This window comes from Paractinoplanes tereljensis (assembly GCF_016862435.1).
GTDB lineage: Bacteria > Actinomycetota > Actinomycetes > Mycobacteriales > Micromonosporaceae > Actinoplanes > Actinoplanes tereljensis.
This window is the reverse complement of record NZ_BOMY01000048.1, coordinates 1-55,419: the sequence shown is the minus strand read 5'-3', so window position 1 is coordinate 55,419 and position 55,419 is coordinate 1. Positions and strand designations below refer to the sequence as shown.

Genomic DNA, 55,419 nt, shown 5'->3' with positions numbered 1-55,419 from the left:
GCTGCGCCTGCCGGCCCTGACTACGGCCCAGCCTCGGCTCCGCCCGCGATGGGGGCAGTTCCGCCGTTGCCGGCCGGCTATGCCGATCCCTCCGCGCCGCAGGGCTGGCCCGGCCAGCCCGCGCCAGGCCTTCCGCCCTATCCCGGCCAGCCCGCGCCCTTCGCCGGCCAGCCCGGCGGCTCGCCTTACCCAGGTCAGCCTGGCGGCCAGCCCTTCCCAGGTCAGCCTGGCGGCCAGCCCTTCCCAGGGCAGCCCGGCGGCCCGCCTTACCCGGGTCAGCCTGGTGGTCAGCCCTACCCCGGTCAGCCCTATCCCGGTCAGCCGGGGCCGGGCATGTCGCCCTACGCCGGACAGCCGGGGCCGGGCCTTCCGCCCTATCCCGGCCAGCCCGGGCCGTGGGCTTCGCCGTATCCGGGCCAGCCGGTGCCCGGCTTCCCGCCCTACCCGGGCCAGCCGGCCGCCTATGGCCCGGCTTATCCGGCAGGGCCTGGCTACCCGGCGGTAACGCCGCCTGATCCCAACCAGGCGGCACTGTGGGGGCCGCCGGCGGCCCCTCAGGCGCCCGCGGCGCCCCAAGGTCCATCCCAGGATGGCTCGGGGGTAGACGCGGCGTCTCAGGGCCTGGTGGCGGCTCAAGGCCATGCGGCTCAAAGCACGACGGACCCAGGCCCTGCGGGCGCAGCCCAAAGCCCGGCTGCCCAAAGCCCAGCTGCCCAAAGCCCGGCTGCCCAAGGCGCGGTGGCTCAGGGCGCGGCAGCCCAAGGCTCGGCGGCCCAAGACGCCGCGGCTCAGAGCGCGGCGGCCCAAGGGTCTGCGGCGTCTGACTCGCGAGAGGGTAGTTCCTCGGCTTCGAGCGATTCAGGTACCTCTTTCGAGGTGTCGTCGGGCTCGGCGTCGGCCGGTGATGTTGCTGCCGCGACGGGGGCCGGCTCACCTGCGGAGGGGGCGGACGGCGCTCCGGAGTCGACGGTGGCGGAGTCCGGCGGGCGTGAAAAGTCCTCGGGAGCTACGAAGAGCGACGACGACTACTGGGCCCGCCCGGTGGAGTAACAGGTCACGGGGTGTCTCGTATCGACCGCCGTGCGTCACCCGAACGGGTAGCTTTGTCCTTCGGAGTTGTCCCTCTATCGGCTGTCCGGATGGTTGTTCGCCAGCCGGTCGGAGGGTGTTTTTCGCTGGATGGGTAAACGTCCGTTCGCGCGATTCACAGGACCTTCCCAGCGCCACGACCGGGTGATCTGTTGGCCCCTGGTCATGTGACGGTGGACATAGGCGCTTTGAGCTGCGTCGATGCGTCTGGGATGGGGCGAAAGGGACCAGGGTAACTGTTAAGTTTATTTTCAGATCGGCCCAATGCTGTGCGTCAATAGTTCCCTTCCGCCCCGCCGGGGCGAAAGGTACGAGTTTCGTTCCAGCCAGTACGCTCGATGCATGGAAGCACGCCACGACCTGCGTAAATTCATCACTGAATTGTCCGTCGCGGAGCGTGGTGCCGTGCTTTCATCGGGTCGTGTAGTTCTCGCGCCGAGCCGCCTCGGCCGAGAGATCGCGCAGCGTGGCGAGATGGCAACAACGAGGTGGGTATCCGCCTCAACAAGTACGGATCAGCGACCCGAAACAGATCGACGAATTGACAATGTGGGGCTCCTCACCCTGGGGGCGGGGATCGAGAGCCCGACACGCACGGGCAGCGACCAGACGGCGGCTGAGGCGTTGCAGGAGGCAGAGACCGAAGTCGGTGCGCCAGAAAGGGTCGATCGCAAGGGCGGGATGTCAGACGTCCGGCGATCAACCGAGAAGGTGATCGATATCGGCCTTACGGCCTGAAAGTTAGCCGGTTCGTTCCTGCGCACATGCAGGAGAATCGATGCAGTTGGTGGAAGGATGGAGATCGTGGGAACTGCGTTGGCGGAAATGACAATGCCTCAGATCTCGCCGCTTGCCGGCGAGCCAATTGAACGTGCCGACGCCGAGCGGCTCGCGGGAGTGCTGAAGGCACTCGCCGACCCGGCCCGGCTGCGGCTGCTGAGCCTCATCCAGTCCGCAACGGACGGCGAGGCGTGCGTCTGCGACCTGACGGCCCCCCTGGGCCTTTCGCAGCCGACCGTGAGCCACCATCTGCGGATCCTTACGGAGGCCGGCCTCCTCGAGCGCGAGAAGCGGGGCGTGTGGGCGTACTACCGGCTGGTGCCGAGCGCCATCGCGACCATCGCTGACCTTCTGACGCCGCCGCGTAAGCGGGCGACCAAGAAGGCCCGCTAAGCAGCAAGGCGGAAACGCCTGGCGTCACCGTCATGGGGGCGTGGCGCCAGGCTGAAGTCCCCTCCCTCCAGTCCACCCCCCGGACCCGAGGAGTAATGGGTGAACTACGTTCCGGGTGACCTGCGCGACCAACTCGCGCATGTGGGCTACGACGTGGTCCAAGCCGGCCTTGTCGTCGGCTCGGGCGGCAACGTGTCCGCACGGATTCCCGACGAGGACGCCATCTGGGTGACCGCCAGCGGTGTCTGGCTCGACCGGCTGAGTCGCAGCAGTTTTGCGGCAGTGCGGGTCGAGGACGGCGCACGCGCGACGATCGGCGACCTGCCGACGCCGCGCATCGAGCCGACCAGCGAGTTGGCGCTGCACCTGGCGCTTTATCGGGCACGCCCGGACGTCAATGCCGTCGTGCATCTGCACCCGCAGACCGCGCTGCTGCTTGACGCGCTGGGTGAGCACATCCGCATCGTCACCACCGATCACGCCTACTACCTGAGGCGGGTCTCGACGGTGCCGTTCCGACTGCCGGGTGGTCCCGAGATCGCGGCGCTGACCGCGGCGATGGCCGCCGACGGCACTGACTGCCTGGTGCTCAGCCACCACGGCTGCGTGGTGATGGGCGACTCTGTCGAGCTGGCCCACAAGCGGGCCCGCAATCTTGAAGAGGCTGCCCAGCTGACCTACCGCGCTCTCGCGGCCGGCCGGCTGGAAAACCTGCGCGACTGCCCCGAGGAGTTCCTGGACCGCCTGTCCGGCTCCGCCGCGGTTTCCGTCTAGCAAGTCCGTGCAGCACGTCCCAGAAATCGAAAAGGCCGGCCCACTCGGGCCGGCCTTTCGGTTGTTCCGATCAGTGCTTGCGGTGTGACCGCGGGGTGCGCGGCTCCTCGTCCTCGTCGTCGCGGACCGCGTCGACCAGGCCGGCGATGCTGGCCGCCGCCACCACGCCGATCGCCTGCGACGGTTCCGGCGAGGTCGAGCCGGGGCCGCCACCCTGCTTCTTGTGCTTCCGCTCGCGGATCATCTCGATCAGGATCGGCAGGATCGAGATCAGGATGATGACCGCGACCACCGGCAGGATGTAGTGGTCGATCTTGTCGCCGATGGCGTCGTAGATCTGCTGAGCCAGCGCGTGCCCGAGGATCAGGATGCCGTCGGTCCAGAGGACCGCGCCGACCACGTTCCACACGAAGAACTTTCGGGCCGGCATGCCGAGGGTGCCGGCCACCGGGTTGAGGAACGTGCGCACGATCGGGATGAAACGGGCCAGCACGACTGCCTTGGCCGGGCCGAACTTCTCGAAGTAGTACTCGGCCTTCTCGACGTACTCCCGCTTGAAGAGCTTGGAGTCGGGTTTCTCGAACATCCGCCGGCCGTAGCGCGCGCCGAGCCAGTGGCCCAGCTGGGCGCCGATGATCGCGGCGATGGGCGCGCCGATCAGCAGACCCACGAACGAGATCTGGGTGTTCTCGCCGAAGATCGAGTCGGCCACCGGTGAGGACGCCACGCCGGCCAGGAACAGCAGCGAGTCGCCGGGGAAGAAGAAACCGACCAGCAGTCCGGTTTCCGCAAACATGATCGCAATGACACCGATGAGTCCGAAGGTATGAATCAGATCTTTCGGACTCAACGGGTTGAGCGCGAGCTGCTCGCTGAGCGCATGGATGTCCACGAGGAGCCAGGGTACCGGCAGGCGGGTAGCCGGTACCTGTACAGCTCCTGTGGAAAACCTTTCAGAGGCGCGGGTCGACCGGCTCCGACTCGGCGGCCAGGATCGCGAAGACCAACTCGTGGACCCGCCACACCGGTGCGCCCTCGGCCAGCCGGTCCAGCGCGGCCAGCCCCAGGCCGTGCTCGCGCAGCGCGAGGTTGCGCTTGCGGCCCAGGTTTCGCCGGCGGAGCCGGTCGAGCTGTTCCGGCCGGGTGTACTCGGGACCGTAGATGATCCGCAGGTACTCCCGGCCACGGCACTTCACCCCGGGCTGGGCGAGCCGGCCCTTCGTGTCGGTGACCGCCGGTCCGCCGTACGGCTTGATGACCATGCCCTCGCCGCCCGCCGCGGTGAGAGAGAGCCACCAGTCGGTGGCGTCGGCCTCGGCCGACGCATCACCGAGATCGACGATCTTCCGCCGGGTGGGTGTGAAGATCTCCGGATCGGCCGCAACCAGGCGGTCCGCCTGCGCCAGGTGCCACCCATGGTCCTTGCGGGCGTACGAGACACCGGCCCCGGCCAGTACGGCGAAGGGGGCGAGCGTGACGCCGGTGAGACCGTCGGTGGGCCGCACGTAGGCCCGGTAGGCCGCCGAGTAGCCGTCGATCTCGGCCGAGCGCAGCTCGATCCGGTCACGCAGCCCGGCCACGTCCAGCCCGCGGGCCGCGACCTGGTCGAGCACGGCCAGCGCGGCCGGCAGGGCATGCCGCCCGGCCGCGCCCACTCCGGCGTAGTGCTCCCGGATCAGCCCGCCCGCCTTCGCCGACCAGGGGAGAAGCTCGCAGTCGAGCAGCAGCCAGTCGGTGTCGAGGTCGGCGAAGAGGCCGGCGGCCGCGGCCCGAACCCGGTCGAGCAGCGGCCCGTCGAGGGCCGGACCGAAGAACGGCCGGCCGGTTCGGGTCCAGATCGCGTCGCCGTCCCCGGTGCGCGACACCCGGACCACCGCTCGGGAGCCCATGTGTTTCTCCTCGCACACGACCTTGCCGACCCCGGCCGCGCGCAGGTCGGCGAAGGCCGTCGACGGGTGCTCCAGGTAGCCGTCGAGGGTCGAGGTCGAGCAGGGTGCCATGGTCGGCGGCAGCCAGACGAGGGTGGCCGGGTCGAGCGCGAACCGGCTCATCACCTCCAGGGCGGCGGCCGCGTTCTCGGCGTCGACGGTCACCCGGCCGTACCCGTAGTCGATGTGCCGGCGGCCGGTGACGTCCGCGAGATCCAGGCCCTCGGCCGGCTTTTCTTCCAAGGCGGCGAGCGGTCGCACCGGGGCGTAGTACTCCCGGGCGGCCGGCACCGACACCAGCTCCCGGGTCGGCCAGCGCAGGGCGGTCAGCGAACCGCCGAAGACGCAGCCGGTGTCCAGGCAGATGGTGTTGTTGATCCACTCCGGGCGGGTGGTGGGCACGTGGCCGTAGACGACCGCGGCCGAACCCCGGTAGTCGCGGGCCCACGGGTAGCGGACCGGCAGGCCGTACTCGTCGGTCTCGCCGGTGGTCTCGCCGTAGAGCGCGAAGCTGCGCACCCGGCCGGAGGCCCGCCCCTGGTAGGCCTCCTTGAGGCCGGCGTGCGCGACCACCAGCTTGCCGCCGTCCAGCACGTAGTGGCTGACCAGCCCTTCGATGAAGGTCTTGACCTCGGCGACGAACTCCGGCGGTTCCGCCGCGAGCTGCTCGAGCGTCTCCGGCAGGCCGTGGGTGAGCTGCACCTGGCGGCCGCCCAGCTTGCGGGCCAGCTTCTGTTCGTGGTTGCCGGGCACGCAGATCGCGGTGCCGGCCGCGACCATGGCCATCACCAGGCGCAGCACGCCCGGCGAGTCGGGCCCGCGGTCGACCAGGTCACCCACGAAGACCGCGGTGCGGCCCTCCGGGTGCGCGACGTCCGGCCGGGTCACGTCGTAGCCCAGCTTGCCGAGCAGGGCCACCAGCTCGGCATGGCAGCCGTGCACGTCCCCGATGATGTCGAACGGGCCGGTCAGGTCGCGCTTGTCGTTGAACAGCTTCTCGTAGCGGATCTCGGCGCCGGCGATCTCGTCGGTGCCGCGCAGCACGTGCACCTTGCGGAAGCCCTCCCGGGCCAGCGACCCGAGCGAGCGCCGCAGGTCACGGTGCATCCGGGTTAGGACCTGGCGACCGAACGTGCGGTCGGCGCGGCCCTGCGTGCGCTCCCAGGCCAGCGACTCGGGCACGTCGAGGACGATCGCGACCGGGAGCACGTCGTGCTCCCGGGCGACCTTGACCAGCCCGGCCCGGGCGTGTGACTGGAGGTTGGTGGCGTCGACCACGGTGAGCCGGCCGGCCGCGAGGCGCTTGCCGGCCACGTAGTGCAGCACGTCGAACGCGTCGGCCGAAGCGGACTGGTCGTTCTCGTCGTCGGCGACCAGCCCCCGGAAGTAGTCGGAGGAGAGCACCTGGGTGGGCTTGAAGTGGGTGCGGGCGAACGTCGACTTGCCGGATCCGGAGATGCCGACCAGCGCGACGAGCGCGAGCTCCGGGACGTCGATCATGAGGTCACCTCCGTGGTCGTGAAGATCGCGAGCTGGGTCGGTGCGCCGGTGGTCTCGTGGTCGTCGCCGACCGGCCGGAACGAGACCTGGTAGCCGTGGTTTTCGGCGGTTCGGGCACACCAGGCCTGGAACTCGGCTCGGGTCCACTCGAAGCGGTGGTCCGAGTGACGCATCCCGGTCAGGCCCTCGTAGTGGACGTTGTATTCGGCGTTCGGCGTGGTCACGATGACCGTGCGCGGATGGGCATGGCCGAACACGCTCGCCTCCAGGGCCGGCAGCCGGGGCAGGTCGACATGCTCGATCACCTCCATCAGCACGGCCGCGTCGTACCCACGCAGCCGGTCGTCGCGGTAGGTCAGCGCGGACTGCCAGACCTTGATCCGGTCGCGCTGAAGTGAAGGGAGCCGGTCCAGGTGCAGCCGGCGGGCGGCCTGGTCGAGCGCCCGGGAGGAGACGTCGGTGCCGACGATCTCGGTGAACCGGCGGTCCTTGACCAGAGCGGCGAGCAGCGCGCCGCCGCCGCAGCCGAGGTCGAGCACCCGGGCCGCGTCGGCCTCGGCGAGGGCGGCCAGCACCGCGTCGCGGCGCTGTTCGGCCAGCGAGACCTTGCGGGCGACCGGCAGTTCGGCCTCCTCTTCCACCAAAGGGGAGTCGGCCTCCAGCCGGGACAGGGCCGACTCGGCCAGCTGCCGGCGGTGGGCCAGGTAGCGACGGGCGATCAGCACCTTCTCCGGGTGCCCGCCCAGCCAGCCCTCGCCCGAGCGCAGCAGCTTCTCGATCTCGTCGGGCGCCACCCAGTAGTGCTTGGCGTCGTCGAGCACCGGCAGCAGGACGTAGAGGTGGTTGAGCGCGTCGGCCAGCCGGACGGTGCCGGCCAGGCGCAGGTCGACGTAGTGGCTGTCGCCGCCGATCTCCGGCTCGAACGGGATCGGCGCGGCGGTCACCTGCCAGCCGAGCGGCCCGAACAGGCGGCCGGCCAGCTCGGCGGTGCCGCGCAGCACCGGCACCCGGATCTCCAGCGGAAGGGCCTCGGCGGCCAGCTCCGGGCGGTCCTTGGAGGCGCCGCGCAGGGCACTGCGGAACACCTTGGCCAGGGCTCCGGCGAGCAGGCTGGAGGCGGCGTACGGGCGGTCGTTGACGTACGCGCCGAGTTCGAACGACTCCCGCTGAGCGCGCAACCGGGCCGGGTCCACGTCCAGCAACAGCGCCGCCGTGCACCGATCCTCGGTCGCCTCGGGGTACAGCACGTACGCCGTGCCGGTGGGCACGTCGAAGGTGTGGACCTTGCCGGGGTGCTTGACCAGCAGATAACCGAGATCGGTGGCGGGCGGGCGAGTGGTCGTCACGGTGAGCAGCACGCCTAATGATCGAACGGCGTCACCGAGCGCGCGACCGATTTGTCAGCGTGAGTAGCACCCCCATGGCGAGGAGCACACCGCCGGCCGAGATCGGGCCGACCGGCCCCGGATCGGGGAGGGGGACGATCTCGGGCGCGGACTGGCTCAGGGTGATGCCGGCCATCCGGCCGTCGACGAGAACCTCCCCGGCCCGGCCCTGGCTCAGCTCGACCCGCAGCCGGAACTCGAAGATGGCGCGCTCGCCCGCGGCGAGCGTATGCCGGACGGCACAGCGGTACTCGAACCCGTTTCGGCTCCAGTCCGAACTGCAGTCGACCGGCGCGGACCGGACCGAGACGTTGGTGGGTAGCCGGACGACCGCGTGGTGGCCGGGCCGCAGCACCCCCGGTCCGCGGTTGAGCATGCCGACCCGGATCGCCACCTCGGCGCCGACCAGAACGGTGCGATGCTCGCCGATCGCAGCCAGGTCCGGCGCCGGCGTTGCGGCGGCCGGAGCCGCCAAAAAGACGAGGATCAGGAGGGGTACGCCGGTGAGCACTCGCATGATCGACGACACCTCCGGAGCGTAAAGGTCGGTTACGCACCATGTGCCGGGTTCAGGGAGCAAGTTTCGGGGCGGTTTCCCCTCGGTTCTCGGGCTGCGGAATACTGCCTAGCTGGAGGACAGCGCGGTCCTGCCCTCTGTCTCCATTCGTGTGAAAAGAGCAAGGAGCGCACCGATGCCCATCGCTTCTCCTGAGGTCTACGCCGAGATGCTCGACCGCGCCAAGGCCGGCGCGTTCGCCTACCCGGCGATCAACGTGACGTCCTCGCAGACCCTCAACGCCGCCCTGCAGGGCTTCGCCGAGGCGGGCAGCGACGGCATCGTCCAGATCTCGACCGGCGGCGCGGAATACGCGTCCGGTCCCACCATCAAGAACATGATCACCGGTGCGGTGGCCCTGGCCGAGTACGCGACCGAGGTCGCCAAGAACTACTCGATCAACATCGCGCTGCACACCGATCACTGCCCGAAGAACAAGCTGGACGCGTACGTTCGTCCGCTGCTCGCCATCTCCAAGGAGCGGGTCGCCAACGGTCGCGCGCCGCTGTTCCAGTCGCACATGTGGGACGGCTCGGCCGTACCGGTCGACGAGAACCTGCAGATCGCCGAGGAGCTGCTGGCCGCCGCGGCGGCCGCGCACATCATCCTCGAGATCGAGGTCGGCGTCGTGGGCGGCGAGGAGGACGGCGTCTCGGCCGCGATCGACGACAAGCTGTACTCGACCGTCGAGGACGGCCTGGCCACCGCGGCCGCGCTCGGCCTGGGCGAGAAGGGCCGGTACCTCACGGCCCTGACCTTCGGCAACGTGCACGGCGTCTACAAGCCGGGCAACGTCAAGCTGCGCCCCGAGGTACTCAAGGAGATCCAGGACGCGGTCGGCGCCAAGTACGGCAAGGACAAGCCGTTCGACCTGGTCTTCCACGGCGGCTCCGGCTCGCTGCTCTCGGAGATCCACGGCGCTCTGGACTACGGCGTGGTCAAGATGAACATCGACACCGACACGCAGTACGCGTTCACCCGCCCGGTCGTCGACCACATCTTCAAGAACTACGACGGCGTGCTGAAGATCGACGGCGAGGTCGGCAACAAGAAGGCGTACGACCCGCGGGCCTGGGGCAAGCTGGCCGAGAACGGTCTGGCCCAGCGCGTCGTCGAGGCGTGCGAGAACCTCCGCTCGACGGGCACCGCCATCTCGAAGTAAGTCGTTCGATGACGGCCGGTCCCCTGTTCGCGGGGATCGGCCGTCTTCACGTTGCAGGGTTACTCAGCGGTATGGGTACGATCGTCCCCCGACCCCCGGAGGATCATGATCGTGCTCGGTATCGAGGGCTATGAACCCGCGTGGCATCACGACGCGGAAGCCCTCGCGGCCGTCCACCGCACCAGGTTTGTGCGGCTCATCGGGCGAAAATTGCGATCAAGCTGGCTGATGTGGGATGTCGCCGAGCGCGGTTGGTTCGCGGACGGCCCGGTGATACTCGACTTTGGACTGACGCACGTTGAGATCACTCATCGTAAGTTTGATGAGTGCGCGATCACCTGGGATCAGATCGATCTGAACCGGCCGATCGACTGGTACGAGCACTTCGACTGGCGGCCCGATCCGGTGGCGGCGCTCCGCGAGGCGCGGGGCCGGATCCTCCGCGCGGTGAACGTGATCGAGCTGGTCACGGTGGCCGAGTGGCGGCCGCGGGTGCTGCACGCGATCGAGTTCCTGTTCGAGGGCGCCCGGCTCGCGGTCTACAACGCGATGGACGAGAACGGCATCACCGACGTCCCCGAGGCGGAACTGCCGGCGGCGACGAACTGGCGCCGCGTGCACGTCGCCTAACGCGACAGCGCGGCCATCGCCACGTCCAGCGAGTCGGTCACCACGACCAGGTTGGACTGGTCGCCGTGCGGCGAGCGGGCCAGCAGCGGGCGCAGCAGGGCCTCGACCGGCAGCTCACGCCAGTGGTCGACGCCCAGGAAGACGAACGCCCCGGACGGGCCGTCGGTCTGGTAGAAAGTCTTCGTCGCGGCCTGGAAGATCTCCTGAACGGTGCCGGCCCAGCCGGGGGCGAAGACGATGCCACCCCGGGCCAGCCGCAGGATCGAGTCCTCCCGGACGGCGTTCGAGAAGTACTTGCCGATCTGGCCGGCGAACAGGTTGGCCGGCTCATGCCCGTACAGCCAGGTGGGTAGGGCCAGACCGCCGTGCCGCAGCTTGCCCACCACATCGGACACCGCCGTCGGCGGGGCCGGATAGGCCGCTCGCACCGCGAGCGCCGCCGCCGTGTACGGATCGTGATCGGCGAAGTGCGGCGCGGCCGAGAGCATCTCGATGGCGGCCTTCAGCTGGGTGGCCGGCCGGGTCGCGAAGTAGGCACCGAGGTTCGCCGCCTCCATCACGCCGGGGCCGCCGCCGGTGACCACGAGCCGGCCCACCGAGGCGAGCCGCCAGGCGAGGGTGGCCGCCATCCGGTAGGGCGCCGAACCGCGCGGCGCGGCATGCCCGCCCATGATCCCGACGGCCGCCTTCGCCTCGTGGTTGGCCACCCAGGCGGCCAGCGCCTTGCCCAGCGCGTTGTCGATGCCGGCGTCGTGCAGCCGCTGCGCGATCGCCTCGCGGATGTCCGGCCCGGGCCCGCCGTGCTCGAGAAAGTGCTGGTAGATGACCGTGTCGTACATCCCGGCGAAGCCGTCCTGAGCGAAGCCGAAGGACAGGTCTTCCGGGGTGTAGAGAGTGGCCGGATGGGTCGGGTAGGGCCGGGCGTCGAACGGCGGCACCAGGTGCGCGCCCCGCCGGATCAGATCGATCTCCACGTCGTCGGCCAGCCGGCAGCCGACGAACAGCGCCCCGCGCACGTCGACGCCGGTGAAGTCGGGCGGATCGAGGTCCAGCCGCAGACCGAGGATCACCAGGCCGGCCAGTGTGTGCTTGGCCAGGTGCGAGTCGAACTCGGCCCGGGATTCCACCTCGAGCGCGGTGGCGTCGAACGGGATGTCCCCGCCGAGTACGGGGTGCAACGGGTCGCCTGGCATGACCGTAGGGTAGCTACCGTGCGAAATGCGGCGGGATCGCTCTATGGACTGGCCTACGGGGATGCCTTCGGAAAACCCACCGAATTCATGGCGTACGACGCGATCGTCGCCGCCTACGGTTCGGGTGGCCCGGTCGAGCTGACCGGCACCCCTGCCCTGGTCACCGACGACACTCAGATGGCTCTCGCGGTCGGCGAGTCGCTGCTGGCCGCGCCGGAGATCACGCCGGCCGTGCTGGAGCCGCTGCTGCGGCAGGCCTTCCTCGATTGGGCGGCCAGCCCGGACAACAACCGCGCACCCGGGATGACCTGCCTGCGGGCGTGCGCGGCGCTGTCCGACGGGCGGCCGTGGCAGCAGGCCACCCAGGCCGGCTCGAAGGGGTGTGGCGCCAACATGCGGGTCACCCCGGTCGGGCTGATGCCGGGGCTGACCGACGATCAACGGGCCGGGGCGGCGCAGTTGCAGGCCGCACTCACGCACGGCCACCCGACCGGATTGGCGGCGAGCGAGCTCACGGCGTACGCCTGCCATTGGCTTTTGACCGGTCTTCCGCCGCAGGAATTGCTGGCGGCCTTGCGGGATCGCTGCCGCCGGCAGCGGACCGTCTACCGGGGCGAATGGCTCGGCGAACTGTGGCGAACGTCGCTGTCCGCCTCGCCGGAGGAGTTCATCGCGGTCGGCTGGGACGAATGCCTGGCGGCGCTGGCCGACGTCGGCACCGGCAGCGGCACCGGCGATCCGTGCCTGGTCACCGGCGAGGGCTGGATCGCCGAGGAAGCGCTGGCCACCGCGTTGCACTGCTATCTGATCTCGCCGGACGAGCCGGTGGCCGTGCTCGGGCGCGGGGCCGCCTCCTCCGGCGACTCCGACTCGATCGCCTGCCTCGCGGGCGCGTTCGCCGGCGCGGCGCTGGGCCTGGACGCCTGGCCGGCGGCCTGGCAGCAGCAGATCGAGTACACCGATCGGCTAGCCATGATCGCAAACGCCTGGGATTAGCGGGCCGCTGGGAATTCATCCTGGTCGGGCCGGTTGAATGGGGTTATGCAGAATCTGCTTCCCGAGCCGCCGGCCACCCTGCTCCCCGCCGACGTCGAGGCCGACAAGGCCCTCGCCACCGCGGCCGAGACCGGAACCGCCGGCGCCTACAAGACCGTCGCCGCCGACCACCCGGCCTACAGCGGCGGCTGGGCCGCGCTGGCCGCCGACGCGCTGGAGGCCGGCGAGCCGGTCACCGCGTACGCCTACGCCCGCACCGGTTACCACCGCGGTTTGGACGCCCTGCGCCGCAACGGCTGGAAGGGGCACGGGTCGGTGCCCTGGGCGCACGAGCCCAACCAGGGCTTCCTGCGCTGCCTGCACAGCCTGTCCAAGGCCGCCGCCGAGATCGGCGAGGCCGACGAGGCGGCCCGCTGTGCCCAGTTCCTGCGCGACAGCGACCCGGCCGCGGCCGACGCCCTTTCCTAGTCTCCTACAGGCCTTCGGCGACCGCTGCGGCGATCTTCAGCCAGGCGTCCTTGGTGTTCGTGGACAACTGGCCGTAGCGCAGCGGTTCGCCGGAGTCGATCAATCGTTCGTACGGCGCCATCAGCACCGCCCGGGTGCGCGCCGAGAAGTGCCGCTGGATCGCCGGCAGGTCGATGTCTTTCCTGGTCGGCGGCATCGACACGACACTGATCGCCTGCCGGACGAGCCGCTGGCGGCCGCTCTGCTCCAAGTGGTCGAGCATCCGGGCGGCGGTCTCGGCCGAGTCGTTACGGGCCGACATGGTGATCACCAGCTGGTCGGTGGCGTCGATCGCCGCCTGCCAGTTCTGGGCCCGCACGTTGTTGCCGGTGTCCACGAAGATCAGCTTGTAGAAGCGGCTGACGATCTCCCGGATCTCGGCGAACGCCCCGGCCGTGAGCATCTCGCCGGCCGTCGCGGACTCATCCGAAGCCAGCACGTCGAACATGCCCTCGCCCTGAGCCCGGACGTACTGCGACAGGTCGCCGACCCGGCCGTGCGCGCCGCGGAACAGGTGCAGGTCGCGCATCATGTCGCGCACCGTACGGGCGTGGAAGTCTTGCTGGGCGCGCATGCCCAGCGTGCCCTGGGTCTCGTTGTTGTCCCAGGCCAGCACGTAACCGCCGCGCTTCTGGCCGAACGTCATGGCGAGCAGCAGCACCGCGACGGTCTTGCCGGCACCGCCCTTCGGGTTGACGATCGTCACCTGGCGCAGGCCGCCGAAGTTGCGGCGGACCATCTCGACGTCCTGTTTGAACTCCAGCTCGCGCTTGCCCGGAGCCAGCTTGACCAGGCCGGCCGTGGTCTTCCGGAGCACCGCCCGGGGGCCCATGGTGGCGATCGGCTCGGCCGGCTTGGCCAGCCGGCGGCGGGCGAACTCCTCGGCCGTCGGGGTGCCGTCGGAGACCCACGGGAGGTCCTGGAACGGGTCGACCGGCTGCTGCGGGCCTGGTTGCGGCGGAGGGCCCGGCTGCGGATGGGGGCCGGGGTGTGGCGGGTCCATGGTTGGCGGATAGGGACCGGCGATCGGCCGCTGCGGGCCCGGCTGTTGCTGCGGCGGGAACTGCTGCGGCGGCGGAGTAGGTGCCGGCGGCCGGTAGATCTGACCGTTTGACGGGTCCGGGGTCGGCACCGGCGGGGGCGGCACGTCGGGGCGAGCCACGTTGGGCACCGGGACCGAGGCTGTCGCGCGCGGCGGCGGAGTCGGCAGCTCGGGCTGCGCGGGTCGCTGCTGCGGAGGCTGTGACCAGGGCGAATCCGGGCTGGTGTGCACTCCGGAACCGGAGGTCGGCTCGGCCGCTGCGGTCGGCGGAGGCACTGGCACCGGCACGGCGGGCGGCGGCACCGGGACCGGCCGATCCGGACGGTAGACACCGGTGGCCGGGCCGGGCACCGGCACGGCGGGTGGCGTCTCATGCGGTACGGGCCGGCCACCGTGCACGGGAGCGTCCGGCTCCTCATCTACCCAGAACGGTTCCACGTCCCGATCGGGCGGCGTGGGATTCGTCCCTGGGACGTAGACGCGGTCGGCGTGCTCTTCCTCCACGGAAGCGTCCTCCCCGAGTTACCAAGTGGTACTTCAGTTACTACTTCAGACTCGCACAGTCGGTCAGCTCGCGTACACCGCCCACGCCCCGGCCTCGGTCCACCAGGAGCGCTTGCGGTTCATCGATCCACCGACGCCGTCGTCGAGGAACTGCAACTCACCGTCGCGTGGCAACACCGACACCGCGCGGCCGCGAGCCCGGCGCACCTCGATCTGGACCCGGGAGCCCTTCCGGAACCGCTGCTTGACGACCTTGGGAACCGCCACGGCCACCTCGACCCGGCCGTCGGTCGGGTCACCATCGGTGAGCAGCCGGAGGCCGTCGAACTCGGCGTAGCCGCCGCCGTTGCCGATCGCACAGGCCAGGATCGGGTCGTTGCCGTCGGAGAGCACCTTGTCGTCGACCTCGACCCGGCCGCGCCAGGCCACCGCGCGGCCGTCGTCGTCCGCGCCGCCGACCAGGGCACCGTCCACGGTGACCGAACCGCCGTCGTTGCGCAGCAGGTCGAGCCGGCGAACCGGGCCGGTCAGCACCGCCGCGGCCACCCCGGCCGGGGTGCGGGGCAGGCCCAGCTGCGCGGCCAGGTCGGTGGTGCCGGCCGCGTCGAGCGGGAGCAGCGCCACCGGCGGGAGGTCCGGAACCGTCCGGTTGGTGTCCAGGTCACCGGGGCGTTTGCTGGGCGGTGGGGCGTACCGCCGGACCAGCCGGCGCAGGACGGCCCGCAGCTGGCCGTCGACCGCGCACGCCACCACCAGCCTGGTCTTGCCGTCGCTGTCGGGCCAGGTCAGGCCGTCGGCCCTGGGTGGGCCGTCGAAGCGTTCCAGTACCGCATCGATCTCCGCGTCGGAACCCGCGGTGATCATCTCGACCCGGGCTCCGGCGCTGGTCAGCGCCTCGGCGCACTGCAGCACCGGCACCCGGGGGGCGGCGCACGACTCCTTCTCGGCCTCGGCCGAACCACAGCCGCCACAGCCGCCGGCGCCGCATGCGTCCACCGACGGCCCCGCACCCTCGGCCAGGCTGAGGATCACGACGTCGTACACCGGGTCAGCCGCCCAGCACCGAGTGGCGCTCGATGACCGCCTCGCGGCCCGGGCCGACGCCGACGATCGAGATGCGCGAGCCGAGACGCTGCTCGACGAACTCGACGAAGCGCTGCGCGTCCTTCGGCAGGTCCTCGAAGCTGCGGCAACCGGAGATGTCCTGTTTCCAGCCCGGCAGCGTCTCGTAGATCGGGATCGCGTGGTGGAAGTCGGTCTGGTTGACCGGCATCTCGTCGTGGCGCACGCCGTTGACCTCGTAGGCCACGCACACCGGGATCTCGTCGAGGCCGTCGTAATTGTCCAATTTGGTCAGCGCGAAGTCGGTGACCCCGTTGATGCGCTGGGCGTAGCGGCCGATCACCAGGTCGAGCCAGCCGATCCGGCGCGGGCGGCCGGTGGTCGTGCCGTATTCGTGGCCAACCTCACGCAGGTAGTCGCCGAACTTGTCGTGCAGCTCGGTCGGGAACGGGCCCTCGCCCACCCGGCTGGTGAACGCCTTGAGCACCGCCACCACCCGGTCGATCCGGGTCGGCGGGATGCCGGCGCCGGTGCAGGCGCCGCCGGCCGTCGCGTTCGAGCTGGTCACGAATGGGTAGGTGCCGTGGTCCACATCGAGCAGGGTGGCCTGGCCGGCCTCGCAGAGCACGACCTTGCCCTCGTCGAGCGCCTGGGACAGCTCCAGCGCGGTGTCGCCGACGTAGGGGCGGAGACGGTCGACGTATGACAACAGTTCGGCCACCACCTCGTCGACCTTCACCGCCTGGCGGTTGTAGATCTTCGACAGCACCTGGTTCTTGAACGAGAGGGCCGCCTCGACCTTCTGCCGCAGGATCGACTCGTCGAAGAGGTCCTGGATGCGCACGCCCAGCCGGTTCATCTTGTCGGCGTAGGTCGGGCCGATGCCGCGGCCGGTGGTGCCGATCCGCCGGGCGCCCAGGTAACGCTCGCTGACCTTGTCGAGCGTGCGGTTGTAGGACGCGATGACGTGCGCGTTCGCGCTGATCCGCAGGCGGGACGTGTCGATGCCGCGGGCCTCGAGACCGTCGATCTCCTGGAACAGCACGGCCAGGTCGACCACCACGCCGTTGCCGATCACCGGGGTCACGCCCGGCGTCAGGATGCCGCTCGGCAGCAGGTGCAGCGCGTACTTCTCGCCCTTGATCACCACGGTGTGACCGGCGTTGTTGCCACCGTTGAACTTGACGACGTAGTCGAGCCGGTCGCCCAGCAGGTCAGTGGCTTTGCCTTTGCCCTCGTCGCCCCATTGGGCGCCGACCAACACGATCACCGGCACGTCTGTGACGCCTTTCCGCGTGCTTGCGTACTCGGCGAAGCCCGGGTACTGCCGAAGTTTACGCGACCGACCTGCGGTGCGACGTGCGGAAGGAGGCCGCCGGTAGGATCGGCGGTCGTGCGCGTACTTCTGATCGGATCCGGCGGGCGGGAACACGCCCTCGCCGTCGAGCTCGCCGCTGACCCCGCCGTGGAATTCCTGGCCGCCGCCCCCGGCAACCCCGGGATCGCGCAGGCCGCCAAGCTCTACCCGGTGACCGCCACCGATCCGGCCGAGGTGGCCGCGCTCGCCGTGGAGCTGGCGGCCGACCTGGTCGTCATCGGTCCCGAGGCGCCGCTGGTGGCCGGGGTGGCCGACGCGGTTCGGGCCAAGGGCATCGCCTGCTTCGGGCCGAGCGCCGCGGCTGCCCAGCTGGAGGGGTCGAAGGCGTTCGCCAAGGACGTCATGGCCGCGGCCGGGGTGCCGACCTCGCGGTCCTATGAGTGCACCTCGCCGGAGGCCGTGGACCGCGCGCTGGCCGACCTCGGTGCGCCCTATGTGGTGAAGAACGACGGCCTGGCCGCCGGCAAGGGGGTCGTGGTCACCGACTCGATCGAGGAGGCTCGTCGCCATGCCGCCGAGTGCGGCCGGGTGGTGATCGAGGAATACCTGCCCGGGCCCGAGGTCTCCCTGTTCGTGGTCACCGACGGCACCGCGGCGGTGCCGCTGATGCCGGCCCAGGACTTCAAACGGCTGGCCGACGGCGACGCCGGCCCGAACACCGGCGGCATGGGCGCGTACGCCCCGCTGGACTGGGCGCCGGACGATCTGGTGCCCCGGGTGATGCGGGAGACGGTCGAGCCGACGCTGGCCGAGATGCGCAAGCGGGGGACCCCGTTCGCCGGCCTGCTCTATGTCGGACTGGCGCTCACCCCGGACGGTCCCAAGGTCATCGAGTTCAACGCCCGCTTTGGCGACCCGGAGACCCAGGTGGTGCTGGCGCTGCTGGACACGCCGCTGTCCGGCCTGCTGTACGCGGCCGCGACCGGGAAGCTGGCCGGGAATCAGCCGCTGCTCTGGCACGACGGCGCTGCTATCACCGTGGTGGTGGCGAGCGCGAACTACCCCGGCACCCCGCGCACCGGCGACGTCATCGAGGGCGCCGAGGTGCCTGGCGTGATCCATGCCGGCACGGCTCGCCGCGAGGACGGCGCGCTAGTCTCGGCGGGCGGCCGGGTGCTGAGCGTCACGGCCGTCGGCACCGACCTCGCCGCGGCTCGCACGGCGGCGTACGCCCTGGTGGATGGCATTCGGCTGGACGGCGCGCAGTACCGCACCGACATCGCCCTGAACGCCGTCGAGGGCCGGATCACGCTCTGACCCGGCCCCCTCAACGGTCCGTCAGGCCTTGGGGATGTCGAACAGCTTGGCCACGTTGGCGGCCAGGCCCAGGTCACCCTTTGCCTTGATCTTGCCGGTCATGAACATCATCATCGGGTTGCCATCACCGGACACGACCTTGAGGAAGGTCACCGGGTCCATGGTCATGGCGAGCTTGGGGTCGCGCTCCGGCTTGTTGGTGACCGTGCAGGCGCCGTTCTCGATCACCGTCTCGTAGGTGTCGCTGCCGCCGTCGGCACCACCGGTGATGACCCAGTGGATGACGGCCGAGGTGTTGCCGGCCTTCTCCGCGCGGAAGAGCTGGGGCATGCGGTTGAAGACCTCGTCGAGGATCTTCGTGCGTGCGTCGCCGGACATGACCTCGGCGATCTGCGAGTCAGGCGTCGACTTGACGAGCTGCGCGAACTCCTTCGGGCCGATCGAGGAGAGCGACTCGGGGTTGAAATCAGTCATCGGTGGACCTTTCGGTATCTGCGCTGTACCTACTCGCGAGTAACCCTAGCGAGAATGCCGCTTCTCCGTGCAGTGTGCCACTCCCAAACAAGTGTTGGACAGTCGGCGCGCTGAATGCTTAGACTCCCCAACATGTCTTTGGGAGAGCCTTCGTCGGCACGAGCCTCGCTGCGGGCGATGGCCCATCCGATCCGACTGCGCATCATGTCGCTGCTCACAGCGGCCCCGATGACCGCGGCCGAGGTGGCCCGCGAGCTCGGCCTCACCCACGCCAACGCCAGTTACCACCTGCGCAACCTGCTCACCGGTGGCCTGATCTTCGTGGAGAGCGAGGAGAAGATTCGCGGTGGCGTGGCCAAGCGTTACCGCTACGACGCCAGCTACGAGCGCGAGCAACGTCTGGGCCGCGGGCCGCTCAGCGACGAGCAGCTGCGGGGCGACTTCACCGCGGTCGCGCACGAGCTCATCCGCCGTACGAGGGACGCCGGCTTCCCCGACAGCGGCAAGGTCCTGGCCGACGCCGAGCTCTGGGTCGACCGGGCCACGTGGGACGACCTCCGCACCCGCATCTCCGAGGCCCTCGTCGAGCTCCACAAAGTGGCCAAGCCGCCACGCACCCCCGGCACCATCCGCACCAGCACCACCGCTGCCATGTTCGAGATGGAGTCCGAATGAAAGCGCCCCTCCGTCATCGTCCCTTCCAACTCCTGATGGCCGGCCGCACGATCAACGCGCTCGGCAACGCGTTCGCCCCGATCGCGCTGGCCTTCGCGGTCCTCGACCTCACCGGCTCGGCCACCGACCTCGGCTTCGTGGTCGGCGCCCGCACCGTGGTCAACGTGGTGTTCCTGCTCTTCGGCGGGGTGCTCGCCGACCGGCTGCCGAAAAACCTGCTGATGGTCGGCTCCAGCCTGGCCGCGGCGCTCACCCAGGGCGTCGTGGCGGCCCTGGTGCTCACCCACAACGCGACGATTCCGCTGCTTATCGTGCTGGCCGCGCTCAACGGCATGGCCGGTGCACTGGCCCTGCCGGCGAGCGCGTCGATCCTGCCGCAGACGGTTCCGGCCGAGGTCCGGCAGCAGGCGAACGCGATCAGCCGGGTCTTCCTCAACAGTGCGGCCATCCTGGGTGCTCCGGTGGCCGGCATCGTGGTCGCCGCGGTCGGGCCGGGCTGGGGCATCGTGGTCGACGCGGTCACCTTCGTACTCTCGGCAGTCTGTTTCGCGGTCCTCGGCCTGTTCCTCGCTTCCGGTGCGGACCAGCCCGTACCGGGAAAAGCGAAGCGCCCCAATGTTTTTGTTGATCTTCGGACCGGATGGTCCGAGTTCCGGTCCCGGACCTGGCTGTGGGTGGTGGTGGCCGGATTCTGCGTGGCCAACATGGCCTGGGGTGGCTCGCTCTTCGTGCTCGGGCCGGTCATCGCGGACGACACCTTCGGGCGCCGGGCCTGGGGTTTCGTGCTTGCCGCGCAGACCGCCGGCATGATCATCGGAGGCCTGATCGCGATGCGGCTGCGGCTACGGCGGCTGCTCTACTTCGGGGTCGCCTGCTGCACGCTGATGGCCGTGCCGGTCTTCGTGCTCGGCCTCTACCCCAACGTCTGGCTGCTGGTCGGCGGGGCGCTGATCGCCGGTCTCGGGCTCGAGCAGTTCGGGGTGGCCTGGGAGACGACGATGCAGGAGCACATTCCGGCCGACAAGCTGGCCCGGGTCTACTCCTATGACATGGTCGGCTCGTTCGTGGCGATCCCGATCGGCGAGATGGCGATCGGGCCGATCTCGCACGTGGTCGGCACCGAGGCGACCCTGATCGGCGCCGGGGTGCTCATCACGGTGGCCTTCCTCGGCCAGCTGAGCAGCCGGGACGTGCGCACGCTGGCGCACAAGCTGCCCGAGCCGGAAAACCCGCTCGTGAAAGAATCGGTCGCGTGACGATCCCGAACGTGCTGGCCGCCCGCTACGCCTCCGCCGAGCTCACCGACCTGTGGTCCCCGGAGGAGAAGATCCGGATGGAGCGCCGGCTCTGGCTCGCCGTGCTGCGCGCCCAGCGTGATCTCGGGGTGGCGGTGCCCGAGGGGGCCGTGGAGGCCTACGACGCGGTGCTCGACCAGGTCGACCTCCCCTCGATCGCGGCCCGGGAGCGGATCACCCGGCACGACGTGAAGGCGCGCATCGAGGAGTTCAGCGCGCTCGCCGGCTTCGAGCAGATCCACAAGGGGATGACCTCCCGCGACCTCACCGAAAATGTCGAGCAGCTGCAGATCCGGGCCTCGCTCGAGCTGATCCGCGAGCGGGTGGTCACCACCCTGGCCCGGCTCACCGAGCGCGCGGTCGAATACTCCGACCTGGTGCTGACCGGCCGGTCGCACAACGTGGCGGCGCAGGCCACCACGCTGGGCAAGCGGTTCGCCTCAGCGGCCCAGGAGCTCCTCATCGCGTACGAACGTCTCGACGACCTGATCGGCCGCTACCCGCTGCGCGGCATCAAGGGTCCGGTCGGCACCTCGGCCGACCAGCTCGACCTGCTCGACGGCGACTTCGACGCCCTCGCCCAGCTGGAGCAGCGGGTCGCCGGCCACCTCGGCTTCAACCGGGTGCTCAGCAGCGTCGGCCAGGTCTACCCGCGCTCGATCGACTTCGACGTGGTGTCGGCGCTGGTCCAGGTCACCGCCGGCCCGTCGTCGCTGGCCACCACGATCCGGCTGATGGTCGGCCAGGAACTGGTCACCGAGGGCTTCAAGCCCGGCCAGGTCGGCTCGTCGGCGATGCCGCACAAGATGAACACGCGCTCGTCGGAGCGGGTCAACGGCCTCGCGGTGATCGTCCGCGGTTACCTGTCGATGGTCGGCGAGCTGGCCGGCGACCAGTGGAACGAGGGTGACGTCTCCTGCTCGGTGGTCCGCCGGGTGGCGCTGCCGGACGCGTTCTTCGCCACCGACGGCCTGTTCCAGACCTTCCTGACGGTGCTCGACGAGTTCGGCGCTTACCCCGCGGTGATCGCCCGCGAGCTCGATCGCTTCCTGCCGTTCCTGGCCACCACCAAGATCCTGGTGGCGGCGGTGCGCAAGGGCGTCGGCCGGGAAGCCGCGCACGAGGTGATCAAGGAGCACGCGGTCGCGGTGGCGCTGGGCATGCGGGAGAAGGGTGCCGCGGTCAACGACCTCTTCGATCGGCTGGCCGGCGACGAGCGGCTGCGGCTGTCCCGCGCCGAGATCGACACCCTGGTGGCCGACCGGGCGGCCTTCGTCGGTGCCGCGTCGTCGCAGGTGGCCCGGGTGGCTGACCGGGTCGCCTCGATCGTGGCGGCGCACCCGGCCGCGGCGCACTACGCGCCGGCACCGATCTTGTGATCTAAATCGTGCCGCCGAGGCGCGACGGAGCTCGACCCTCACGTCGCACCTCGGCGGAGAATGCTCGAAAACTCCTGCCGGACGACAGCGGGGGCGCCGCCGTCCGGCCCTACGGAGATCGATGTACCGAAGAGTAGGTGGATCTCGCGGTGCCGCCTACCACTCAGATCGCACATATCACCGATGTGATGGCTCGGATTGATCTTGGGCGTGCGCTAGATCACCGCCGAAGTGCCCTGGTCAGCGCCGCTTGCGTCGCGCTGCCGACACCGGCCGATGGGCCGATGCCAGGGTTCGCAAGGTAGGCTTTCCGGTGCTCACATCTACTCAGTCAGGAGTGCCCGTGGCTCGCGTCGTGGTCGACGTCATGCTCAAGCCGGAGATCCTTGATCCGCAGGGCCAGGCGGTCGCCAACGCGCTGCCCAGGCTCGGGGTCACCGATGTCTCGTCCGTCCGCATCGGTCGGCGGATCGAGATCGAATTCGCGGGCGAGGCCGACCTCGATCGCGCTCGGGAGATCGCCGACAAGCTGTTGGCCAATCCGGTGATCGAAGACTTTGACATTCGTGTGGCAGAGGACGCCTGATCATGCGGATCGGTGTGGTCACCTTCCCCGGATCACTCGACGACGGGGACGCGGCCCGCGCCGCGCGCATCGCCGGCGCTGAGGCGGTCCGTCTCTGGCACGGCGACCCGGAGCTGCACGGCGTCGACGCCGTGGTGCTGCCCGGCGGTTTCTCCTACGGCGACTACCTTCGCTGCGGCGCGATCGCCCGGTTCGCCCCGGTCATGGAAACGATCATCGACGCGGCCCGGGGCGGCCTGCCGGTGCTCGGCATCTGCAACGGCTTCCAGGTCCTGTGCGAGGCGCACCTGCTTCCCGGTGCGCTGACCCGCAACCAGCACCTGCACTTCCGCAACCGCGACCAGTGGCTGCGCGTCGTGTCGCCGGACACCGCGTGGACCAACAACTTCACCGAGGGCCAGGAAATCCTGATCCCGGTGAAGAACGGCGAAGGCTGTTACGTCGCCGACGCCCACACGCTCGACGCGCTCGAGGCCGAGGGCCGGGTCGTCGCCCGTTACATCAACGGCAACCCGAACGGCTCGCAGCGCGACATCGCCGCGATCACCAATGAGGCCGGCAACGTCGTCGGCATCATGCCGCACCCGGAACACGCGGTGGAGGCGCTGACCGGCCCCTCGCTGGACGGCCTGGGCTTCTTCACCTCCGTCCTGCGCGCCCTGGCCGGGGCGACCGCGGGCGGGCAGCAATCAGGGGGACACCAGTAATGACCTCGCAGCCGGACACGGCCACCAGCGGCGCGGCGGCGTCGCCGAGTGAGAAGAAGCCGACCGGCTTCGCCGCGACCGACGTTCTGATCAACGAGTTCGCCGGTGCACCGGACACCGTGGAGCGCGCGTACCAGACTTCGACGGAGCTTCAGCCGCACACCGAGCTAGGCCTCAAGGACGACGAGTACGAACGGATCCGGCAGATCCTCGGGCGCCGCCCGACGGCCTCGGAACTGGCGATGTACTCGATCATGTGGAGCGAGCACTGCTCCTACAAGTCGAGCAAGGTGCACCTGCGCCAGTTCGGTGAGAAGACCCCGCAGAACACCCGCATGCTGGCCGGCATCGGCGAAAATGCGGGTGTCGTGCAGATCTCCGACGAGCTCGCCGTCACCTTCAAGGTCGAGTCGCACAACCACCCGAGCTTCGTCGAGCCCTACCAGGGCGCCGCGACCGGCGTCGGCGGCATCGTCCGGGACATCCTCGCCATGGGGGCCCGGCCGATCGCGGTGATGGACCCGCTGCGCTTCGGCGCGGCCGACCACCCCGACACCGCCCGGGTGCTGCCCGGCGTGGTGGCCGGCATCGGTGGCTACGGCAACTGCCTGGGCCTGCCCAACATCGGCGGCGAGATCGTCTTCGACCCGACCTACCAGGGCAACCCGCTGGTCAACGCGCTGAGCATCGGCGTGCTGCCGGTCGAGCGGCTGCAGCACAAGGAAGCGGCCGGCGTCGGCAACATCGTCGTGCTGCTCGGTGCGCGCACCGGCCGTGACGGCATCGGTGGCGTCTCGGTGCTCGCCTCCGCCACCTTCGACGACGAGGCCGAACAGCGCCGTCCGTCGGTGCAGGTCGGCGACCCGTTCATGGAGAAGCTGCTCATCGAGAGCTGCTTGGAGCTTTACGACGCCGGTCTCGTGGCCGGCATCCAGGACCTCGGCGGTGCGGGTCTGACCTGCGCACTCACCGAGACCGCGGCTGCGGCCGGCACCGGCATGCGGGTGTGGCTGGAGCGGGTTCCGCTGCGTGAGGCGTCCATGTCGCCGACCGAGATCCTGGCCAGCGAGTCGCAGGAGCGGATGCTCCTGATCGTCACGCCGGAAAACCTGGCCCCGGTGCTGGCCGTCGCCGAGAAGTGGGGCGTCTGGGCCACCGCCATCGGCGAGGTCACCCAGTCCGAGCCGGACGGCTCGCCGGGCCGGCTGGTGATCAGCTGGAACGATCACATCGTGGTCGACGTGCCGCCCGGTTCGCTGGCCGACGACGGCCCGGTCTACGCCCGGCCGATCCGCGAGCCGGCCGACTTGATACTGCTTCAGGCCGACAAGGCCGAGACGCTGCCGCGGCCGGCCACCGGCGACGAGCTGCGCGAGACCGTGCTGCGGATGGCCGCGTCGCCGAACCTGTGCGACAAGACCTGGGTGACCGAGCAGTACGACCGATACGTGCTCGGCAACACCATCCTGGCCCAGCCGGAAGACTCCGGTGTGCTGCGCATCGACGAGCGCACCGGCCTCGGGGTGGCGCTGTCGGTGGACGGCAACGGCCGGTTCGCCCGCCTCGACCCCTACGAGGGCGCCAAGCTCGCGCTGGCCGAGGCGTACCGCAACGTCGCGGTCACCGGCGCCGAGCCGGTCGCGGTCACCGACTGCCTCAACTTCGGCTCGCCGGAGGACCCGGCCGTGATGTGGCAGTTCGCCGAGGCCGTGCGCGGTCTGGCCGACGGCTGCCAGCTGCTCGGCACTCCGGTGACCGGCGGCAACGTCAGCTTCTACAACCAGACCGGCGCCGCCGCGATCCACCCGACCCCGGTGGTCGGTGTGCTCGGCGTCTTCGACGACGTGGCCCGTCGCATCCCGATGGGCTTCACGTCGCCGACCGGCGACGGTGACCTGCTGTTCCTGCTCGGCGAGACCGAGTGCGAGCTGTCCGGTTCGGAGTGGGCGTGGGTCACCCACGCGCACCTCGGCGGTCGCCCGCCGAAGATCGACCTGACCAAGGAGCAGCGGCTCGGTGCGCTGATGGCGCGGGCTTCACAGTCCGGCCACGTCAACGCCGCGCACGACCTCTCCGACGGTGGTCTGGCCCAGTCGCTGGTGGAGAGCTGCCTGCGGCGCGAGGTCGGAGCCCGGATCACGCTGCCGGAGGACGGCCAGTCCGCGTTCGTGCACCTGTTCAGCGAGTCGGCCAGCCGGGCCGTGGTGGCGGTGCCGCGCGGGCACGACAAGGCGTTCCTGGCGCTCGCCGCCGACTACGGCGTGCCGTGCACGCCGATCGGGGTGACCACGCGGGACGCGGTGCTCGAGGTTCGCGACCAGTTCGAGATCCCGTTGGCGGAGGTGCGCGAGGCGTGGACCTCGACGTTGCCCAGGCTGTTCGGCGACCTGGCCGCGGCGGTCGAACCCGCAGCCGTCGCTCCGGCTGCCGACGTTCCGGCTGCTGACGCTCCGGTGGAGGAGCCGGTTCGGTCGGTGACGCTGGAGATCGCGGAGCCGGTCACGAGTGACGACGACCTTCCGGGTGGGCCGATCGAGCCGGCCGACAAGAGCACCGACTGATCCACAACCAACGATAAAGCCGGTCAGCGTCCACGCTGACCGGCTTTTGTCGTTCCGGGGTGGTCCCGGGTACCAAGAGATCGGCCCGCGCTCCTGAGGAGACGCGGGCCGATCTTTCGTTAGCTGTTTCTAGTTGTCCATCCAGTCGAGCGAGCGACGCTGGCCCGGCTGCGAGGGCTCGTGCGGGCGGGGTGGCTGTCCGCCGTGGCGGTTCTGCTCGTTGTAGTCGCCGCGCTGGTCGCCGTAGCCACCCTGGTCGTAACCGCCGCCACCACCGCCGTATTGGCCGGCCGGAGCCGCGGGGGCGCCGTACTGGCCGCCTTGACCACCGCTGTACTGGTCGTAGCCGCCGCCCTGGGGAGCGCCGTACTGGCCGCCCTGGGGTGCGGCGCCGTATTGGCCGCCTTGCTGCGGGCCGTAGCCGGCCTGGTCGTCGTAGCCACCGCCGCCGTATTGGCCGGCCGGAGCCGCGGGAGCACCGTACTGACCGCCCTGGGGCGCGCCGTACTGCTGGCCGCCGCCGTACTGACCGCCCTGCGCGGCGCCGCCGTACTGCTGGGCGCCGGGCTGGTCGTACTCGTCGTAGTCGTTGCCGGCCGCCTCCGGGCGGTACATGCCGGTCGGCTCGTCGTACCGCTGCTGCGGAGCACCGGCCGGTGCCGCCGCCGCGCCGTACTGACCACCCTGGGGTGCGCCGTACTGGCCGCCGCCCTGAGGTGCGCCGTACTGACCGCCGCCCTGGGGCGCACCGTACTGCCCGCCGCCGTAGCCGTCGTCCTGCGGCCGGCCGTACTGCGCCGGCTCGCCGTAGGTGCCGCCGCCGCCACCGGCGTAGCCGCCCTGGTTCGGGACGGGCACGCCGTACGGGTCGGGGAACTCGTCCTCGACCGGGCGGTGCAGCATAGTCGGCGCGTCGGACATCGGCGAGGCCGCGCGCGGCGCCATCATCGTGGCGGCCGGTCCGGCTCCCATCGGGGAGGCAACCCGGGTCGCGTCGTTGAACCGGCCCTGGCTCGGCGGCACCACGCCGCCGGGACCGACCGGCATCGAGGTCGGGTCGTCGTCGACGCCGCCGCCCTCGCCGTTGTTCTTGCGGCGCATCAGGACCAGCACGATCGCACCGACACCGGCCGCCACCAGCAGGCCGCCGACGATGATGAACAGCATCGAACCGGAACCGCCGCCCGACTCGGACGCCTTGTTCTCGGTGTTGGCGTCGACCGCGGTCGACTCGTCGTCGGTCGGGTCCTCGGTGGCCTCGTCGAGGGCCTCCGCGCTGGCCGCCGCCGAAACGGATGCGGACGGGGTCGCCGACGCGGTCGCTTCGACAGCCTTGAGGGTCAGCGGAACGGAGACACTCTTGCCCGCCGCGGCCTGGATCTGCACGGTGGCCGCGTTGAAGCCGTCCTTGAGCGCGCCCACCGAGATGTTGCCGGGCGTGATCTGCGACGAATCCGACGAGTTGAAGGAGTAACCACCGGAGCCGTTGGTCGTTGTCTGGTACGCGTGACCCGCACTGTCCTTCATGGCGACAGCCGCGCCGGAGATGGCCTTGCCGTCCTGGTCCTTCACCTTGCCGGAGATGGACGTGACGGTTTGTGGCTTGTCCGGGCCCTTGACGTTCACGGGCTGGCTGGTCGAGTTGGACTCGCCGTTGATCGTCGCGCTGACCGAGATGTTGACGGTCTGGGTCGTGCCGGCGTTGACGGTCGGTGCGGTCAGCTTGACGCTGAAGTCCGTTCCGTCCGAGCTGACCTGGGCGATCTGGTTGCAGCCGTCACAGGTCATGCCGGTGACCTTGATAGTTGCCGTGGCCTGTCCACCGGCACCGCCGTTGACATTGACGGCACGAACCTTGAAGCCCATTTGGAGGCTGTTACCCGAGACCACATCCGTGGGCAGGCTCGTGATTTGCACTTCGGGTGGATCGGCCAGCGCCACCGCGGGAGCGACGACGATTACGCCGAGGACCACCGCCAGTAACGCACCGGCCTGGGCCACTCGGGCTCGTAGGTGCGTTGTCACGTCCACCGCCCTTCCGGTCGCACGGTTTTCTCGGCTGTCTAGAGTGCCGGTTACTTCCCGCGACTAAAACACCGTCGGCCACTATGCCTTGTCGTACGCCCATTGCGCGACCCAGGGGCGTGTAGCAATCTCGGCGGTCCGGGTCGTATTGTCCCGACGTGTCCCCTGCGCACAATAGATCCGAAGCCGTGAAACAAGCGTTGGACGCGCTCGACCGAGGTGTCGAACCCGACCGTCCGGTGCTGCGTGACGCTGTGCGAGCACTGCTGACCGAGTTGTCCCGCCGGGCGCCTGGCCGTTCGGTGGAGGTGCGGATTCCGCCTTTCGGTGCGATTCAGTGTGTCGTTGGTCCCAGGCACACGCGCGGCACACCGCCCAATGTGGTCGAAACGGATCCTGTGACGTGGGTGCTGGTCGCCACGGAGCGTGTGAGCTGGGCAGATGCGCAGCGTGACGGTCGTCTCCGGGCAAGCGGCATCCGAACCGACCTGAGCGAGTATTTGCCCCTGTACCCGCCCGATGGCGCTGAGTAAGGGAGTCGCGAGCCCGAGCCGCACCCCGTCCGCTCGCGTACACTGGGCCGTCGGAGCAGGCCAGCAAGTTCGAGCAGATCAACAGGGAGCTACAGGTGCCCCGAGGCGACGGCCGGTTGACCGACGATCTCGACCCCCAGGAGCGCGGCCCCCAGGATGCCTGTGGCGTCTTCGGTGTCTGGGCCCCGGAGGAAGAGGTCGCAAAACTCACCTATTTCGGGCTCTTCGCACTCCAGCACCGAGGCCAGGAAGCGGCCGGCATAGCGGTCAGTGACGGCTCCGGTGTGGTGGTCTACAAGGATCTCGGCCTGGTTTCCCAGGTCTTCGACGAGCCGACCCTGGCGAGCCTGCGCGGCCACCTCGCGATCGGCCACACGCGCTACTCCACCACCGGCGGTTCGAACTGGGAGAACGCGCAGCCCACGATTCGCGCCACCACGGCCGGCACCACGATCGCGCTGGCCCACAACGGCAACTTGGTCAACACCACCGAGCTCGCCCGTGAGGTCGCCGAGCGCGGCCTCGAGATGGACAAGAACACCACCAACGACACCGCCCTGGTGACCGCCCTGCTGGCCAGCCGGCCCGACATGTCGGTCGAGGCGGCGGCCCTCGAGGTGCTGCCCCGGCTGCGCGGCGCGTTCAGCTTCGTCTTCATGGACGAGAACACGCTCTACGCCGCCCGCGACGCGCAGGGCGTCCGCCCGCTGGTGCTCGGCCGGATGGAGCGCGGCTGGGTGATCGCCAGCGAGACCGCGGCCCTGGACATCGTCGGTGCCAGCTTCGTCCGGGAGGTCGAGCCGGGCGAGATCGTCGCGGTCGACGAGCACGGCCTGCGCTCCACCCGGTTCGCCGCCCCGGAGCCGAAGGGCTGCCTCTTCGAGTACGTGTACCTGGCTCGCCCCGACACCACGATCGCCGGCCGCAACGTCTACTCGGCCCGGGTCGAGATCGGCCGCCGGCTCGCCAAGGAGCACCCGGTCGAGGCCGATCTGGTCATCCCGGTGCCGGAGTCCGGCACGCCGGCCGCGATCGGCTACGCCGAGGCCTCCGGCATCCCCTACAGCGCCGGCCTGACCAAGAACGCGTACGTGGGCCGCACCTTCATCCAGCCCTCGCAGACGATCCGGCAGCTGGGCATCCGGCTCAAGCTCAACCCGCTGCGCGAGGTGGTCCGGGGCAAGCGGCTGGTGGTGGTGGACGACACGATCGTCCGCGGTAACACCCAGCGGGCACTGGTCCGGATGCTGCGCGAGGCCGGCGCCCTCGAGGTGCATGTGCGCATCTCGGCGCCGCCGGTGAAGTGGCCGTGTTTCTACGGCATCGACTTCGCGACCCGGGCCGAGCTGCTCGCGAACGGCCTCGAGATCGACGGGATCCGGCGTTCGATCGGAGCCGACAGTCTCGGCTATGTTTCCATGGAAAGCCTGGTCCAAGCGACCGAGCAGCCCAAATCCCGACTGTGTATGGCCTGTTTCGACGGCCACTACCCGATCCCGCTTCCGGCGGACAACCTGATCGGGAAGCATGTCCTCGAGGGCGTTGGCAAGCGAGCTTCGATGCCGGCGGCGAGCGATGAGGCCGCCACCGCGGCCGTCGCCGAACTCGAAACCGAGTACGACGACCGCCCCACCGCCCGCCTGGTCGGTAGCCCGGGCGGTGGCAACGCCCTGCAGCACCCGTGACTTTGACGAATAAGGGGAGAACCGTGACGCACGTGTCCGAGCGCAACAGTGCCGGATCCAACGGCGCCGAGGGTGGCGACCGCCGGCCGTGGACGGCCGGTTCCGGCCGGGGCGGTGCTCGCAAGCGTTCGGTCACCTACGCGGAGGCCGGTGTCTCGATCGAGGCCGGCGACCGCGCAGTGGAGCTTTTGAAGAGCAAGGTGCGCAAGACCACCCGTCCCGAGGTGATGGGTGACTTGGGCGGCTTCTCCGGCTTGTTCAAGCTCAACACGGCGAAATACAAGAGCCCGATCCTGGCCTCGTCGACCGATGGCGTCGGCACCAAGCTGGTGATCGCGCAGCAGCTCGACATCCACGACACGATCGGCATCGACCTGGTCGCCATGGTCGTCGACGACCTGGTGGCGTGCGGTGCCGAGCCGCTGTTCCTGCTCGACTACATCGCCTGCGGCGAGGTCGTGCCGGACAAGGTCGCCGAGATCGGCGCCGGCATCGCGGACGGCTGCCGGTACGCCGGTTGCGCCCTGCTCGGCGGCGAGACCGCCGAGCACCCGGGCGTGCTGCGCCCGGATGAGTACGACGTCTCGGCCACCGGCGTCGGTGTGGTCGAGGAGAGCGAGATCCTGGGCCGCGAGCGGGTCGAGGTGGGCGACGCGGTGATCGCGATGCGCTCGTCCGGCCTGCACTCCAACGGCTACTCGCTGGTGCGGCACGTGCTGCTGGGCGCCGGCCGGATGCGGCTCGACTCGGTGGTCGACGACTTCGGCTCGCAGCGTACCCTCGGCGAGGAACTGCTCACCCCCACCAAGATCTACGCCAAGGACTGCCTGGGCCTGATCGAGGAGACCGAGGTCCGCGCGTTCTCGCACGTGACCGGGGGCGGCATCCCCGGCAACCTGGTCCGGGTTCTGCCCGAGCACCTGGACGCCGTGGTCGACCGCTCGACCTGGCGGCCGCAGCCCATCTTCGACCTCATCCAGGCCAAGGGCCGGATCGAGGACCACGAGATGGAGGCCACGTTCAACATGGGCGTGGGCATGTTCGCGGTCGTCTCTTCCGACGACGCCGACCGGGCGATGGCTTACCTGACCGGTCGCGGGGTCGAGGCGTGGCAGGTCGGCGAGGTCATCGACGGCACCGGCGAGGTGCAGATGATGGGCCAGTACACCCGCGGCTGAGCTTACATTTAGATCCGCATGCGTCGATGTATTGGGCGCATGCGGATCTTTTGCTTCCGGGAGGTGGACCGGTCGGCCTAGCCTGACTCCGACGGTGGACGGGGGTGCACAACATGACAACGGTGTGGAGCGGGATGCGGGGCATCTCGGCAATTCCTACCTATGTCGTCATGCAGCCCACGACGCTCTGCAACCTCGACTGTTCCTACTGTTACCTTCCGTTCCGGGCCGCCGACAAGCGGATGCCGGTGGAGGTGGCCGAGGCCGTCGCCGCGTCGGTGGACGGCTTCGCGCGCGCCGGGCGCTTCTCGGTGGTCTGGCACGGCGGTGAGCCGCTGGCGGCCGGCCGTGATCACCTGGCCGCACTGCTGGCGCCGTTCGGCGCCGCCGTGGAGCACCACGTGCAGACCAACGCCACCCTGATCGACGATGCCTGGTGCCGTTTCTTCACCGAGCACGAGATGCGGGTCAGCGTGAGCGTGGACGGGCCGGAGCCGCGCAACGGCGAGCGGGTCACCCGGGGCGGCAAGCCCGCCTACGACCGGATCATGCGCGGGGTCGATGCGCTCCACCGGCACGGCATCCCGTTCTCGGCACTCTGCGTGGTCGGCGACCCGCGCCCGGGCGTGGCCGCCGAGCTGTACGAGTACTTCTCGTCCCTCGGCTGCGAGGTGCTCGGAATCAACATCGAGGAGCGGGAGGGCGTCAACACCCGGGCCAACCGGCACGACCCGGCCGACGTGACCGCGTTCTGGGCCGAGCTGGTCGGGGCCTGGCGCCGGGACCCGCGGATTCACCTGCGCGAGGTGGAGTGGTCGCTGCGCTACGCGGCCGCGGTGCTCGACGGCACCGCCGACGACGTGCTGCCGCGCCGGCTCGACCCGATCCCGACGGTCGCGCACGACGGCTCGGTGGTTCTGCTCTCGCCCGAGTTGGCCGGCTTCCACGATCTTCGGTATGGCGACTTCACCAGTGGGAACGTGCTCAATACTCCGCTGGGGGAGATCCTGGCCCGGGCGGCGGAGACGCCGTGGATCGCCGAGTTCCTGCGCGGGGTGGAGAACTGCCGGACCGCCTGCCCGTACTTCGGCTTCTGTGGCGGCGCCCATGCGGCGAACCGCTACTTCGAGCGTGGTCGGTTCGATGTGACCGAGACCGATCACTGCCGTAACAGCAAGATTCGCCTACTGGAGGGAGTGCTGGACCATGCCCGAGATCACCAGCCCACGGCTGTCTGAGAGTACGGGAGATGATCCGGTGACGGCGCGGGTGCAGGACACCCGGGCCGGGCTGGCCGCGCTCATCGAGGAGGCGGAAGCGGCCCGCGCACGGCGCGCCGAAGGCACGTCGGAGGAGGGTGGTTCGGCAGTCTGCGCCTGGAACCACTTCGAGAACATCCCCACGTTCTACAACTGGAACAACCGGCCGCGCTGATGGCTTCGCTTCGCTCAGCGGGCGATCGCCCCTTCGGGGCTGATGATGACCCAGGCGGTTTTCCGGCACCGCAAACCCCGCGGCGACGAAAAACCGACTGGCTCATCATCAGCGGGGCGATCGCGGGCAGCTAGCTACTAACCCGGTTCGAAGCCCACGCGAGCAGAGGCCCGCGTGGGCTTCGTTGTTTGTTGAACCGTGGGAAATGTGACCGCGACACACGGAAGCACGCGGTCAGCCGCGTGCTCTGTGCAATACGGGTCAGCGCCTTGTCGGCGACCAGGAGTCCTGGTCGTCGTCTGCGTCGTCCTCGTCGTCGTCGACGAACTCATCGTTGTCGTCGTCGAAGTGACGGTCGGACTTACCACTGGCACCCGCCAGTTCGCGCTGCAAGGCGGTGAGGTCGGTGTTCGGGGAGTGGTACTTCAGCTCCCGGGCCACCTTCGTCTGCTTGGCCTTAGCACGGCCGCGCCCCATGGCTCGACCCCCTCGCACAGAATTCGGGGCAGCCCGAAGGCGGGCCCCGATGACGTCAGGCATCTCTCGTGGGTCTTACGGTACATGGACGATGCCGCCTTCGGCACCTCGGGTTGCGTGTGACACTGCCGCGCGTCGCGGAAATCTCTCCGGAAACGCGCGGCAGGTCCTGAACCGCTCTCCCGATCAGCCCAGATAGATCGTGCGAAGTCGGCCAACCTCGGCCATTCGCTGCTCGGCGAGACGGTCCGCGGCGACCGCCGGAGCGACGCCCTCCTCGTCGGCGAGCCGGAGGATCCGGCGGGTGGTGTCGAAGATCCCGGTGGCGCGCAGCTTGGCGCGTTCGAAGTTGAAGCCCTCGATCTCGTCGGCGACCTGGATCACACCGCCGGCGTTGACCACGTAGTCGGGCGTGTAGAGGATGCCGCGCTCGGCGAGAGTCTTCTCGATGCCGGGGTGGGCCAGCTGGTTGTTGGCACCGCCGGCGACGACCTTGGCCCGCAGCACCTTGACGGTTTCGTCGTCCAGGGCGCCACCGAGGGCGCAGGGCGCGTACACGTCGATGTCGGAGGTGATCAGCTCCTGGGTGTCGGCGACCAGCCGGATGTGTGGGTGGGTCGCCCGGGCCCAGGCCAGGGCCGCCTCGTTCACATCGGTGGCGATGACCGTGGCGCCGTCCTCGATCAGGTGGCCGGCCAGATATTTGCCGACCTTGCCCAGGCCCGCCACCCCGACCGTGCGGCCGGCCAGCGACGGAGTGCCCCAGGTGTGCTCGACGGCGGCGCGCATGCCCTGGAAGACGCCCCAGGCGGTCAGGATGGACGAGTCGCCGGCGCCGCCGTGCTGGAGGCTGCGGCCGGTGACGTAACGGGTCTCCCGGGCGATGAGGTCCATGTCCGGCACGTAGGTGCCGACGTCGCAGGCGGTGTAGTAGCGGCCGTGCAGCGACTCGACGAACCGGCCGTAGGCGCGCAGCAGGCCCTCGGACTTGGCCCGCGCCGGGTCACCCCAGATCACCGCCTTGCCGCCGCCCAGGTCGAGACCGGCCAGCGCGTTCTTGTAGGCCATCCCACGGGACAGCTTGAGCACGTCGGCGAGAGCGGCGGCCTCGCTCTCGTACGGATAGAAGCGGGTCCCGCCGAGTGCCGGGCCCAGCGCAGTGGAATAGATGCCGATGATCGCCTTCAGGCCGGTCTGCCGGTCCTGGCAGAAAACGACCTGTTCGTGCCCGCTGGCGTCGGTGCCTTCGGTGTCGAACACGCCCATCGTTGTTCTCCTGATCTGCGGTCGTGGCCTTTGTGGGGCCGAGGGGTGCCGGCGGGGTAAGCCGGACATAGCGAGCCTAGTAGGGGGGATAGCGTCGGGATTACGTCTGCGCGGGAAGTTCCATGGGGCCGAATTCGTGAAAGACTCGCGCCGTGCCGTCACTGTTCGCGTCGTACCTACGGGTTTACGAGCCACTGACCGCCTTCGACCGTGACCGCCAGGTTTTTTGGCGGCGGTACGCCAAGGAGGGTCGCGCCCTGGGCCCGGTCGACGGCCCGGTCAAGCAGCGCACCGCCGTGCTCGAGGCGCTCGGTGCCGGCTGGACCCGCCTGCCCGACCTGCCCGACGAGGCGTACGTGCTGGAGTGGGCCGAAACGTTGCTGGTCTGCCCCTGGAACCTCCGCCTGCGGGTCGCCGAGGCGGCGCTGAACGCCCGCGACGGCGTGCCCAGCGTGCTGGCTGACGCGTTCGTGCCGCCGGTGCTGGCCGGCCAGGCCCGGGCGATCGTGGAGGACTGGCGCAGTGGCGCCAAGGTGCTGGAGCACGGCGTCCCGCGGGTGCACGAGCAGATCGCCACCTGGGGTGTGCCGCTGCGCTGGTTCGTCTTCGTCGACCTGGAGGAGCGGGAGATCTCGCTCGAGCCGGGCCGGCGCACGCTGCGCTACCGCACCGAGATCTCGAAGGCCCGCCGCCGGGCGCACCGGGGTGTCTCGGTGCTGCGCAAGTCGCTGGGCGATGCCCCGATCACCGAGGCGGTCGAGGAGGGCACCCGCTGGCTGGAGGAATTCCACCCGCGGTCGATCGTCGAACTCGACTACGGCGGCCTCGTCAACCTCCTCCCGGATGACGTGCTCTCCGAAGATGACTCACCCGGTCTGGTGGCGGCCGGCCTCTCGGCACTGTCGCGCGGGGACGCCGACGCGGCCTCGGAGGCGTACGAGAAGCTGGTCGAGCGGTGGCGCGCGGTGCAGCTTCTCGAACGCTGCAACTGACCTGCGAAAACGGGACAGATGGGCATGATTCACTGCCCCCGGAAGCCGTTCGGGAGCGCTCCCGAAGTGAACACTCTTCGTAATCAGGGCCCGGCGAAGCGTGATAATCGGACTAAACGAGGCACTATCTGGCGTAGAAAAAACGTAAAAATCGGGCATGCTTCATCCGTCTATCTGGGGACCTTCGTCCGTTCGGCCCATGTCGGACATCGGGGACTAGCCGGACCATGAGAGACGCACCGGCCGGCGGGACCCCGGCCGATGTCTATAGGTACCTGTGGAGGAGTGACCGATGGCATCGCGTACGCACGATCCTGAGCCGCTACTAACCCCGGCCGAGGTGGCGTCGATGTTCCGCGTCGACCCGAAGACCGTCACCCGGTGGGCGAAGGCCGGCAAGCTCAGTGCAATCCGCACGCTGGGCGGCCACCGCCGTTACCGGGAGTCGGAGGTTCGTGCCCTGCTGCAGGGGCAGATTCCCACGCAGCGTCAAGGCGACTGAACGGACCTCGGTCGAGCAAGGACGAAATCGATGCAAGGGGCGAGCGCTGGGGAAGGCGATCGCCCCTTCTTCGTCAGTAAGGCCGGGCAGTAAGTCTGTTCAGTCGGCGAGGATGATGACTGTCCCGTCGGCGCCGCGTCGCAGTCGGCTGCCGAGATAGGTAAGGCGGCCCATCAGGCCGTACTTCTTCATCAAGGCCTTGCCGACCCGCGGCCGATCGGTGGGCTCGCCCAGCCGGGCGGTCGCCTCGATCGCCTCGCCGCGCGGGTTGCCGCGCATGTCGCAGGCGGTGAGCGTGACCCGGCCGCTGTTGCGGATGCGCTTGACCTTTCCGCTGTCGCGGACGGTCCAGAAAGCCACCCCGTCGCCGTCCGGCATGACCCAGATCGGGGTCGCCACCGCCCGGCCGTCGCGGCGGAACGTGGTCAGCAAGACGTACTTCTCGGAACCGAGTTGCTGCAGCGTCGGCATACGCCAAGAGTAGTGACCATGGAGCAGCCGCCGATAGGCGACGTCTTCGGGGAAATGATCCGAGACGCGTACGCCGTCCGCACCGGAGTGGGCCCGCGGCCGCTGGCCGGTGGCCGGGTGCCTCGACCGGTCATCGAGGTGATCGAGCGGGACGACGGCCTGATCAACGGCGCGCCCGCCGATCACTACCTGGGCGGACCCGAGGACTGGCAGCCGCACGATCATCGCGCGGTCAAGCTCTGCCGGGGCCAGGTGCTCGACATCGGCACCGGCGCCGGCCGGGTGGCGATCGAGCTTCAGCGGCGCGGCATCGCGGTGACCGGTTTGGACACCTCGCCAGGGGCGATCGAGATCGCCCGGCGACGCGGCCTGCGCGACACGGTGGTCACCGGCGTCGACGCGTACGCCGCGGGGGCGGCCACCCGATACGACACCTTCCTGCTGCTGGGCAACAACCTCGGCCTGTTCGAGGGACCCGAGCGGGCCCCGGTGCTGCTGGACGCACTCGCCCGGCTGGCCAACCCGGGCGCCCGGATCGTGGCGCAGGGCACCGATCCCTACGGCACCACCGACCCGGTGCACGTCGCCTATCACCGGCGTAACCGGGAGGGCGGCCGGATCGGCGGTCAGTTGCGGCTGCGGCTGCGGTACCGATTGCTGGCCACCGAGTGGTTCGACTACCTGAACTGCTCGCCTGCCGAGTTGGCGGCCCTGCTGGCGGGCAGTCGCTGGCGGCTGACGTCGATCGACGACCGGGACCGGCCCTATTACCTCGCGGTCATGGAACTGATGGGATGAGCGCCGACTCCCGCCGTATCTCGATGGTTCTGCGGCATCGGCCGGAATCCGCCGGGCTCACCCTCGACCCGAACGGCTGGGTGCCGGTCACCGAGCTGCTGGCGGCGCTGGGCCTGACCCGGGCCGAGCTCGACGTGATCGTCGCGGACAACGACAAGTCCCGGTTCGCGGTCGCTCGCCGGGCCGACGGCACCGACTGGATCCGGGCCAGCCAGGGGCATTCCCGGCGGGTCGACGTCGATCTCGACCTGCCGCCGGCCGAGCCGCCCGCGGTGCTGTTCCACGGCACGCCGGCGGCCAACGCCGTCGCGATCCGGCGGGACGGGCTGCGATCACGCGACCGGCACCACGTACACCTCTCGTTGGATGTGGCCACCGCGGTGACCGTCGGTCGTCGGCGCTCGGCCGACGTAGCCGTTTTTGCGGTGGACGCGGCCGCGATGGCCGCGGCCGGCCATGTCTTTCACCGGAGCGAGAACGGCGTGTGGTTGACCGCGGCCGTGCCGCCGGGGTATGTAACGGACAAATCAACCTCCTAAGTGGCTGAACGCTCTCGCCCGATTAGCGTGGTGGCATGGCGAGGATCACGGGGCGTGAGCTGAAGAATCTCGTCGGTACATTCGGGGTCGTCGCGACCCTGGCCGGACTGGCTTTCGGGCTGCCGGCCGTCGACCGGGCGTTCTCGGCCGAGCGTTCGCTGCGGGCCGGTGTTCCCGTCGACGTCGGCGCCGGAGTAACCGTGGTGCCGCCGTCCGGGGCGACCCTGGACGTCACCGGCACCCGCCCCGGCGACACGATGGGCTCGGCCCTGTTCCGGCTGGGTGCGGTCCAGTACCGGATCGCGGTCCGGCCGTTCGACGGTGACCTCGAGACCGCCGCGTCCCGGCTGCGCCAGCGGATCACCGGCACCCCGGGTTACCAGGTCACCGGCTCGCAGCTGGCGGTCGGCACGGTCGACGGGCTGGACGGGCTGCAGGGCGGTTACACCGCACCCGGCCGGGGCGGGCGGTACGCGGTCTTCGTCGGCGACGGCCTGACCATCGAGGTCACCATCAGCGGCAACGACCTCGATCTCGGGCGCACGCTGCCGCAGATCGAGGCCAGCACACGCACCCTCCGGGTGGACGGGAGCGGCCGGTGATCTCGGCCGAGGTGCGGCCCGGCCGGGCGGCGGCGCTCGCCCGGGTGCCGGCTTTCTGGGTGGTGGCGGCACTGCTGGTGGCCGGCGGGGTGCGGATGACCCAGATTGCCGGCCGGTTCGCCACGGTCTACCCGGTTGCCACGGTCACGGCGGTATTGCTGTTCGCGCTCCTCGCCGTACCCTTCTGGTTGGTTGTCTCGGAATTGGATTTTCTCGAGCGGGAACCGATCGAGCTGCTCGTCCTCGCGTTCGCCTGGGGCGGGTTGGTCGCCACCAGCGTTTCCATCCCGGCCAGCACGGCCGGCGACAACCTGATCGCCAAGCTCGGCTCGCCGGAACTCGCGGCCGGCTGGGGCGCCGCACTGGCCGGTCCCGCGGTGGAGGAGATCGCCAAGACGCTCGGCGTGGTGGTGATCGTGCTGATTGCCCGGCCGCAGATCAACAGCGTGCTGGACGGGGTCGTCTACGGCGCGATGGTGGGCCTCGGCTTTCAGATTGCCGAGGACATCGTGTTCGCGGTCGGAGCGGTGGCGCTGGCTGGGCAGGGCGACCAGATACAGCCGGTGATCGCGACCTTCCTGCTGCGCGGCTTTGTGTCCGGGGTGTGGAGTCACACCCTGTTCGGTGCGCTGGCCGGGGCCGGCATCGGCTACCTGGTGGTGCGTCGCGACCGCGGGCTCGCGCGCCGGATCGGGGTGGCCCTGCTGGCTCTGCTGGGGGCCTGGGCCTCGCACGCGCTGTGGAATTCGCCGCTGCTCATCGACGGTCTGGGCAACGGTGCGCTGGCGCTGCTCGCGGTGCTGGTGCTCAAGGGCCTGCCACCGCTGCTGCTGATTCTGTGGCTGGTGCGGCACGCGCACGACCGGGAGGCCGATTACTACGTGGGACACCTGGCCACGCTGCGCGATTCCGAGCTGATCACGGAAAGCGAGATGAAGGTGCTGGGTTCCGGTTCGGCGCGGGCTTCCGCCCGGCGGTTGGCCGGGGAGAGCGCCGGGCATGCGGGCCGCCATGCCGTACGCCGTCTCCAGCGCGCCCAGGCGCGGTTGGCCGTCGAGTTGAGCCGCTCTTCGTCTGGGGAGACGCTCGAGACTTGCGAGCAGATCCGGATCCAGCGCAAGGTGCTGCGCGGCCTGGGCCATCCGGAGGCGATCGCCGGTCCTCGATCATGGCGGCACACGGCCTCCACGATCATCACCACGGTGGTGGCGATCGCCGTCCTCTGGGTAGCGCTGTCCGCGTTGGGTGGCGCCTAGACCGACGGCGGGAGGCCGCCGTCGCCGTCGACGATGGTCTCCGGGTTACCGTCCTGGTCGAGGTCGACCATGGTGATGTCGACCTTGCCGTCGCCGTCGGTGTCGAACTGGAACAGGTCGGGCTTGCCGTCCCCGTCGGTGTCGGACACCCACACGTCGGGCTTGCCGTCGCCGGTCGTGTCGTTGGCGATCAGGTCGACGCGCTCGTCGCCACGCGTCTCGACGGTCTCCTGCGGCTCGGTCATGTGATCTCCTCAAGGGGCTGGTCGGTCATGGAGACAGTAGGGGTACCCAGCCACCGCGGCTACCCGGGCGATGTGACCGAAGTCGCAGGAAAGGCGCGCAAGCGGAGGTAACGTTCCCGCTCATGGATATCGCTGCCGAGAGCATCAGGGACCTCTTCAGCGGAGGTGGTGGTGAGCTCGGCAAGCGGATGGGCATCGAGATCACCGAGGCCTCGGCGGAGCGGATCGTCGGCACCATGCCGGTCGAGGGCAACACCCAGCCGTACGGCCTGCTGCACGGTGGCGCCTCCTGCGTGCTGGCCGAGACGCTCGGCTCGGTGGGTGCGGTGCTGCACGGCCAGACCGTCGACCGGCCGTTCGCGGTCGGCGTCGACATCAACGCCACCCACCACCGGGGCGCCCGTTCCGGGATCGTCACCGGGGTGGCCACGCCGGTGCACCGGGGCCGCACGATGGCCACCTACGAGGTGGTCATCACCGACGACTCCGGGGAGCGGGTCTGCACGGCGCGGATCACCTGTCTTCTGCGCGGAGCGTGAATTCCCGTGCCAGTTGAGCCGACGGCGAGCGCTCCTTGACCGATCCACGTACCTTTCTTCACGTGACGGAGGTACCACAGCACGCGTTCGACGACGCGGCGCTCGTCCTGCAGAGTGCGCTCAGCGGTGACAGCGACGCGGTGGTCGGCACGTTCGACGCGGTCGTCGACCGCTCGGGCGTCGTTGGGGCGTGGGACGTGGCCTGGTGTCTCGCCGCCACGATGGTCGGCCAGGTGCCGTCGGGCGGCGCCTGGACACTCGATTTCCCCGGCATCGACGACGCGCGGTACGACAAGCGCTGGGTGGCCCGGTTCGTCAGCGCCTACGTGAACGGCGACGTCCCGACCGGCGAGGCCCTGTTCGGCGCGGCCATCGCGGACGGCCAGCTCCCGGACTGCCTGCTGGCGCTGGCCGGCTCGACGGTCGCCACGCTGCGGCACCGAGCGGCTTAGCTCTTCTTGAGATAGAGCGCCTTCGCGTACTGCACGGCGGCCGCCTCGTTGTACATCGCGGCCTGCGCCATGTACCACTCGTTGTCGGACAGCGCCTTTTTCGCCTGAGTGGTGCCCGACCAGCGAATGTCGGCGTCGATCAGGGACAGGCCGCGGGCCTTGAACTGCCGGCGCATCGCCATCTTCCCGGACTGGAACGCCTCGGCGGCTTCCTCGGCCTGTTTCATGGCGGCGAAGCCCTTGTCGGTGAGCGCTTCCGCCAGCGTCCACGCCGCCTGTTCCGCTGAATTCGTGAATGTCAGCACGTTCGTGTCTCCTATCATCGATCGATGTTGTTGCTCATCGATCTGGACAACACTCTCGTTGACCGAACGGCGGCCTTCAAGAGCTGGGCCGAGTCCCGATTCGGCCGGTCACAGGTGGCCTGGCTGGTGGATGCGGACGGTAACGGATACGTGCCGCGCGAGGCGGTAGCAGCCAGGATCGCCGCCCGTTTCGGCGTGGACGAGCAAGAGATCCTTAACGACCTGCGGGCCGGGATGGTGGACAACCTCCGGCTCGATCCGGCGGTGGCCACCGCCCTGGTCGCCGCGCGGGACGCCGGGTATGTCCCCGTGGTGGTCACCAACGGGACGGTCGCGCAGCAGGAGGCGAAGCTGCGGCGGACCGGCCTCGACCGGCTGGTGGCGGGCTGGACCATCTCCGAGGGCGCCGGTTACCGCAAACCGGACCGGCGGATCTTCGAGGCGGCCGCCGCCGCGGCCGGGCGGCCACTCGCCGCGGCCGGCTGGATGCTGGGCGACCACGAGGAGAACGATGTGGGTGGGGGCGTTACGGTCGGTTTGCGTACGGGATGGGTGGCCTTAGGCCGCGAGTGGCCCGCCCACCTCGGGTATCGCCCGACCGTGGTCGCGGAGAGCTGCGCCGACCTCCTCGAGGCGGTAATCCGGTTGCCCGCACCGAAGTTCGGCGGGTAGATGTCCGGCATGGACCTCACCGACATCCCCACCACCCCGCAGGAGCGCGAAGCGGTCTTTGCGGCCGTCACCGGCCTCGGCGGCCGGGACCTCACGCTGCCGGCCGGCGTCTCGTTGACCCCGCCGCTGCCGGTGGGGGAGCACTGGGTGACCGCGCCGGGTGCGTCGCTCGACCGTGGGGTGCTGGTCTATGTGCACGGCGGCGGGTTCGCCCATCGCATGCCGGACCTGATGAACCTGTTCGCCGCCCGGTTGTCCCAGGTGACCGGCCGGCCCGTGCTGGTGGTGCACTATCCGCTGGCACCGGAGTCACCGTTTCCGGCCGCCCTCGAGGCGGTGATCGCCTCCTTTTCTTCTTTGCGCCAGCACGTACCGCCCTCGCGGGTGATCGTCTACAGCGAGTCCTCCGGCGGCAGCCTGGCGCTCGGCGCGATGCTCGGCCTCAGTGCGTCCTCCCGGCCGGCCGGGTTGATCGCGGTTTCCCCGGTGACTGACCTGTCGCTGCAGAGCCCGTCGATCGACACCAACGCCGTCACCGACGCCGGGGTCGACCGGCGCATGCTCAGTTTCCTGATCGGCCAATACCTGCAGGGCGCGCCGGCGGATCGGGCACCGCAATCGCCGATCTTCGGCGATCTGACCGGGCTACCACCGCTGCTGCTGGCCGTCGGTTCGGCCGAGGCTTTGCTGGACGACACGCTGCGCTTCGCCGAGGCGGCCACGGCCGCCGGAATCAAAACCCAGGTCGACGTGTACGAGGGTCTGCCGCACGCCTTCACCATCGCGAGCCTGGACGACGACCAGTCGGTCTTCCTCACCCGGCTCGGCACCTGGATAGCCGGAATACAGTGAGATGGCCCGGCGTGCCCGGCCAGGCCCACCTCGTCCTGAGAGTTGCCTGAATCGGGCTCCGTTATGGACTAAACGGCCCATCGACGACGCACGGTAGTGCCGAGAAGGTATAGCGGTGACCGAACAGCAGTCCCGCCGCTCCCAGTTACCGGTCGTGTTGGCCTTCGTGGCCGTGCTGGGCGTGGCCGTTGCCGGCATAGCGACGCTGAGCGGCCAGTCCGACCGCGGCGAGCCCTGGCCGGCCGCAGCCTCGGGAAACCCCGAGCCACCCCCGATGCCGTCGCTGGACGACGACACTGTCCCGCCCCCGGTCGGACCGCCGGTCCGCGTGCCGACCCGCACCGGCACGCCAAACGCCGCCGATTTGGCCCAGGCCGCCCGCTGGGAATCCGACATGCCCCGCAAGCCGGTCTTCCCCGTTTCGGCCGGCCCCGGTCAGACCTACGTCGAAGGCGCGGTCCTCGGCACGGCATGCGCTCCGGCGGGCGCCCTCGGCCACACCCACGACGGCAGCCTGATGACCTGCGCGCCCACCGCCAGTGACCCCAAGAAGCGCTGGCGCGAGGTAGTTCCACCCGCCAGCCCTGGGCGCTGAGCGCCATTCGCGATCTGGTGCACCCTTTCGGGGCGGGCGATCAATCGGGCCGCTGTGGCAGCGGCTGGAACGCGAACTTGCCGAAGACCGGTGACCAGCGACCAGCGCAAATAACATGAAGGCATGGATCCGGTACGCCCGCAGGTGAGCCCGTACACCGTGAAGCAGTTCGCCCACGGGGAGCTGGCGAAGGACTCCGGGAGCTACGTGGTCGACCTGATCGTCGAGCTCCCCGACTCCGTGGTCCACCACCACCTGGGCGGCGGCGCCAGCGACATGTCCCGCCAGTTCCGGGCCCGCTACGAGATAGGCCAGGCCGGCGAGCTGGCGGTCTATTCGCTGGGGGTCGACCCGAACAGCGGAAGACCGGACGAGCCGGTAAAGCACATCATCACCTACAGCCCGCACGGCTGGCGCTCGGTGCAGGGCACCGCGCTGGGCCAGAAGCCGAAAGACCCGCAGAGCATGTTGTAAGCGACCGGGTTGTTTGTCCTGGCCAATCGGTTGTGCAGCGCTGCAAAACGGCGACCTACGTTGGAGTGATCTGTTGATCACTGCATGGAGGCGTCATGTCGGAGGGCCTACCCCCGGCCGAACTCAAGTCCGCTGCCGAAGGGCCGCGCCGCGTGGTCGCCCCCAAGGAGGTGCTGCGGGCCGCGGCCATGCACTTCCTGCGCTCCGGCGGCCTGGACATGGACGTGCTCGCCGCCGAGCTGAACGTCAGCCGGGCCACTCTCTACCGAGTGGCCGGCAGCCGTGACGAACTCCTCGCCGAGGCGTTCTGGGCGATCGACCGGAAATTGTTCACCGATGCCGCTGCGGAAAATCCGCCGCGTGACGTGGAAAGCGTCATCGGGCTGACCCGAACCTTCGCGGAATGGCTGGCCGGACCCAGCCCGCTGCGGCAATTCTTCACGACCGAACCGGAGACCGCCACCCGCCTGTTCATCTCCCCGGTGCATGGCGTGTACCGGCGTTCGGTGTACGCGCAGCGGGACATCTTCCGAGCCGCCGGGGTGCTGTCCGACCTGTCCGAGGAGGAGCTTCTGGCCAGGTCGGCGGTCTACGTCCGGATCGTGGAATTGGTTCTTTTCGGTGACCTGATCGGGCCGATCGCGGTCAGCTTCGCAGTCGCCGAACCGGCACTCCGAAGCCTCCTGATCGACGAAGTCAATGGCTCGAATGGTGCCTGAGACCGCAATCTCAGGATCATTGCGATGCGTTGTGACTGTCAATTCCCTGGGTGAGTATCGGAATCTCGATTCTTACCGAGGGGGCAAGGAAATGAAGGTCTTCCGTGCGCGAAATATGGCCGGCGTACTCGCCGCCGTCGCGCTGACCGCGGCCGGCATCACCCTGGTGCCGAGCGCGAACGCCGCCACCACGTCGTTCCAGCGCGGCCCGGCGCCGACCACCGCGAGCATCCAGGCGACCAGCGGCCCGTTCGCCACCTCGCAGACCACCGTCTCGCGGATCTCGGTGACCGGCTTCGGCGGCGGCGACATCTACTACCCGACCAGCACCAGCAGCGGCACGTTCGGCGCGGTGGCCATCGCACCCGGCTACACCGCGCTGCGCAGCAGCATGGCCTGGCTGGCGCCAAGGATCGCCTCGCAGGGCTTCGTGGTGTTCAACATCGACACCCTGACCACGTCGGACCAGCCGGCCACCCGCGGCACCGAGTTGCTGGCCGCACTCGACTACCTGACCACCCGCAGCACGGTCCGGACCCGGATCGACACCACGCGGCTGGCGGTGATGGGCCACTCGATGGGCGGTGGCGGCACCCTGGAGGCGGCCAAGTCCCGGCCGTCGCTGCAGGCTGCGATCCCGCTGACCCCGTGGGACCTGAACAAGAGCTTCGCCGGCTTGGCGGTCCCGACGCTGATCATCGGCGCGCAGGCCGACACCGTCGCCCCGGTAAGCCAGCACGCCAAGCCGTTCTTCACCAGCCTGCCGTCAGGCTTGGACAAGGCCTACCTGGAGCTGGCCGGGGCAAGCCACTTCGCCCCGAACACGTCAAACACCACGATCGCCTCAATCAGCATCGCCTGGCTGAAGCGCTTCGTAGACGACGACACCCGCTACGACCAGTTCCTCTGCCCAGGCCCAACGGTCGGCACGGCAGTGTCGCAGTTCACCACCAACTGCCCACACATTTCCTGACCGCCCCGACGGCCGGCCCGCAAGCCGGGCCGGCCGTGTAGAGGGCGCAGGCGGCGGGTAGGCCAGAGATATGAAGTAGATCGCCTTGCCTCGTCAGTCGTCCGTGCTTACGGTCAACGCTCACGACTTGGCACCGATGAAGCAATACAGCAGCGTGTCGCTCGGCCGCGTGGTACCGCAGGCCACGCTAGGTTGAGACGACGGCGAGGCATCGAGGCGAAAGCGAGCGAAGTCTAGGAAGGGAATCATGCCTGCACCGGCACCTACGGCGGCTGTTGACATCGTCGATGAGCGCAACGAGCCCATCGGGACTGCCCAGCGTGGTGAGGTTCTGCCGCAAGGCCTCAACTTCCGAACCGTGCATGTCATCGCGTCCGACCAACGTGACGAAGTCCTTCTCCAGAGGCTCAGCGCGAGCCGCGACCGCCACGCTTGCATGTGGGGGTCCTCCGTCGCCGGCTATCTTCATGCTGGGGAGACGTACGAGGCGGCGGCTGATCGACGACTCCAAGAAGAGCTCGGCGTGCGAGCCACCCTTACGTTCGTGGGAGTCACGCCCATGACCGATGAGCACTCGACCAAGTTCATCGGCGTCTTCCTGGCGAGTATTCCTCGTGAGAAGCCCAGCATCCAGGACCCCGAACACGTGGGCTCCTTGAGATGGCTGCCCCTTGGACGGCTACTGAAGCTGATCAAGAGTGAGCCGGAATCGTTCACCCCCACGCTGATCCACGTGATCAGCTTCGTGGCTTCCGCCGGCGTCGGCCCAGCCGGGCGATGAGCGACGCCGAGGACATCTCGGGTGATGCGCGAAAAGAGGTGCTCGATCTCTACAAGAGCTCTGTCGAGGAGTACCGCTTCCAGGTTCAGCTGAACTGGAGTCGTTCCCAGTACTTGCTCGCGTTCAACGTGGCGGTGGTCGCTGCCGGGGCAGGCTTGATCAAGGTAGAGAGTTCGACGGGTTCCATTCTCACCTCGGGCGTTTTTGTAGTCGGTGCAGTCGCGGCGGTTTTATCCGCTGCCGTGACCAAGGTTCAGCACAGCTACTATCGCGCCGCTCGAGGCCGGATGCAGCGATTCGAGGCGAGGCTCGGAATCGAGCGGGAGCTGCGCGTCGACACGACGCCGACCATGGGCAGTCGCCTGAAACGGATCGGTCGAATCACCACGATGCTCTACCTGGTCTTCGCTGTCACTGCTGTGCTGGATGTCATGGGATTCATCGTGGCGGTCGACTCCGCGAACAGCGCGCCTGCGGTCATTCCGGGTCCGTCCGGCTCTGCGCCGGCCTCGGTGACACCTTCGGCCGGGGCGCCCTCGCCAATCTCGACACCGACATCAGAGGCGACCTTCTGGCGCTCACCATCTTCTAGATAGCCGGCCCGCGAGGAAGATCCGGCTCATCCTTGTGTCCCGCGTGAGCCTCCACGCGCTGCGGCACTTTGGCGTGGTGGTGTTTCCTAAGGTTTCATAGCAAAAGGCCCCGGACCGAAGTCCAGGGCCGACGTTTGCCTGGTGGCCAGGGGCGGGGTCGAACCGCCGACCTTCCGATTTTCAGTCGGACGCTCGTACCAACTGAGCTACCTGGCCCTACATGTTGCTTTGCGGTCCTGACGGGACTTGAACCCGCGACCTCCGCCTTGACAGGGCGGCGAGCACTCCAACTGCTCCACAGGACCTTGCTATTCACTTGCCGGCTAGCTGGTGGCTTGCGCTACCAACCTACCAGTACCCCCAACGGGATTCGAACCCGTGCTACCGCCTTGAAAGGGCGGCGTCCTGGGCCACTAGACGATGAGGGCAACTCCGCCAGTATTGCATGTTCGCAATGCTTAGCGGCGTAGACCCCAACCGGGCCCCGCTTGAGGCTTGGAAAGCATACGTGATCCACCGCCCGCTCTCCAAACCGGTATCCCGGATCGCTTTGACCTGGGGAAACGTCATGCCGCGACGGTTCGGAGCAGGTTTAGGGCCGGAATCAGGGCGGTCAGGCGGGCTACGCCTTCGGGGATATCCGGCTGTTGCCAGCCTGGGCCGGCGGCCGCCAGCAGCAGTGGCGGGTGGGGGTGGGTGGCTACTCGGGCCAGCTGGGTGGCGTTGCTGGGGTGGGGGATCGAGGACCAGAGGACCACCGCGGTGGGGCCGGTTCGGGAGATCGCGTCCTCCAGAGCCTGCGGTGGCACCCGGGCGCCCAGCAGGCGGGTCGGGATGCCCTCCTCGGCCAGGGCGGCGGCCAGGGCCTCCAGCGGGAGGATGTGCTGTTCCTCGTCGGCGGCGGCCAGCAGGATCCTGGGTGTGGTGGCCGTTGGTGGGCGGGGGACGGCGCTCAGTACCTCGGTCACGCAGCGGGAGAGCAGGTGTTCCACCTCGACGAAACGGCGGGTGGCCTCGTAACGCTCGCCGATGCCGGTCAGGACGGGCAGGGCCACCTCGTTCCAGGCGGTGACCACCCCGGTCTCCACCACGGCCGCGGCGAGGATGTCGCGCATCAGGGCGGCGTCCAGGCGCATCGCGGCGCGGGCCAGGCCGCGCGCGGCCGGCACGACCGGGCCGAGCGGAATCGCGAGCCCGCCACCATCCGGCCCGTGGCCGGGGACGGGAGCTGGGCCGGAAAAGTCCGGGCCGGGAGCCCGGCTGGAAATGTCCGGGCCGTCGCCGGGCATGGGAGCCCGGCCGGAAGCGCCGGAACCGAGGATGGGAGTCGGGCTGGGAACGTCCGGCGGCAGGACCGGGGCCGAGACGACGGCGGGCACGGGGGTACGCCGAGCCCACGCCGCCGCCTCCGCGGGAGCCACCCCCTGGGACGTCAGGCGGAGCATCACCTCGAGGCGGTTGAGGTCCTGTGCCGTGTAGCGACGGTGCTGGCCGGGCACGTGGCGGCTCGGGCCCAGCCCGTAGCGCTGGTGCCATGTCCGCAGGGTGGTGACTGCCACGCCCAGCCGGCGTGCGACCGCACCGGCGCTCAGCGCCTCATCGGCCACCCGACCGCTCCGGTGCGTCGTCGGCGAAAGGGGCCGAGCGGGGCAGGACAACACGCCCCGTGTGCTCGGCGAGACGAGTGGTAACGCCCAGTAACCAAGGGGCGAACGAGCTTGGGTCGGCGGTGAGCTCGATGAGGAGGTCGCTCACCGAGACCCAGCGCAGGTCGGCGACCTCGTCGGGGTCGGGGGTGGGCCGGAGGCCGGCGGGCAGCTCGCCGAGCAGTACGTGGTCGTACTCGTGCTCGACCCGGCCGCTCGACGGATCCTCGGCCCGGTAGGTGTAGACGCCCACCGGGACGAGAGGCATGGCCGGAAGGTTCAGTTCCTCGGCCAGCCGGCGGCGGGCGGCGTCGGCCACGTCCTCGCCGGGCAGCGGGTGGCCGCAGCACGTGTTGGCCCAGCGCAGCGGGAACCGGGTCTTGACCGCGGCCCGCTGCTGCAGCAGCACCCGCCCGTTCGACGGGTCGCGCAGGAACACCGAGAACGCCCGGTGCAAGCGCCCGGGCGCCTGGTGGGCCGCGAAGACGGTGTCCGATCCGATGGCTGTTCCGTCGAGGGAGACCAGTTCGACGACGTGGGCTTCGCGGGCGGTCACGCGTGTCCCCCGACGATCCGGCCGGCGGCCAGCTTTCCGGAGATCAACACCATGGGTACGCCCACGCCGGGCTGGGTGCCGGAACCGGTGAACACCACGTTCGGGTAGACCGGGTGCAGGTTGGACGGGCGGAACGGGCCGGTCTGGCCGAACGTGTGGGCGGCCGCGAACGGCGTGCCGGCCGCCATGCCCTGGTCGGCCCAGTCGGCGGGGGTGATCACTCGCTGCACCTCGATGCCGTCGCCGAATCCCACGTATCCGCGCTTCTCCAGGGTGCGCACCAGGGACGCCGCATACCGGTCGGCGAGGTCACCGCGCCAGTTCATCGGGCCGTCGGCGAGGTTGGGGGTGGGCGCGAGCACGTAATAGGTCTGCCGGCCCTCGGGTGCGGCCGCCGGGTCGGTGTGGGTGGGGTTGGTGACCAGCAACGACGGGTCGCTCATCAGGTGACCGTCGCGGATCACCTCGTCGAACGTGCGCTTCCAGTGCGTACCGAAATGGATGTTGTGGTGGGCAATTTGCCCGTACGCCTGCTTGGAACCGATGTGCAGCACCACGCAGGAGGGTGAGTAGCGCAGGTTGCGTTGCCGCCGTGGCGGCAGAAGATCGCGGGTAGCGATCGGAAGATCGGGGTTGAGGACGACGACGTCGGCCGGAATGCGCTCGCCGTCGGCGGTGATCACCCCGGTGGCGCGGCCGTTGCTGACCTCGACGCGGGTGACGGTGGTGTCGTAACGGAACGTGACCCCGTGTTTCTCGGCCGCGCCGGCCAGGGCCTTCGGCACGGCGTGCATGCCGCCCTTGGGGAAGTAGACGCCGGCGACCGAGTCGAGGTACGCGATGACCGCGTAGATGGCGAGGGCGTCGTGCGGGGCAAGCCCGGCGTACATCGCTTGGAAGGAGAAGATTCGCTGGGTACGGGGATCGCGGAAGAACGACGCGATCTTCGGGTGGAGCCGGCGGAACCCACCCATCCCGAGGAGTTTCAGCAGGTTGAGGTTGACCAGGTCAAGGGGGGTGTCGAGGTTGCGGCCGATGAAGTGGTCGCGCTCCAGCTCCCACAGTTTCTTAGCGAAGTCGACGAATCGGATATAGCCATCCGCCTCGCGGGGGCCGCACACCCGGGAGATCTCGGCAGCCATAGCGACGGTATCGGTGCGAACATCCAGCGTGGAACCGTCGGGGTAATAAGCCCGATATGCCGGGTCAAGTGGCGACAATTCCAGCCAATCGGACAGCTTCTCTCCGACGGCGGCGAGCGGCTCCTCGATCAGCGACGGCATGGTCAGCACGGTGGGCCCGGTGTCGAATTCGTAGCCCTGAACCGAGAGCCGGCCCGCCCGTCCCCCCGGAACAGACTCCCGCTCGACCACGGTGACCTGCCGGCCGGCCGCGGCCAAGTGCAGGGCACAGGAGAGTCCACCCAGCCCCGCGCCGACGATCACCACCCGGGACGTCGGTCCCGTCACGTTTCGCATGCCGGACATCATGCCGGGCGCTGGGTGGCGCGAACCGCCAGCTCGGTCAGCGCGGTCCGGGCGTCGCCGTGGATGGGCAGGTCGGCCAGGATGGTCACCGCGGTGGCGACCCGTTCCTGGATCATTTCCTCGACCATGGCGGGGGCTCCGGTTTCGGTGATCAAGCGGGGGGTGAGCCCGCCGGAGCTGTCGGCGGGGTTGACAGCTCCGGCGGGGTTCAGGGCCAGCTCGGGGGCGAGCTGGCGGGCGAGCAACAGCAGAGTCGTGGGCTTGCCGGCGCGCAGGTCGTCGTCGGCTGGTTTGCCGGTGACGGCCGGGTCGCCGTAGACGCCGAGGAGGTCGTCGCGCAGTTGGAACGCTTCGCCGACCAGCTGGCCGTACCGGCAGAAGGCGTCGTCCAGGTCGGGGTCGACCGGGCCGGCCAGGGCCAGGCCGAACTGCAGCGGACGTTGCACGGTGTAGCTGGCCGTCTTCAGCCGGGCCACCAGGAGTGCGCGCTCGGCCGACCACTCCTGCGGCGAGCTCTCGCCGAGCACGTCCAGGTATTGCCCGGCGACCGCCTCGACCCGCATCCGGTCGTAGCGGGAGCGGACCGCGAACAGCGTCGCGGTGGACAGCGGGGTGCGGGCCAGCAACTGGTCCGCCCAGACCAGGCAGAGGTCGCCGACCAGGATCGCGGCGGTGGTGCCGAACCGGCCCGGGTCGCCGAGCCGGCCGGCCCGGGTGTGCTGCCCGGCGAACAGCCGGTGCGCGGTGGGCCGGCCGCGCCGGGTGGCCGACTCGTCCATGACGTCGTCGTGCACCAGGGCGAACGTGTGCATGAGCTCGAGCGCGGCGAGCGCCGGCAGCACCGGGTCGATCGGCTCGCCCGGACCGGTCGCCCCACGCCATCCCCAGTAGGCGAACGTGGGGCGCAGTCGCTTCCCGCCGGCCAGCACCAGGTCCCGTGTGGTGCGGGCCATCCCGCCGAGGGCCGGGTCGACGGCGTCGAGCGCGGCGATCTGGGCGGCCAGGAAGTCAGCGAGGGTGCCCTCGACCGCATCGAGCAGCGTCGAATGCCGGTTGACCTGGCGGGGCACCCGGCGCAGGTTTCCCTCGAGCGTGTCGTTGGCCACGAGTCGTACCGTACCCTAGGTTCTGAGGTTGCGTCGATTGCTGCGTCGATTGGGAGGCCGTGAAGTGGATCTCGCCAGTTCCTACGAGCGCTGCCGCATGCTGCACAAACAGCACGGCCGCACCTACTACCTGGCGACCCGGCTGCTGCCCGCGTGGAAGCGCCGGCACGTGCACGCCCTCTACGGCTTCACCCGCTACGCCGACGAGATCGTCGACCGAACCGAGGATCTACCTGCGGAAATGCGAGCCGAACGGCTCAATGAGTGGTCGGCGCGGTTCGTGGCCGGCCTGCGCGGCGAGCGGGTCGACGACCCGCTGCTGCCCGCCGTGCTGCACACCATCGCGGTGTTCGACCTGGATGTCGACGACTTCGACACGTTCCTGCGCTGCATGGCGATGGATCTCACGATCACGTCCTACGACACCTACGACGACCTGCTCGGATACATGGACGGTTCGGCCGCGGTGATCGGCACGATGATGCTGCCGATCCTCGGATCCAGCGATCCGGCCGCCGCCCGCGAGCCGGCCCGCCAACTCGGCCTCGCGTTCCAGCTCACCAACTTCATCCGGGACGTCGCCGAGGACCTCGAGCGCGGCCGCGTCTACCTCCCCCGCGAGGACCTCGATCGCTTCGGCCTGACCCCATCCGACCTCCGGCCGGGCAACCCCAAGATCAAACCCCTTATTGCGTACGAGGTGGAGCGCGCCCGTGGCCACTACCGCCTGGCCGCCCCCGGCATTCCGTTGCTCGAACCCGCGTCCCAGGCCTGCATGCGCACCGCCTTCCTGCTCTACGGCGGCATCCTGAACCAGGTCGAGGCCGCCGATCACGACGTCTTCGCCCGCCGCGCCACGGTGCCCAACTCGCGCCGGGCCGCCGTCGCGATGCGCAGCCTGCTCACCCGGCCCGGCACCCCGGTGACGGCCTGATGCGCACCGCCGTCGTCCTGTTCACCCGGGACCTGCGGGTGCACGACAACCCGGCCCTGGCGATGGCCTGCGCCAATGCCGACCGGGTCGTTCCGCTTTTCGTCCTCGACCAGGCCCTGTCGAATCTGTCCGCCAACCGAAGCCGCTTTCTGCACCAGGCGCTCGCCGATCTGCGGGCCACGCTGCGCGAACGCGGCGGCGACCTGGTTGTGCGCCAGGGCGAACCGGTGGCCGAGGCGATCAAGCTCTGCGGTGAGGTCGGAGCGACAATGCTCGGCGTAGCCGCGGACGTCTCCGCGTACGCCAAGAAGCGCGAAACCCGCCTGACAGCCGAATGCGATCGGCAGCGCATCGCGCTGCGTTTCTTTCCGGGCGTGACAGTGGTCGATCCGGGTGCGCTGCGACCCGGTGGCGGCGGGCCGGCCTACAAGGTCTTCACCCCCTATTACCGGGTCTGGCAGTCGGCGAAATGGCGAGACGAAGTGGCCGTGCCACGCACGATCACGCTGCCGGACGGAATTCCGGCCGGCCGGCTCCCGGCCATGCCGAAGGGCGAATCACCGGACGCCGCCGAGGGCGGCGAAACCGAGGGAAAGCGCCGGCTGAGTGCCTGGCTGCAGGCCATTGACGGGTACGGGGATGGGCACGACGACATGCCCGGCGACGTGACCAGCCGGCTCAGCCCGTACCTGCGCTTCGGTTGTCTCTCGCCGCTGGCCGTCGCCGACGCGGCGAGAGCGCGCAACGGCGATCCCTTTGTTCGTCAGCTCTGCTGGCGGGATTTCTACTACCAGGTCACCCAGGCCTTCCCGCAGATTTCCGGCCAGGCTTACCGGCCGAATGCCGACGACGAGTGGCGGGCCGATCCGGAAGCGCTGAAACATTGGCAGGACGGGCTGACCGGAGTGCCGGTGGTGGATGCCGGGATGCGGCAGCTGCGTGCCGAGGGCTGGATGCACAACCGGGCCCGCCTGATCACCGCGGCGTTCCTGACCAAACACCTCGGGATCGACTGGCGGCTCGGGGTGCGGTGGTTCTTCCGTTGGCTGCTCGACGGGGATGTCCCCAACAATTCCGGCAATTGGCAGTGGGTGGCCGGCACCGGCAACGACAGCCGGCCCTACCGGCGCTTCAACCCGATTCGGCAGGCTCATCGATTCGACCCGGAAGGCGTGTACGTTCGGCGCTACATACCCGAACTCAAGGCGATCGAGGGCTCGGCGGTTCACGAGCCGTGGCGACTTCCGGCAGCGGTGCGCAACGGTCTCGACTACCCGGGTCCCCTGGAGTCACACCGGGACGAAGCGGTGTGGCTGCGGCCGTGACCCCCGCCCGGTAACGCCTGGGCGGGCTCAGCGGGGTCCGTCGACCTCGTTGCGTCCGTCAAAACGTGGGGTCGACGGGCTCCGCGCTGCGGTTTCGGATCAAAGCTCGCTGGCGCCGTCCACGGCTGGTGGCCGTGGACGGCGCCGGAGCGGCGGTGGTGAGGACAGCGGACACCAGCCAGGTCCGCCGTCGCCCCCTCACTTTCCGCCTTGGTGATCCCTCTTCCGCGACGGTGAGAATCGGCGACTGGCCGGGCGGCATTAGATTTTCTCGACGGTGCTTTCCTGGATTGCCTGCTCGATACGATCCACCGCGCTGAAGTCGCCGAGGCGCCGGGTCACGTACGCGATGGCCAGTTCCCGGGCCGGGTCGGCCCAGCCGGCGTTGCCGCCCAGTCCGCCCTGACCCCAGGTGCCGTCCGCCTCGATCTGCACGCCCAGACCCCAGGTGACCTCGGACTCCAGGAACAGGTCGGTGCCCGTGTACTGGGGGATGGCCAGCTCGGGGAGCCGGCCGTCGAGGACCGCGGCGTAGAAGCGGGCGATCGCCATCGAGGTGGCGTGGATGTTGACGGCCGGGACCGCGGCTTGACGCCACAGCGGGGAGTTGACCACGGCCAGGTCCCGTGCACCCGGTGGGTTGGAGACCGCGCGGGCGTGCACCGAGTCGGGGGCGCCGAGCATCCGCTCCGGCCAGTCGGGGGAATCGAACTCGAGCTCGGCGCACCGTTGCTGGTCGGTGATCTGGAAACTCAGGTCCAGGTCGAGTGGGCCGGCGATCTCCTCGGCCACATAACGGGCCGGCGGGCGGCCGTCGACCCGGCGGACCAGTTCGCCCAGCAGGTGGCCGTAGGTGAGGGCGTGTTCGGCGGCCACTGTTCCCGGCTCCCACTCCGGGGTGGCCTCGGCCAGGTCGTTGCAGAGCAGGTCCCAGTCGGCCCAGTCCTCCTGTCGACGGGGAACGGGGAACGCGGGTAGGGCCGCCAGGTGGGCCAACGCGTCCCGCACTGAAGCGTTGGTTCGGAACGACGGCCAGTAGGTGGCCATCGGCTCGGCCAGCGTGATCCGTCCTTCTCCGACCAGCTGCAGCACCGCGGCGGCGATCACCGGCTTGCCCACCGAGTAGACGTTGACCAGGGTTCTTTCATCCCACGGGATCGTGCGCGCGGTGTCGCGCCAACCCTCGTGCAGATCCACCACGGGACGGCCGCGGTGCAGGATTGTCAGGGCGGAACCACCACGTGGGTCGGCGGCGAACGCCTCGCCGACCGCCTCGAAGCCTCTCTCGATCATCTACGCACCGTAGGCCGTGCGCGTTGTCCTTTGTCGATATACCGGCGCTGACCAGGCCTTTTGCGGGATGCTGGGGGCCGATTTGGAGCCCGGGGAACCAGCCTGTAATGTTTTCCGAGCCGGCAGGGACGCGGACGAAACAAAGCGGAGAGATCCGCAGAGGCCGTCCTGCCAAATCCTTCGAACTTTGGATCGCAGCAGTGCTGCGCGCCTGGCTCGGGGGAGGTAGTAGGGCAGAAGGTCACCAACCGGGAGATACCGGTTGACACGGACTGGAAGACCTAGTAAGGTTGAACGAGTG

Annotated in this window: 58 protein-coding genes and 3 tRNA genes (1 of these 61 only partly in view); 38 read left to right on the top strand and 23 right to left on the bottom strand. The window is 69.6% G+C overall.

What is annotated here, in order from left to right; genetic code table 11:
* The 4 genes from Ate02nite_RS37520 to Ate02nite_RS37505 form a co-directional block, all read left to right on the top strand.
* Positions 1-1,050, top strand: partial view of a hypothetical protein gene (locus tag Ate02nite_RS37520; protein ID WP_203812662.1) — the end only. The gene continues 1,230 nt to the left of window position 1, outside the view; only the last 1,050 of its 2,280 coding nucleotides appear in the window; its start codon lies beyond the left edge, outside the window; it ends in the stop codon at positions 1,048-1,050.
* A 381-nt stretch (positions 1,051-1,431) separates the two neighbouring features.
* Complete coding sequence (locus Ate02nite_RS37515; protein ID WP_203812661.1) at positions 1,432-1,827, top strand: hypothetical protein; 396 nt, start codon at positions 1,432-1,434, stop codon at positions 1,825-1,827.
* Positions 1,828-1,884: 57 nt separating this feature from the next.
* Positions 1,885-2,262 (top strand): ArsR/SmtB family transcription factor, encoded by a 378-nt coding sequence (locus tag Ate02nite_RS37510; RefSeq protein WP_092549981.1) that lies wholly within the window; start codon positions 1,885-1,887, stop codon positions 2,260-2,262.
* Positions 2,263-2,361: 99 nt separating this feature from the next.
* Complete coding sequence (locus Ate02nite_RS37505; protein WP_203812660.1) at positions 2,362-3,036, top strand: class II aldolase/adducin family protein; 675 nt, start codon at positions 2,362-2,364, stop codon at positions 3,034-3,036.
* Between the two features lie 70 nt (positions 3,037-3,106).
* Here Ate02nite_RS37505 and Ate02nite_RS37500 read toward each other — a convergent pair whose 3' ends face one another.
* The 4 genes from Ate02nite_RS37500 to Ate02nite_RS37485 all read right to left on the bottom strand — a co-directional run bounded on the left by Ate02nite_RS37500 (position 3,107) and on the right by Ate02nite_RS37485 (position 8,378).
* Positions 3,107-3,928 carry a DedA family protein gene (locus Ate02nite_RS37500; RefSeq protein ID WP_203812659.1) on the bottom strand — a complete coding sequence of 274 codons (822 nt, stop codon included), beginning with the start codon at positions 3,926-3,928 and terminating at the stop codon, positions 3,107-3,109.
* A 61-nt stretch (positions 3,929-3,989) separates the two neighbouring features.
* Positions 3,990-6,464, bottom strand: coding sequence for a polynucleotide kinase-phosphatase (locus Ate02nite_RS37495; protein WP_203812658.1), 2,475 nt, complete (start codon positions 6,462-6,464; stop codon positions 3,990-3,992).
* The gene (locus Ate02nite_RS37490; protein WP_203812657.1) at positions 6,461-7,822 is read right to left on the bottom strand and encodes a 3' terminal RNA ribose 2'-O-methyltransferase Hen1; all 1,362 of its coding nucleotides are present in this window, start codon (positions 7,820-7,822) and stop codon (positions 6,461-6,463) included. Before Ate02nite_RS37490 ends, Ate02nite_RS37495 begins: the two co-directional genes overlap by 4 nt.
* A gap of 19 nt (positions 7,823-7,841) precedes the next feature.
* Positions 7,842-8,378, bottom strand: coding sequence for a hypothetical protein (locus Ate02nite_RS37485; protein ID WP_203812656.1), 537 nt, complete (start codon positions 8,376-8,378; stop codon positions 7,842-7,844).
* 163 nt (positions 8,379-8,541) lie between these two features.
* Between Ate02nite_RS37485 and fbaA the strand changes: the two genes are divergently transcribed.
* A complete protein-coding gene (gene fbaA, locus Ate02nite_RS37480; RefSeq protein ID WP_203812655.1) occupies positions 8,542-9,567 on the top strand; it encodes a class II fructose-bisphosphate aldolase in 1,026 nt (341 codons plus the stop codon).
* A 105-nt stretch (positions 9,568-9,672) separates the two neighbouring features.
* Positions 9,673-10,197, top strand: coding sequence for a hypothetical protein (locus Ate02nite_RS37475; RefSeq protein WP_203812654.1), 525 nt, complete (start codon positions 9,673-9,675; stop codon positions 10,195-10,197).
* Here Ate02nite_RS37475 and Ate02nite_RS37470 read toward each other — a convergent pair.
* A complete protein-coding gene (locus Ate02nite_RS37470; RefSeq protein ID WP_203812653.1) occupies positions 10,194-11,390 on the bottom strand; it encodes an LOG family protein in 1,197 nt (398 codons plus the stop codon). The two genes, Ate02nite_RS37475 and Ate02nite_RS37470, sit on opposite strands and share 4 nt — an antisense overlap.
* 18 nt (positions 11,391-11,408) lie before the next feature.
* On the opposite strand from Ate02nite_RS37470, the gene Ate02nite_RS37465 reads away from it, so the two are divergent.
* On the top strand, positions 11,409-12,386 hold the full coding sequence (locus Ate02nite_RS37465) for an ADP-ribosylglycohydrolase family protein (RefSeq protein ID WP_203812652.1): 978 nt from the start codon (positions 11,409-11,411) through the stop codon (positions 12,384-12,386).
* Positions 12,387-12,431: 45 nt separating this feature from the next.
* On the top strand, positions 12,432-12,854 hold the full coding sequence (locus Ate02nite_RS37460; RefSeq protein ID WP_203812651.1) for a DUF3151 domain-containing protein: 423 nt from the start codon (positions 12,432-12,434) through the stop codon (positions 12,852-12,854).
* 4 nt (positions 12,855-12,858) lie between these two features.
* On the opposite strand, the gene Ate02nite_RS37455 is transcribed toward Ate02nite_RS37460, so the two are convergent.
* The 3 genes from Ate02nite_RS37455 to Ate02nite_RS37445 form a co-directional block, all read right to left on the bottom strand.
* Complete coding sequence (locus Ate02nite_RS37455; RefSeq protein ID WP_203812650.1) at positions 12,859-14,439, bottom strand: MinD/ParA family ATP-binding protein; 1,581 nt, start codon at positions 14,437-14,439, stop codon at positions 12,859-12,861.
* A gap of 63 nt (positions 14,440-14,502) precedes the next feature.
* On the bottom strand, positions 14,503-15,483 hold the full coding sequence (locus tag Ate02nite_RS37450) for a diacylglycerol kinase family protein (protein WP_203812649.1): 981 nt from the start codon (positions 15,481-15,483) through the stop codon (positions 14,503-14,505).
* A gap of 4 nt (positions 15,484-15,487) precedes the next feature.
* Positions 15,488-16,777 carry an adenylosuccinate synthase gene (locus tag Ate02nite_RS37445; protein ID WP_203812648.1) on the bottom strand — a complete coding sequence of 430 codons (1,290 nt, stop codon included), beginning with the start codon at positions 16,775-16,777 and terminating at the stop codon, positions 15,488-15,490.
* A 117-nt stretch (positions 16,778-16,894) separates the two neighbouring features.
* Here Ate02nite_RS37445 and purD point away from each other — a divergent pair, with 117 nt between their 5' ends.
* Positions 16,895-18,136, top strand: coding sequence for a phosphoribosylamine--glycine ligase (gene purD / locus Ate02nite_RS37440; RefSeq protein WP_203812647.1), 1,242 nt, complete (start codon positions 16,895-16,897; stop codon positions 18,134-18,136).
* Between the two features lie 21 nt (positions 18,137-18,157).
* On the opposite strand, the gene Ate02nite_RS37435 is transcribed toward purD, so the two are convergent.
* Positions 18,158-18,610, bottom strand: coding sequence for an SCP2 sterol-binding domain-containing protein (locus tag Ate02nite_RS37435; protein WP_203812646.1), 453 nt, complete (start codon positions 18,608-18,610; stop codon positions 18,158-18,160).
* 132 nt (positions 18,611-18,742) lie between these two features.
* Here Ate02nite_RS37435 and Ate02nite_RS37430 point away from each other — a divergent pair, with 132 nt between their 5' ends.
* The 6 genes from Ate02nite_RS37430 (at position 18,743) to purL (ending at position 25,813) form a co-directional block, all read left to right on the top strand.
* Positions 18,743-19,285 carry an ArsR/SmtB family transcription factor gene (locus Ate02nite_RS37430; RefSeq protein WP_239147990.1) on the top strand — a complete coding sequence of 181 codons (543 nt, stop codon included), beginning with the start codon at positions 18,743-18,745 and terminating at the stop codon, positions 19,283-19,285.
* Entirely contained in the window at positions 19,282-20,541 is a 1,260-nt protein-coding gene (locus tag Ate02nite_RS37425) for an MFS transporter (protein ID WP_203812645.1), read from the top strand. Before Ate02nite_RS37430 ends, Ate02nite_RS37425 begins: the two co-directional genes overlap by 4 nt.
* Complete coding sequence (gene purB / locus Ate02nite_RS37420; protein ID WP_203812644.1) at positions 20,538-21,959, top strand: adenylosuccinate lyase; 1,422 nt, start codon at positions 20,538-20,540, stop codon at positions 21,957-21,959. The genes Ate02nite_RS37425 and purB overlap by 4 nt, the downstream gene beginning before the upstream one ends.
* Before the next feature lie 343 nt (positions 21,960-22,302).
* Positions 22,303-22,545 carry a phosphoribosylformylglycinamidine synthase subunit PurS gene (gene purS / locus Ate02nite_RS37415; protein WP_203812643.1) on the top strand — a complete coding sequence of 81 codons (243 nt, stop codon included), beginning with the start codon at positions 22,303-22,305 and terminating at the stop codon, positions 22,543-22,545.
* Positions 22,542-23,252: a phosphoribosylformylglycinamidine synthase subunit PurQ gene (purQ, locus tag Ate02nite_RS37410; protein WP_203812776.1), complete on the top strand. Its 711-nt coding sequence runs from the start codon at positions 22,542-22,544 to the stop codon at positions 23,250-23,252. Before purS ends, purQ begins: the two co-directional genes overlap by 4 nt.
* A complete protein-coding gene (purL, locus tag Ate02nite_RS37405; protein WP_203812642.1) occupies positions 23,252-25,813 on the top strand; it encodes a phosphoribosylformylglycinamidine synthase subunit PurL in 2,562 nt (853 codons plus the stop codon). The genes purQ and purL overlap by 1 nt, the downstream gene beginning before the upstream one ends.
* Positions 25,814-25,942: 129 nt before the next feature.
* Here purL and Ate02nite_RS37400 read toward each other — a convergent pair whose 3' ends face one another.
* The gene (locus Ate02nite_RS37400; protein ID WP_203812641.1) at positions 25,943-27,838 is read right to left on the bottom strand and encodes a carboxypeptidase-like regulatory domain-containing protein; all 1,896 of its coding nucleotides are present in this window, start codon (positions 27,836-27,838) and stop codon (positions 25,943-25,945) included.
* Positions 27,839-27,996: 158 nt separating this feature from the next.
* On the opposite strand from Ate02nite_RS37400, the gene Ate02nite_RS37395 reads away from it, so the two are divergent.
* The 5 genes from Ate02nite_RS37395 to amcA all read left to right on the top strand — a co-directional run bounded on the left by Ate02nite_RS37395 (position 27,997) and on the right by amcA (position 32,668).
* A complete protein-coding gene (locus tag Ate02nite_RS37395) occupies positions 27,997-28,371 on the top strand; it encodes a sterol carrier family protein (protein ID WP_239147989.1) in 375 nt (124 codons plus the stop codon).
* A 95-nt stretch (positions 28,372-28,466) separates the two neighbouring features.
* Entirely contained in the window at positions 28,467-30,056 is a 1,590-nt protein-coding gene (purF, locus tag Ate02nite_RS37390; RefSeq protein ID WP_203812640.1) for an amidophosphoribosyltransferase, read from the top strand.
* A gap of 23 nt (positions 30,057-30,079) precedes the next feature.
* On the top strand, positions 30,080-31,234 hold the full coding sequence (gene purM / locus Ate02nite_RS37385) for a phosphoribosylformylglycinamidine cyclo-ligase (RefSeq protein ID WP_203812639.1): 1,155 nt from the start codon (positions 30,080-30,082) through the stop codon (positions 31,232-31,234).
* Between the two features lie 134 nt (positions 31,235-31,368).
* The gene (amcB, locus tag Ate02nite_RS37380; RefSeq protein WP_203812774.1) at positions 31,369-32,472 is read left to right on the top strand and encodes a cyclophane-forming radical SAM peptide maturase AmcB; all 1,104 of its coding nucleotides are present in this window, start codon (positions 31,369-31,371) and stop codon (positions 32,470-32,472) included.
* Positions 32,441-32,668, top strand: a complete 228-nt coding sequence (amcA, locus tag Ate02nite_RS37375) for a multiple cyclophane-containing RiPP AmcA (protein WP_203812638.1) — start codon at positions 32,441-32,443, stop codon at positions 32,666-32,668. The genes amcB and amcA overlap by 32 nt, the downstream gene beginning before the upstream one ends.
* A 261-nt stretch (positions 32,669-32,929) precedes the next feature.
* Here amcA and Ate02nite_RS37370 read toward each other — a convergent pair whose 3' ends face one another.
* Together Ate02nite_RS37370 and Ate02nite_RS37365 are read right to left on the bottom strand one after the other, a co-directional pair.
* Positions 32,930-33,145 carry a DUF3073 domain-containing protein gene (locus tag Ate02nite_RS37370; protein WP_020516925.1) on the bottom strand — a complete coding sequence of 72 codons (216 nt, stop codon included), beginning with the start codon at positions 33,143-33,145 and terminating at the stop codon, positions 32,930-32,932.
* A 186-nt stretch (positions 33,146-33,331) separates the two neighbouring features.
* Entirely contained in the window at positions 33,332-34,411 is a 1,080-nt protein-coding gene (locus Ate02nite_RS37365; protein WP_203812637.1) for a Leu/Phe/Val dehydrogenase, read from the bottom strand.
* A 152-nt stretch (positions 34,412-34,563) separates the two neighbouring features.
* On the opposite strand from Ate02nite_RS37365, the gene Ate02nite_RS37360 reads away from it, so the two are divergent.
* Entirely contained in the window at positions 34,564-35,403 is an 840-nt protein-coding gene (locus Ate02nite_RS37360; RefSeq protein WP_203812636.1) for a DUF8083 family protein, read from the top strand.
* 292 nt (positions 35,404-35,695) lie between these two features.
* Positions 35,696-35,905 (top strand): BldC family transcriptional regulator, encoded by a 210-nt coding sequence (locus tag Ate02nite_RS37355; protein WP_014687221.1) that lies wholly within the window; start codon positions 35,696-35,698, stop codon positions 35,903-35,905.
* Between the two features lie 99 nt (positions 35,906-36,004).
* On the opposite strand, the gene Ate02nite_RS37350 is transcribed toward Ate02nite_RS37355, so the two are convergent.
* Complete coding sequence (locus Ate02nite_RS37350) at positions 36,005-36,376, bottom strand: PPOX class F420-dependent oxidoreductase (RefSeq protein WP_203812635.1); 372 nt, start codon at positions 36,374-36,376, stop codon at positions 36,005-36,007.
* 18 nt (positions 36,377-36,394) lie between these two features.
* On the opposite strand from Ate02nite_RS37350, the gene Ate02nite_RS37345 reads away from it, so the two are divergent.
* The 4 genes from Ate02nite_RS37345 to Ate02nite_RS37330 are packed head-to-tail and all read left to right on the top strand — an operon-like array spanning position 36,395 to position 39,571.
* A complete protein-coding gene (locus Ate02nite_RS37345) occupies positions 36,395-37,174 on the top strand; it encodes a class I SAM-dependent methyltransferase (RefSeq protein WP_203812634.1) in 780 nt (259 codons plus the stop codon).
* Positions 37,171-37,713, top strand: coding sequence for an RNA 2'-phosphotransferase (locus Ate02nite_RS37340; protein ID WP_203812633.1), 543 nt, complete (start codon positions 37,171-37,173; stop codon positions 37,711-37,713). The genes Ate02nite_RS37345 and Ate02nite_RS37340 overlap by 4 nt, the downstream gene beginning before the upstream one ends.
* A 35-nt stretch (positions 37,714-37,748) precedes the next feature.
* Entirely contained in the window at positions 37,749-38,315 is a 567-nt protein-coding gene (locus Ate02nite_RS37335; RefSeq protein ID WP_203812632.1) for a hypothetical protein, read from the top strand.
* On the top strand, positions 38,312-39,571 hold the full coding sequence (locus Ate02nite_RS37330; protein WP_239147987.1) for a PrsW family intramembrane metalloprotease: 1,260 nt from the start codon (positions 38,312-38,314) through the stop codon (positions 39,569-39,571). Before Ate02nite_RS37335 ends, Ate02nite_RS37330 begins: the two co-directional genes overlap by 4 nt.
* Here the strand turns inward: Ate02nite_RS37330 and Ate02nite_RS37325 are convergent.
* Positions 39,568-39,816, bottom strand: coding sequence for a hypothetical protein (locus Ate02nite_RS37325; RefSeq protein ID WP_203812631.1), 249 nt, complete (start codon positions 39,814-39,816; stop codon positions 39,568-39,570). The genes Ate02nite_RS37330 and Ate02nite_RS37325 overlap by 4 nt on opposite strands.
* 122 nt (positions 39,817-39,938) lie before the next feature.
* On the opposite strand from Ate02nite_RS37325, the gene Ate02nite_RS37320 reads away from it, so the two are divergent.
* Positions 39,939-40,355, top strand: coding sequence for a PaaI family thioesterase (locus Ate02nite_RS37320; RefSeq protein ID WP_203812630.1), 417 nt, complete (start codon positions 39,939-39,941; stop codon positions 40,353-40,355).
* 62 nt (positions 40,356-40,417) lie between these two features.
* On the top strand, positions 40,418-40,807 hold the full coding sequence (locus tag Ate02nite_RS37315; protein ID WP_203812629.1) for a hypothetical protein: 390 nt from the start codon (positions 40,418-40,420) through the stop codon (positions 40,805-40,807).
* On the opposite strand, the gene Ate02nite_RS37310 is transcribed toward Ate02nite_RS37315, so the two are convergent.
* Complete coding sequence (locus Ate02nite_RS37310; RefSeq protein WP_203812628.1) at positions 40,804-41,112, bottom strand: hypothetical protein; 309 nt, start codon at positions 41,110-41,112, stop codon at positions 40,804-40,806. The genes Ate02nite_RS37315 and Ate02nite_RS37310 overlap by 4 nt on opposite strands.
* 24 nt (positions 41,113-41,136) lie before the next feature.
* On the opposite strand from Ate02nite_RS37310, the gene Ate02nite_RS37305 reads away from it, so the two are divergent.
* From Ate02nite_RS37305 to Ate02nite_RS37270, 8 genes are all read left to right on the top strand, one after another.
* Complete coding sequence (locus Ate02nite_RS37305) at positions 41,137-41,784, top strand: HAD family hydrolase (protein WP_203812627.1); 648 nt, start codon at positions 41,137-41,139, stop codon at positions 41,782-41,784.
* Between the two features lie 9 nt (positions 41,785-41,793).
* Positions 41,794-42,636 (top strand): alpha/beta hydrolase, encoded by an 843-nt coding sequence (locus tag Ate02nite_RS37300; RefSeq protein WP_203812626.1) that lies wholly within the window; start codon positions 41,794-41,796, stop codon positions 42,634-42,636.
* 115 nt (positions 42,637-42,751) lie between these two features.
* Positions 42,752-43,231 carry a hypothetical protein gene (locus tag Ate02nite_RS37295; protein WP_203812625.1) on the top strand — a complete coding sequence of 160 codons (480 nt, stop codon included), beginning with the start codon at positions 42,752-42,754 and terminating at the stop codon, positions 43,229-43,231.
* A gap of 123 nt (positions 43,232-43,354) precedes the next feature.
* Complete coding sequence (locus Ate02nite_RS37290; protein ID WP_203812624.1) at positions 43,355-43,705, top strand: hypothetical protein; 351 nt, start codon at positions 43,355-43,357, stop codon at positions 43,703-43,705.
* A gap of 95 nt (positions 43,706-43,800) precedes the next feature.
* The gene (locus Ate02nite_RS37285) at positions 43,801-44,424 is read left to right on the top strand and encodes a QsdR family transcriptional regulator (protein ID WP_203812623.1); all 624 of its coding nucleotides are present in this window, start codon (positions 43,801-43,803) and stop codon (positions 44,422-44,424) included.
* Between the two features lie 91 nt (positions 44,425-44,515).
* On the top strand, positions 44,516-45,397 hold the full coding sequence (locus tag Ate02nite_RS37280) for an alpha/beta hydrolase family protein (RefSeq protein ID WP_203812622.1): 882 nt from the start codon (positions 44,516-44,518) through the stop codon (positions 45,395-45,397).
* Between the two features lie 247 nt (positions 45,398-45,644).
* Positions 45,645-46,178: an NUDIX hydrolase gene (locus Ate02nite_RS37275; protein WP_203812621.1), complete on the top strand. Its 534-nt coding sequence runs from the start codon at positions 45,645-45,647 to the stop codon at positions 46,176-46,178.
* A complete protein-coding gene (locus Ate02nite_RS37270) occupies positions 46,175-46,774 on the top strand; it encodes a RipA family octameric membrane protein (protein WP_203812620.1) in 600 nt (199 codons plus the stop codon). Before Ate02nite_RS37275 ends, Ate02nite_RS37270 begins: the two co-directional genes overlap by 4 nt.
* A 136-nt stretch (positions 46,775-46,910) precedes the next feature.
* On the opposite strand, the gene Ate02nite_RS37265 is transcribed toward Ate02nite_RS37270, so the two are convergent.
* The 7 genes from Ate02nite_RS37265 to Ate02nite_RS37235 form a co-directional block, all read right to left on the bottom strand.
* Positions 46,911-46,987, bottom strand: a tRNA-Phe gene (locus tag Ate02nite_RS37265).
* Positions 46,988-47,002: 15 nt separating this feature from the next.
* A tRNA-Asp gene (locus Ate02nite_RS37260) sits at positions 47,003-47,076 on the bottom strand.
* A gap of 50 nt (positions 47,077-47,126) precedes the next feature.
* Positions 47,127-47,199: transfer RNA gene (locus tag Ate02nite_RS37255), tRNA-Glu, on the bottom strand.
* Between the two features lie 138 nt (positions 47,200-47,337).
* A complete protein-coding gene (locus Ate02nite_RS37250) occupies positions 47,338-48,378 on the bottom strand; it encodes a MerR family transcriptional regulator (RefSeq protein WP_203812619.1) in 1,041 nt (346 codons plus the stop codon).
* Complete coding sequence (gene idi / locus Ate02nite_RS37245) at positions 48,368-48,973, bottom strand: isopentenyl-diphosphate Delta-isomerase (protein ID WP_203812618.1); 606 nt, start codon at positions 48,971-48,973, stop codon at positions 48,368-48,370. The genes Ate02nite_RS37250 and idi overlap by 11 nt, the downstream gene beginning before the upstream one ends.
* Complete coding sequence (gene crtI / locus Ate02nite_RS37240; protein WP_203812617.1) at positions 48,970-50,451, bottom strand: phytoene desaturase family protein; 1,482 nt, start codon at positions 50,449-50,451, stop codon at positions 48,970-48,972. Before crtI ends, idi begins: the two co-directional genes overlap by 4 nt.
* A gap of 8 nt (positions 50,452-50,459) precedes the next feature.
* Positions 50,460-51,566, bottom strand: coding sequence for a polyprenyl synthetase family protein (locus Ate02nite_RS37235; RefSeq protein ID WP_239147986.1), 1,107 nt, complete (start codon positions 51,564-51,566; stop codon positions 50,460-50,462).
* A gap of 97 nt (positions 51,567-51,663) precedes the next feature.
* Here Ate02nite_RS37235 and Ate02nite_RS37230 point away from each other — a divergent pair, with 97 nt between their 5' ends.
* A complete protein-coding gene (locus tag Ate02nite_RS37230) occupies positions 51,664-52,500 on the top strand; it encodes a phytoene/squalene synthase family protein (protein ID WP_203812771.1) in 837 nt (278 codons plus the stop codon).
* The gene (locus Ate02nite_RS37225; RefSeq protein WP_203812616.1) at positions 52,500-53,825 is read left to right on the top strand and encodes a cryptochrome/photolyase family protein; all 1,326 of its coding nucleotides are present in this window, start codon (positions 52,500-52,502) and stop codon (positions 53,823-53,825) included. Before Ate02nite_RS37230 ends, Ate02nite_RS37225 begins: the two co-directional genes overlap by 1 nt.
* Positions 53,826-54,086: 261 nt before the next feature.
* Here the strand turns inward: Ate02nite_RS37225 and Ate02nite_RS37220 are convergent, their stop codons facing one another.
* Positions 54,087-55,118: a serine hydrolase domain-containing protein gene (locus tag Ate02nite_RS37220; protein ID WP_203812615.1), complete on the bottom strand. Its 1,032-nt coding sequence runs from the start codon at positions 55,116-55,118 to the stop codon at positions 54,087-54,089.
* Between the last annotated feature and the right edge of the window lie 301 nt (positions 55,119-55,419).

What these genes read in the sequence shown, in the direction of transcription:
- Ate02nite_RS37515 (WP_203812661.1), top strand. Translation starts at nt 1,432, where the DNA reads ATGGAAGCACGCCACGACCTGCGTAAATTCATCACTGAATTGTCCGTC.
- Ate02nite_RS37510 (WP_092549981.1), top strand. Translation starts at nt 1,885, where the DNA reads ATGGAGATCGTGGGAACTGCGTTGGCGGAAATGACAATGCCTCAGATC.
- Ate02nite_RS37495 (WP_203812658.1), bottom strand. Translation starts at nt 6,464, where the DNA reads ATGATCGACGTCCCGGAGCTCGCGCTCGTCGCGCTGGTCGGCATCTCC.
- fbaA (WP_203812655.1), top strand. Translation starts at nt 8,542, where the DNA reads ATGCCCATCGCTTCTCCTGAGGTCTACGCCGAGATGCTCGACCGCGCC.
- Ate02nite_RS37475 (WP_203812654.1), top strand. Translation starts at nt 9,673, where the DNA reads ATGATCGTGCTCGGTATCGAGGGCTATGAACCCGCGTGGCATCACGAC.
- Ate02nite_RS37470 (WP_203812653.1), bottom strand. Translation starts at nt 11,390, where the DNA reads ATGCCAGGCGACCCGTTGCACCCCGTACTCGGCGGGGACATCCCGTTC.
- Ate02nite_RS37460 (WP_203812651.1), top strand. Translation starts at nt 12,432, where the DNA reads ATGCAGAATCTGCTTCCCGAGCCGCCGGCCACCCTGCTCCCCGCCGAC.
- Ate02nite_RS37435 (WP_203812646.1), bottom strand. Translation starts at nt 18,610, where the DNA reads ATGACTGATTTCAACCCCGAGTCGCTCTCCTCGATCGGCCCGAAGGAG.
- Ate02nite_RS37430 (WP_239147990.1), top strand. Translation starts at nt 18,743, where the DNA reads ATGTCTTTGGGAGAGCCTTCGTCGGCACGAGCCTCGCTGCGGGCGATG.
- Ate02nite_RS37425 (WP_203812645.1), top strand. Translation starts at nt 19,282, where the DNA reads ATGAAAGCGCCCCTCCGTCATCGTCCCTTCCAACTCCTGATGGCCGGC.
- purL (WP_203812642.1), top strand. Translation starts at nt 23,252, where the DNA reads ATGACCTCGCAGCCGGACACGGCCACCAGCGGCGCGGCGGCGTCGCCG.
- amcB (WP_203812774.1), top strand. Translation starts at nt 31,369, where the DNA reads ATGCGGGGCATCTCGGCAATTCCTACCTATGTCGTCATGCAGCCCACG.
- amcA (WP_203812638.1), top strand. Translation starts at nt 32,441, where the DNA reads ATGCCCGAGATCACCAGCCCACGGCTGTCTGAGAGTACGGGAGATGAT.
- Ate02nite_RS37370 (WP_020516925.1), bottom strand. Translation starts at nt 33,145, where the DNA reads ATGGGGCGCGGCCGTGCTAAGGCCAAGCAGACGAAGGTGGCCCGGGAG.
- Ate02nite_RS37365 (WP_203812637.1), bottom strand. Translation starts at nt 34,411, where the DNA reads ATGGGCGTGTTCGACACCGAAGGCACCGACGCCAGCGGGCACGAACAG.
- Ate02nite_RS37355 (WP_014687221.1), top strand. Translation starts at nt 35,696, where the DNA reads ATGGCATCGCGTACGCACGATCCTGAGCCGCTACTAACCCCGGCCGAG.
- Ate02nite_RS37350 (WP_203812635.1), bottom strand. Translation starts at nt 36,376, where the DNA reads ATGCCGACGCTGCAGCAACTCGGTTCCGAGAAGTACGTCTTGCTGACC.
- Ate02nite_RS37345 (WP_203812634.1), top strand. Translation starts at nt 36,395, where the DNA reads ATGGAGCAGCCGCCGATAGGCGACGTCTTCGGGGAAATGATCCGAGAC.
- Ate02nite_RS37340 (WP_203812633.1), top strand. Translation starts at nt 37,171, where the DNA reads ATGAGCGCCGACTCCCGCCGTATCTCGATGGTTCTGCGGCATCGGCCG.
- Ate02nite_RS37335 (WP_203812632.1), top strand. Translation starts at nt 37,749, where the DNA reads ATGGCGAGGATCACGGGGCGTGAGCTGAAGAATCTCGTCGGTACATTC.
- Ate02nite_RS37325 (WP_203812631.1), bottom strand. Translation starts at nt 39,816, where the DNA reads ATGACCGAGCCGCAGGAGACCGTCGAGACGCGTGGCGACGAGCGCGTC.
- Ate02nite_RS37320 (WP_203812630.1), top strand. Translation starts at nt 39,939, where the DNA reads ATGGATATCGCTGCCGAGAGCATCAGGGACCTCTTCAGCGGAGGTGGT.
- Ate02nite_RS37305 (WP_203812627.1), top strand. Translation starts at nt 41,137, where the DNA reads ATGTTGTTGCTCATCGATCTGGACAACACTCTCGTTGACCGAACGGCG.
- Ate02nite_RS37300 (WP_203812626.1), top strand. Translation starts at nt 41,794, where the DNA reads ATGGACCTCACCGACATCCCCACCACCCCGCAGGAGCGCGAAGCGGTC.
- Ate02nite_RS37290 (WP_203812624.1), top strand. Translation starts at nt 43,355, where the DNA reads ATGGATCCGGTACGCCCGCAGGTGAGCCCGTACACCGTGAAGCAGTTC.
- Ate02nite_RS37285 (WP_203812623.1), top strand. Translation starts at nt 43,801, where the DNA reads ATGTCGGAGGGCCTACCCCCGGCCGAACTCAAGTCCGCTGCCGAAGGG.
- Ate02nite_RS37280 (WP_203812622.1), top strand. Translation starts at nt 44,516, where the DNA reads ATGAAGGTCTTCCGTGCGCGAAATATGGCCGGCGTACTCGCCGCCGTC.
- Ate02nite_RS37275 (WP_203812621.1), top strand. Translation starts at nt 45,645, where the DNA reads ATGCCTGCACCGGCACCTACGGCGGCTGTTGACATCGTCGATGAGCGC.
- Ate02nite_RS37270 (WP_203812620.1), top strand. Translation starts at nt 46,175, where the DNA reads ATGAGCGACGCCGAGGACATCTCGGGTGATGCGCGAAAAGAGGTGCTC.
- crtI (WP_203812617.1), bottom strand. Translation starts at nt 50,451, where the DNA reads ATGCGAAACGTGACGGGACCGACGTCCCGGGTGGTGATCGTCGGCGCG.
- Ate02nite_RS37230 (WP_203812771.1), top strand. Translation starts at nt 51,664, where the DNA reads ATGCTGCACAAACAGCACGGCCGCACCTACTACCTGGCGACCCGGCTG.
- Ate02nite_RS37225 (WP_203812616.1), top strand. Translation starts at nt 52,500, where the DNA reads ATGCGCACCGCCGTCGTCCTGTTCACCCGGGACCTGCGGGTGCACGAC.
- Ate02nite_RS37220 (WP_203812615.1), bottom strand. Translation starts at nt 55,118, where the DNA reads ATGATCGAGAGAGGCTTCGAGGCGGTCGGCGAGGCGTTCGCCGCCGAC.